The sequence below is a fragment of the Streptosporangium pseudovulgare genome, from assembly GCF_014648055.1.
Lineage (GTDB): Bacteria > Actinomycetota > Actinomycetes > Streptosporangiales > Streptosporangiaceae > Streptosporangium > Streptosporangium pseudovulgare.
In genome coordinates this window covers 713,034-769,004 of the sequence record NZ_BMQJ01000002.1, presented here as the reverse complement: position 1 = coordinate 769,004, position 55,971 = coordinate 713,034, and the positions used below count along the sequence as shown (strand labels likewise).

General features: G+C 72.3%; 49 protein-coding genes, 1 tRNA gene and 1 pseudogene (1 of these 51 cut by a window edge). 23 read left to right on the top strand and 28 right to left on the bottom strand.

Annotated features, from left to right (window positions below; all coding sequences use genetic code 11):
* Window positions 1-14 precede the first annotated feature (14 nt).
* Window positions 15-992: a diacylglycerol/lipid kinase family protein gene (locus IEZ10_RS07095; protein WP_189245619.1), complete on the top strand. Its 978-nt coding sequence runs from the start codon at window positions 15-17 to the stop codon at window positions 990-992.
* A 161-nt stretch (window positions 993-1,153) separates the two neighbouring features.
* Here IEZ10_RS07095 and IEZ10_RS07090 read toward each other — a convergent pair whose 3' ends face one another.
* The 3 genes from IEZ10_RS07090 to IEZ10_RS07080 form a co-directional block, all read right to left on the bottom strand.
* Window positions 1,154-1,753, bottom strand: a complete 600-nt coding sequence (locus IEZ10_RS07090) for a hypothetical protein (protein WP_189245618.1) — start codon at window positions 1,751-1,753, stop codon at window positions 1,154-1,156.
* Between the two features lie 103 nt (window positions 1,754-1,856).
* Window positions 1,857-3,242 carry a selenium-binding protein SBP56-related protein gene (locus tag IEZ10_RS07085; protein ID WP_189245617.1) on the bottom strand — a complete coding sequence of 462 codons (1,386 nt, stop codon included), beginning with the start codon at window positions 3,240-3,242 and terminating at the stop codon, window positions 1,857-1,859.
* Between the two features lie 293 nt (window positions 3,243-3,535).
* Window positions 3,536-5,308 carry an asparagine synthase-related protein gene (locus tag IEZ10_RS07080; RefSeq protein WP_189245616.1) on the bottom strand — a complete coding sequence of 591 codons (1,773 nt, stop codon included), beginning with the start codon at window positions 5,306-5,308 and terminating at the stop codon, window positions 3,536-3,538.
* 405 nt (window positions 5,309-5,713) lie between these two features.
* Here IEZ10_RS07080 and IEZ10_RS07075 point away from each other — a divergent pair, with 405 nt between their 5' ends.
* From IEZ10_RS07075 to IEZ10_RS07065, 3 genes are all read left to right on the top strand, one after another.
* Window positions 5,714-7,180 carry a vWA domain-containing protein gene (locus tag IEZ10_RS07075; RefSeq protein WP_189245615.1) on the top strand — a complete coding sequence of 489 codons (1,467 nt, stop codon included), beginning with the start codon at window positions 5,714-5,716 and terminating at the stop codon, window positions 7,178-7,180.
* Window positions 7,181-7,420: 240 nt separating this feature from the next.
* Window positions 7,421-7,493, top strand: a tRNA-Ala gene (locus IEZ10_RS07070).
* Window positions 7,494-7,686: 193 nt separating this feature from the next.
* Window positions 7,687-8,043 carry a hypothetical protein gene (locus IEZ10_RS07065; protein WP_189245614.1) on the top strand — a complete coding sequence of 119 codons (357 nt, stop codon included), beginning with the start codon at window positions 7,687-7,689 and terminating at the stop codon, window positions 8,041-8,043.
* 127 nt (window positions 8,044-8,170) lie between these two features.
* Here the strand turns inward: IEZ10_RS07065 and IEZ10_RS07060 are convergent, their stop codons facing one another.
* From IEZ10_RS07060 to IEZ10_RS39825, 5 genes and pseudogenes are all read right to left on the bottom strand, one after another.
* Window positions 8,171-9,313, bottom strand: coding sequence for a hypothetical protein (locus tag IEZ10_RS07060; protein ID WP_189245613.1), 1,143 nt, complete (start codon window positions 9,311-9,313; stop codon window positions 8,171-8,173).
* Between the two features lie 407 nt (window positions 9,314-9,720).
* The gene (locus IEZ10_RS07055; RefSeq protein ID WP_189245612.1) at window positions 9,721-10,224 is read right to left on the bottom strand and encodes an SDR family NAD(P)-dependent oxidoreductase; all 504 of its coding nucleotides are present in this window, start codon (window positions 10,222-10,224) and stop codon (window positions 9,721-9,723) included.
* A gap of 169 nt (window positions 10,225-10,393) precedes the next feature.
* Window positions 10,394-10,588, bottom strand: coding sequence for a DsbA family oxidoreductase (locus IEZ10_RS07050; RefSeq protein WP_189245741.1), 195 nt, complete (start codon window positions 10,586-10,588; stop codon window positions 10,394-10,396).
* 49 nt (window positions 10,589-10,637) lie between these two features.
* Window positions 10,638-11,759 (bottom strand): annotated as a pseudogene (locus IEZ10_RS07045) (erythromycin esterase family protein).
* Window positions 11,756-11,887, bottom strand: a complete 132-nt coding sequence (locus IEZ10_RS39825) for a hypothetical protein (RefSeq protein WP_268246286.1) — start codon at window positions 11,885-11,887, stop codon at window positions 11,756-11,758. Before IEZ10_RS39825 ends, IEZ10_RS07045 begins: the two are co-directional and overlap by 4 nt.
* Window positions 11,888-11,890: 3 nt before the next feature.
* Between IEZ10_RS39825 and IEZ10_RS07040 the strand changes: the two genes are divergently transcribed.
* Window positions 11,891-12,046, top strand: coding sequence for a hypothetical protein (locus IEZ10_RS07040; RefSeq protein WP_189245611.1), 156 nt, complete (start codon window positions 11,891-11,893; stop codon window positions 12,044-12,046).
* A gap of 48 nt (window positions 12,047-12,094) precedes the next feature.
* Here IEZ10_RS07040 and IEZ10_RS07035 read toward each other — a convergent pair whose 3' ends face one another.
* Window positions 12,095-13,723, bottom strand: a complete 1,629-nt coding sequence (locus IEZ10_RS07035; RefSeq protein WP_189245610.1) for an ABC-F family ATP-binding cassette domain-containing protein — start codon at window positions 13,721-13,723, stop codon at window positions 12,095-12,097.
* A gap of 94 nt (window positions 13,724-13,817) precedes the next feature.
* On the opposite strand from IEZ10_RS07035, the gene IEZ10_RS07030 reads away from it, so the two are divergent.
* From IEZ10_RS07030 to IEZ10_RS07005, 6 genes are all read left to right on the top strand, one after another.
* Window positions 13,818-14,579 carry a TetR/AcrR family transcriptional regulator gene (locus tag IEZ10_RS07030; protein ID WP_189245740.1) on the top strand — a complete coding sequence of 254 codons (762 nt, stop codon included), beginning with the start codon at window positions 13,818-13,820 and terminating at the stop codon, window positions 14,577-14,579.
* 117 nt (window positions 14,580-14,696) lie between these two features.
* Complete coding sequence (locus IEZ10_RS07025; protein ID WP_189245609.1) at window positions 14,697-15,200, top strand: hypothetical protein; 504 nt, start codon at window positions 14,697-14,699, stop codon at window positions 15,198-15,200.
* Window positions 15,200-16,597: a hypothetical protein gene (locus IEZ10_RS07020; RefSeq protein WP_189245608.1), complete on the top strand. Its 1,398-nt coding sequence runs from the start codon at window positions 15,200-15,202 to the stop codon at window positions 16,595-16,597. Before IEZ10_RS07025 ends, IEZ10_RS07020 begins: the two co-directional genes overlap by 1 nt.
* A complete protein-coding gene (locus IEZ10_RS07015; RefSeq protein WP_189245607.1) occupies window positions 16,594-18,069 on the top strand; it encodes a vWA domain-containing protein in 1,476 nt (491 codons plus the stop codon). Before IEZ10_RS07020 ends, IEZ10_RS07015 begins: the two co-directional genes overlap by 4 nt.
* A gap of 28 nt (window positions 18,070-18,097) precedes the next feature.
* Window positions 18,098-19,213: an ATP-binding protein gene (locus IEZ10_RS07010; RefSeq protein WP_179826557.1), complete on the top strand. Its 1,116-nt coding sequence runs from the start codon at window positions 18,098-18,100 to the stop codon at window positions 19,211-19,213.
* Entirely contained in the window at window positions 19,210-22,146 is a 2,937-nt protein-coding gene (locus IEZ10_RS07005) for a DUF5682 family protein (protein WP_189245606.1), read from the top strand. The genes IEZ10_RS07010 and IEZ10_RS07005 overlap by 4 nt, the downstream gene beginning before the upstream one ends.
* 94 nt (window positions 22,147-22,240) lie before the next feature.
* Here the strand turns inward: IEZ10_RS07005 and IEZ10_RS07000 are convergent, their stop codons facing one another.
* The 6 genes from IEZ10_RS07000 to IEZ10_RS06975 form a co-directional block, all read right to left on the bottom strand.
* Window positions 22,241-22,630 (bottom strand): DUF3224 domain-containing protein, encoded by a 390-nt coding sequence (locus tag IEZ10_RS07000; protein ID WP_189245605.1) that lies wholly within the window; start codon window positions 22,628-22,630, stop codon window positions 22,241-22,243.
* A gap of 203 nt (window positions 22,631-22,833) precedes the next feature.
* On the bottom strand, window positions 22,834-23,868 hold the full coding sequence (locus IEZ10_RS40245) for an ABC transporter ATP-binding protein (protein WP_308426250.1): 1,035 nt from the start codon (window positions 23,866-23,868) through the stop codon (window positions 22,834-22,836).
* A complete protein-coding gene (locus IEZ10_RS40240; RefSeq protein ID WP_189245604.1) occupies window positions 23,865-25,022 on the bottom strand; it encodes an ABC transporter ATP-binding protein in 1,158 nt (385 codons plus the stop codon). Before IEZ10_RS40240 ends, IEZ10_RS40245 begins: the two co-directional genes overlap by 4 nt.
* Window positions 25,022-25,981, bottom strand: a complete 960-nt coding sequence (locus IEZ10_RS06985; RefSeq protein WP_189245603.1) for an ABC transporter permease — start codon at window positions 25,979-25,981, stop codon at window positions 25,022-25,024. Before IEZ10_RS06985 ends, IEZ10_RS40240 begins: the two co-directional genes overlap by 1 nt.
* Before the next feature lie 19 nt (window positions 25,982-26,000).
* Entirely contained in the window at window positions 26,001-27,509 is a 1,509-nt protein-coding gene (locus IEZ10_RS06980; protein WP_189245602.1) for an ABC transporter permease, read from the bottom strand.
* 149 nt (window positions 27,510-27,658) lie between these two features.
* Window positions 27,659-29,371, bottom strand: coding sequence for an ABC transporter family substrate-binding protein (locus IEZ10_RS06975; protein WP_229811020.1), 1,713 nt, complete (start codon window positions 29,369-29,371; stop codon window positions 27,659-27,661).
* 798 nt (window positions 29,372-30,169) lie between these two features.
* Between IEZ10_RS06975 and IEZ10_RS06970 the strand changes: the two genes are divergently transcribed.
* The 5 genes from IEZ10_RS06970 (at window position 30,170) to IEZ10_RS06950 (ending at window position 35,161) form a co-directional block, all read left to right on the top strand.
* The gene (locus tag IEZ10_RS06970) at window positions 30,170-30,988 is read left to right on the top strand and encodes an aminoacyl-tRNA hydrolase (RefSeq protein WP_229811019.1); all 819 of its coding nucleotides are present in this window, start codon (window positions 30,170-30,172) and stop codon (window positions 30,986-30,988) included.
* Window positions 30,989-31,212: 224 nt separating this feature from the next.
* The gene (locus IEZ10_RS06965; RefSeq protein WP_189245599.1) at window positions 31,213-32,172 is read left to right on the top strand and encodes a hypothetical protein; all 960 of its coding nucleotides are present in this window, start codon (window positions 31,213-31,215) and stop codon (window positions 32,170-32,172) included.
* Window positions 32,173-32,299: 127 nt separating this feature from the next.
* Window positions 32,300-32,893 (top strand): Maf family protein, encoded by a 594-nt coding sequence (locus tag IEZ10_RS06960; RefSeq protein ID WP_189245598.1) that lies wholly within the window; start codon window positions 32,300-32,302, stop codon window positions 32,891-32,893.
* Between the two features lie 75 nt (window positions 32,894-32,968).
* Window positions 32,969-33,739: an EI24 domain-containing protein gene (locus tag IEZ10_RS06955; protein WP_189245597.1), complete on the top strand. Its 771-nt coding sequence runs from the start codon at window positions 32,969-32,971 to the stop codon at window positions 33,737-33,739.
* Between the two features lie 285 nt (window positions 33,740-34,024).
* Complete coding sequence (locus IEZ10_RS06950) at window positions 34,025-35,161, top strand: DUF4192 domain-containing protein (RefSeq protein WP_189245596.1); 1,137 nt, start codon at window positions 34,025-34,027, stop codon at window positions 35,159-35,161.
* A 24-nt stretch (window positions 35,162-35,185) separates the two neighbouring features.
* Here IEZ10_RS06950 and IEZ10_RS06945 read toward each other — a convergent pair whose 3' ends face one another.
* Entirely contained in the window at window positions 35,186-35,524 is a 339-nt protein-coding gene (locus tag IEZ10_RS06945) for a hypothetical protein (protein ID WP_189245595.1), read from the bottom strand.
* 144 nt (window positions 35,525-35,668) lie between these two features.
* Between IEZ10_RS06945 and IEZ10_RS06940 the strand changes: the two genes are divergently transcribed.
* Window positions 35,669-36,298, top strand: a complete 630-nt coding sequence (locus IEZ10_RS06940; RefSeq protein WP_189245594.1) for a DUF1707 and DUF4870 domain-containing protein — start codon at window positions 35,669-35,671, stop codon at window positions 36,296-36,298.
* Window positions 36,299-36,502: 204 nt separating this feature from the next.
* On the opposite strand, the gene IEZ10_RS38765 is transcribed toward IEZ10_RS06940, so the two are convergent.
* From IEZ10_RS38765 to IEZ10_RS06925, 3 genes are all read right to left on the bottom strand, one after another.
* Window positions 36,503-37,354 carry a septal ring lytic transglycosylase RlpA family protein gene (locus tag IEZ10_RS38765; RefSeq protein ID WP_229811018.1) on the bottom strand — a complete coding sequence of 284 codons (852 nt, stop codon included), beginning with the start codon at window positions 37,352-37,354 and terminating at the stop codon, window positions 36,503-36,505.
* A 495-nt stretch (window positions 37,355-37,849) separates the two neighbouring features.
* Window positions 37,850-39,382, bottom strand: coding sequence for an ATP-dependent DNA ligase (locus IEZ10_RS06930; protein ID WP_229811017.1), 1,533 nt, complete (start codon window positions 39,380-39,382; stop codon window positions 37,850-37,852).
* Between the two features lie 193 nt (window positions 39,383-39,575).
* Window positions 39,576-39,950 carry an FKBP-type peptidyl-prolyl cis-trans isomerase gene (locus tag IEZ10_RS06925; RefSeq protein ID WP_189245592.1) on the bottom strand — a complete coding sequence of 125 codons (375 nt, stop codon included), beginning with the start codon at window positions 39,948-39,950 and terminating at the stop codon, window positions 39,576-39,578.
* Between the two features lie 458 nt (window positions 39,951-40,408).
* Here IEZ10_RS06925 and IEZ10_RS06920 point away from each other — a divergent pair, with 458 nt between their 5' ends.
* The 4 genes from IEZ10_RS06920 (at window position 40,409) to IEZ10_RS06905 (ending at window position 44,813) form a co-directional block, all read left to right on the top strand.
* A complete protein-coding gene (locus IEZ10_RS06920; RefSeq protein ID WP_189245591.1) occupies window positions 40,409-41,701 on the top strand; it encodes an ABC transporter substrate-binding protein in 1,293 nt (430 codons plus the stop codon).
* Between the two features lie 167 nt (window positions 41,702-41,868).
* The gene (locus tag IEZ10_RS06915; RefSeq protein WP_189245590.1) at window positions 41,869-42,852 is read left to right on the top strand and encodes a carbohydrate ABC transporter permease; all 984 of its coding nucleotides are present in this window, start codon (window positions 41,869-41,871) and stop codon (window positions 42,850-42,852) included.
* A 91-nt stretch (window positions 42,853-42,943) separates the two neighbouring features.
* A complete protein-coding gene (locus IEZ10_RS06910; protein WP_189245589.1) occupies window positions 42,944-43,747 on the top strand; it encodes a carbohydrate ABC transporter permease in 804 nt (267 codons plus the stop codon).
* Window positions 43,748-43,817: 70 nt separating this feature from the next.
* A complete protein-coding gene (locus tag IEZ10_RS06905) occupies window positions 43,818-44,813 on the top strand; it encodes a LacI family DNA-binding transcriptional regulator (RefSeq protein WP_189245588.1) in 996 nt (331 codons plus the stop codon).
* Between the two features lie 51 nt (window positions 44,814-44,864).
* Here IEZ10_RS06905 and IEZ10_RS06900 read toward each other — a convergent pair whose 3' ends face one another.
* The 4 genes from IEZ10_RS06900 to IEZ10_RS06890 all read right to left on the bottom strand — a co-directional run bounded on the left by IEZ10_RS06900 (window position 44,865) and on the right by IEZ10_RS06890 (window position 50,292).
* The gene (locus IEZ10_RS06900; RefSeq protein WP_229811016.1) at window positions 44,865-45,863 is read right to left on the bottom strand and encodes a LacI family DNA-binding transcriptional regulator; all 999 of its coding nucleotides are present in this window, start codon (window positions 45,861-45,863) and stop codon (window positions 44,865-44,867) included.
* Window positions 45,860-47,230 carry a GH1 family beta-glucosidase gene (locus IEZ10_RS38760; protein ID WP_229811015.1) on the bottom strand — a complete coding sequence of 457 codons (1,371 nt, stop codon included), beginning with the start codon at window positions 47,228-47,230 and terminating at the stop codon, window positions 45,860-45,862. Before IEZ10_RS38760 ends, IEZ10_RS06900 begins: the two co-directional genes overlap by 4 nt.
* Window positions 47,231-47,870: 640 nt before the next feature.
* Window positions 47,871-48,722 carry a YflT domain-containing protein gene (locus tag IEZ10_RS06895; RefSeq protein ID WP_189245586.1) on the bottom strand — a complete coding sequence of 284 codons (852 nt, stop codon included), beginning with the start codon at window positions 48,720-48,722 and terminating at the stop codon, window positions 47,871-47,873.
* A gap of 127 nt (window positions 48,723-48,849) precedes the next feature.
* The gene (locus IEZ10_RS06890; protein WP_189245585.1) at window positions 48,850-50,292 is read right to left on the bottom strand and encodes a GuaB1 family IMP dehydrogenase-related protein; all 1,443 of its coding nucleotides are present in this window, start codon (window positions 50,290-50,292) and stop codon (window positions 48,850-48,852) included.
* 134 nt (window positions 50,293-50,426) lie between these two features.
* On the opposite strand from IEZ10_RS06890, the gene IEZ10_RS06885 reads away from it, so the two are divergent.
* Window positions 50,427-50,891 carry a GyrI-like domain-containing protein gene (locus IEZ10_RS06885; protein ID WP_189245584.1) on the top strand — a complete coding sequence of 155 codons (465 nt, stop codon included), beginning with the start codon at window positions 50,427-50,429 and terminating at the stop codon, window positions 50,889-50,891.
* Window positions 50,892-51,038: 147 nt separating this feature from the next.
* Here the strand turns inward: IEZ10_RS06885 and IEZ10_RS06880 are convergent, their stop codons facing one another.
* From IEZ10_RS06880 to IEZ10_RS06860, 5 genes are all read right to left on the bottom strand, one after another.
* A complete protein-coding gene (locus IEZ10_RS06880) occupies window positions 51,039-51,575 on the bottom strand; it encodes a hypothetical protein (protein ID WP_189245583.1) in 537 nt (178 codons plus the stop codon).
* Window positions 51,575-51,814: a helix-turn-helix transcriptional regulator gene (locus IEZ10_RS06875; protein ID WP_373287376.1), complete on the bottom strand. Its 240-nt coding sequence runs from the start codon at window positions 51,812-51,814 to the stop codon at window positions 51,575-51,577. The genes IEZ10_RS06880 and IEZ10_RS06875 overlap by 1 nt, the downstream gene beginning before the upstream one ends.
* Before the next feature lie 16 nt (window positions 51,815-51,830).
* Window positions 51,831-52,760 carry an ABC transporter permease gene (locus tag IEZ10_RS06870; protein ID WP_189245582.1) on the bottom strand — a complete coding sequence of 310 codons (930 nt, stop codon included), beginning with the start codon at window positions 52,758-52,760 and terminating at the stop codon, window positions 51,831-51,833.
* The gene (locus tag IEZ10_RS06865) at window positions 52,757-53,599 is read right to left on the bottom strand and encodes an ABC transporter ATP-binding protein (protein ID WP_189245581.1); all 843 of its coding nucleotides are present in this window, start codon (window positions 53,597-53,599) and stop codon (window positions 52,757-52,759) included. Before IEZ10_RS06865 ends, IEZ10_RS06870 begins: the two co-directional genes overlap by 4 nt.
* Window positions 53,600-53,706: 107 nt before the next feature.
* The gene (locus IEZ10_RS06860) at window positions 53,707-54,840 is read right to left on the bottom strand and encodes a CaiB/BaiF CoA transferase family protein (protein WP_189245580.1); all 1,134 of its coding nucleotides are present in this window, start codon (window positions 54,838-54,840) and stop codon (window positions 53,707-53,709) included.
* Window positions 54,841-55,103: 263 nt separating this feature from the next.
* Between IEZ10_RS06860 and IEZ10_RS06855 the strand changes: the two genes are divergently transcribed.
* A protein-coding gene (locus IEZ10_RS06855) for a serine/threonine-protein kinase (RefSeq protein WP_189245579.1) crosses the window boundary here: on the top strand, window positions 55,104-55,971 show its 5' portion. Its footprint extends 797 nt past the window's final position; 868 of the gene's 1,665 nt are visible here — the first part of the coding sequence; its start codon is at window positions 55,104-55,106; its stop codon lies beyond the right edge, outside the window.

Sequence of the window (55,971 nt, the reverse complement as noted above, 5' to 3'; positions counted from 1 at the left end):
TTACGGAGGTTCCCATGCTGCGGCAGGAGCGGAAGGTCGGCACGGTCGCGGTGATCGCCCACCAGCGGAAGACGATCGGCGGCGGGCTGGACGAGCTGCGCAGGCTTCTCGCGGAGGAGGGCGTCGAGGACCTGCTCTGGCACGAGGTGCCCAAGAGCAAGAAGGCGCCCAAGCAGGTGCGCAAGGTGCTCAAGGAGGGCGCGGACCTGGTGGTCGTGTGGGGCGGTGACGGCATGGTGCAGCGCTGCGTGGACGTGCTCGCCGGTTCCGGCGTCACCATGGCGATCATCCCGGCGGGTACGGCCAACCTCTTCGCGCGCAACCTCGGCATCCCCGAGGACCTCCCCGAGGCGGTGCGGATCGCCTTCCACGGGGAGAGCCGCAAGCTGGACCTGGGCAAGGTCAACGGGGAGCACTTCGCCGTCATGGCCGGCCTCGGTTTCGACGCCGAGATGATCAAAGACGCCGACCGGGGGCTGAAGGACCGGCTGGGCCGGGCGGCCTACTTCTGGACCGGCCTGCGGCACGTCCGCGGCGAGCTCGTGCACATGGAGGTCAAGCTCGACAAGACCACCTGGTTCGAGGGGGAGGCGAGCTGCCTGCTGCTGGGCAACGTCGGCACCATCACCGGGGGCATCGAGGCGTTCGACGACGCGCAGCCCGACGACGGATGGCTGGAGATCGGCATCACCACGGCCAGCGGCCCCATCCAGTGGGCGCGGGTACTCGGCCGGATGAGCGCCGGGCGGTCCGACGAGTCCCCCTTCGTCCGGATGACCCGGGCGCGCAAGATCAAGGTCAAGCTCGCCGCGCCGATGCCGTACGAGCTGGACGGGGGCGCCAAGGGCACCGTCACCGAGCTGAAGGCCAAGGTCGTGCCCGGCGGCATCACCGTCCGCGTCCCCGTCGCCGCGCCCGAGGAGGACGACCGGACCGTGGAGCATCCCGGCGACCGCGAGCACCCGGACGGCCGGGCCGACGGCCGGAGCTGACGGCCGCCCTGCCTCCACTGGCCGGAGCCGGCGCTCTCCGCGCCCAGGCGGGCCTGGGGGCACCGGCCGCGCACGGGTACGGCCCGGCCGGTGCCGGTCACGGGCCGGTCCGCGGCGGGCCGCGGCGGGCTTCGGCGGGCTCCGGCGGCGAGGGCGTCCGCTCAGGACAGCGCCACGAAGGCGCCGGCGCCGATGAGGGCGACGGCCCAGGCGAGGTCGAGGTTGAACCACGCCCTGCGCAGCACCGCCACCCCCAGCCGGTCGTAGACGACCAGTGCCACGACGGCGGTCGTGGCCAGCATGGCCAGCGCGTGGGTCGCCGTGGCGACCAGGCTCTGCGAGGCCAGCGCGGCGGCCCCGTCGCCCTCGTGCAGCGTGACGGGGACGACCATCAGGCCCGCGCCGTGGGCGGTGGACATCAGGAACGACCACCCGGCGAGCTGCCAGGCGTTGACCCGCATGCCCGTCCGCCGGTGGCGGTGGCGCCGCAGCAGCCGCCAGACGCCGAACCCGGCCACCAGCGCCGCGACGCCGTACGTGACGATCCGGGGCGGGGCCGCCAGCCGGGCCGCCGACACCAGCGCCAGCGTGGCCAGCACCGAGCCGGCGTGGCCGAGCACGATGGGCGGCAGCGCCCGCAGCACCGCCGCCCGCGAGCGTTCCTGCAGGCCGAGGGCGACCGCGAACAGCCAGCCCATCGCCGGGTTCAGGCCGTGGAAGGCGCCGAGCCCGGCCAGGATGAACAGGGACGTCAGGTCCATGGGCCCGTCCCACCCCCTTCGATGACCGTGGTCCGCGGGTCCGGCTCGATGACCGCGGCGTCGGCCGTGTCCGCTCCGTCTCCTTCGGTGACCGCGGCTCCTTTCAGGGGAAGCAGTAGGAGTCGGAGGAGGAGTCGCCGCCCTGCAGCCGGATCTGGTGGGCGCGCCGGCCGTCGGCGGCGAAGTCGACGAAGAAGGACTCGTCGAGGGAGAGCGAGCCGTCCTCGCCGACGTCCACCCTGACCATCCAGCTGGAGACGCCGTCGGGGTAGAAGACGTCGTCCCAGGAGCGGTAGAGGGAGTTGGTGAAGTACACCCGCCGGCCGTCCCTGCTGGTCTCGACCATCTGCGGGCCGCCGTTCAGCGATCGGCCGGGGGCGGCGGGGTGGGCGGCGCGCCGGGCGATGCCGCCGAGCCGCACCGAGCCGGTCTGTCGTGGCGCGAACGGGTCGGAGACGTCGTAGGCCCGCAGTTCGCCCGTGCCCCAGCAGGAGATCAGCAGGAACCGGTCGTCGAGGGACAGCGAGATGTCGGTGGCCAGCGGCGGGACCGCGCCGAACTGCCGGAGCGGCTCCGGGAGCGCCTCGGCGGGCGCCGGTTCGGCCGGGATCGTGATGGTCTTGCGGGCCTTCCAGACGTCGTCCTCCAGGTACCAGGTGAAGACGGCCGCCGACAGGTCCTCGACGTTGATCACCGTGTTGACGAAGCCGTGGGTCTTCGTCGGGTCGTGGGAGGGACGCAGCTCCAGGGCCATCTGGTGCTCGTCGCCCAGGTCGATCTCCTGCAGGTGCCGGCGCTTGACCAGGTCCCAGACGTGCAGCCGGTGACCGTACCGACGGCCGGCCAGCATCTCCAGCGACGGTCCCGGCTCGATCTGGTTGGGCGTCGCCCACTCGCTGGTGATCATCGTGTCATGGCCCAGGTGCCACCAGAAGTCGTAGTGCAGCTCCTGCGGCCCGCGGTCGACCTCCCAGCGGCCCTTGGGCTCGAAGGTGTCGTGGTCGAGGGTGAAGACCCCTCCGGGGGCGTCGCCGTTCACGTCGCCGAGGGCGCTGACGTAGATCGCGTCGGTGCCGCAGTGGACGGTGTGCGGGCGGCTGTAGCCCGTTCTGGCGAAGAGCGTCTCCGGCTTGATCGTCTTGACGATCCGGGGGCGCTTCGGGTCGTCCTTGACGTCGAGGATGTGGATCCTGCTGGAACGCAGCCCCGGCACGACGAGGTAGCGCCGCTCGACGTGCGGGTGCGGCGCGTACGGGCACAGGGCCGCGCTGCACACGTTCCAGCCGAAGTGGTGGAGTTCGTCGCCGGGGACCGGCATGTCGAGTGTGGCGGCGATCGACCCGTCGGACAGATCGACGGTGGCGATCGCGTCGGGACGCCCGCCGCCCGCGGCGTCGAGCAGGGCGACGTAGGCGAGTTCCTCCCGGGGCGCGAGCATGGCCTCGCGGGCGGACGGATAGAAGGTGGGATCGGGCTGGATGAGTGCCATCGCGGACTCCTGAGCCGAGATAGATACCCTACCAATAAAGTGGGAAAACTCTTCGCTGTCCAGAGGTGATTTTAGGTAACCGCTCCGGTGGACTCGCGGGTGGCGCGCCGGGCCGGCTTCGTGCCGCCGTACCGAGCATGACGAGATCCCGGCGGCCCCGGTGGAGGGCGTGCCGGGGGGCGGGCCGCCGGATCCCCGAGCGCCGGCCGGTTCAAGGCGTCCGGTTCAAGGCGTCCGGCTCAAGGTGGCGGGCCGGGGGCGTCGCGGCCGGCCGGACGCGCCCCGGCGGGGACTCAGGACGGAATCGGGATGGTGACCGGCTCCAGACCCTCGGGGGCCTTGCCGGGGTAGGCGCCGGACAGCATCGTGGCCACGGTGTAGAGGTGCCAGACCTGGGTGGGCTTCTTCAGCGCCGGCCCGTCGAACAGCGCGCGGACCGCGTCGGGGCTCACGATCGGCGCCAGCAGGTCGAGGTGGCCGAGCACGTGGTCGCGCAGCAGGCCGGTCAGCTCCTCCCCGGGGCTCGTCCGCCAGTTCCACCCGCCGCCGCCGGTCTTCGGCGCCGACAGCGTCTGCGGCCTGCGCTGCCAGGGGTAGTAGCGCCTCCCGGCGGTGAACCGCCACGGCTTGCCCTCGATCGGGACGTGCCTGAGCGGTGGCGCGAGCCGGCCGATGAGCTCGTAGATGACCTCCTCCGACAGCCGCCAGAGCTGGTCCAGGCCCAGCGCCGCCCGCACCACCCGGTTGTCGAGGAACGGCCAGACGGGGTCGCCCCGGCGGTGGGCCCCGGCGCGGGCCCCGGCCTGCCAGCGGCCGACCTTGTAGGCGATGTACATGTGGTCGAGCGCCTCCAGGGCCGGCCGCTCCTGCCAGGGGCGGGCCAGCTCGCGGGCGTGCTCGTTGGCCTCCCCGCGGAACAGCGCCTTCTCCCGCAGGAACGTCGTGTCGATCCGGCGGCGGAGCGCCTCGGCGCTCAGGTCGGACTGCAGCAGCAGGAACCCGCCCGCCCGCAGGATCTCCCCGCTCTGCCCCGACATGGTGGGTTTGGCGTTGTAGGGCAGGTAGCCGACGATCGACTCGTAGGCCGACGTCATGCCCTCGCACGCCCGCAGTGTCTCGTACGTCCGCGCCAGCGGGTGCTCGACGACGATGGCGTCCTTCTTCTCCGCGCGGACCGGGGGGATCACCGTGTGCTCGATGCCGAGCGCGTGGGCGATCCGCCCGGCGATGACCACGTCGGGGTGGGTGTCCAGGCCGTTGGTGGTGGCGCGCAGCGGGATGCCGGCCGCGTGCAGCACCGCCGCGACCAGGCGGCTGTCGCGGCCACCGGTCAGAGCCAGGTTCACCGGCTCTCCGGCCGCGCGCAGCGGCTCCACGGTCGCGAGCAGGGCGTCGGCCAGCTCCTCCACCAGCGCCTTCTTCTGCCTGCGCGAGGTGGGCGCGGGCCCGGCGGTGGGCAGCGGGTTCTCGGTGATCGTACGGCGCCCGCCCGCGACGGTGACGACCGAGGCCGGGGGCAGCGCGCTCACCCCCCGGTAGGGGGTCTCGTCGGACAGGAAGTAGCCCTGGCGCACCATCGACTGCAGCGCGAGGACGTCCCACTCGATCCGCTCGCCCGTGGCGGCGAGGTGGACCAGCAGCGCCCGGCTGCCGACGATGTGCAGGTCGGGGGTCTCCGCGTAGTAGACGGGGCTGGCGCGGTGGATCGCCGTGGCGGCCGACAGCTCCGCCGTGGTCGCCCGGAACACCGCGAAGCACCCGCTCACCGCCTGAGTGTCCAGATCCGCCGCGCCCGCCAGCCGGTCCACCTCGCCGGGTGCGGCGAGGTAGCCGTTCACCCCGGTCACCCGGTCCGGCCCGGTCACCAGCAGGGGCGGCTTGCGGGAGTCGTCGGGCTCGTTGGTCCAGGCGAACATCGAGACGCCGGGACGGTGCCACTCCCGGGACCTGATGACCTCGGGGGGGACGGGGAACGCGGCGTCGATCGCGTTCCGCACGGTGTGCAGCGTCTCCTCCGGGATCACCGCCCCCGGGTGTCTGGCCGCCAGGCCGAGATACACGCGCATGGTGAGAAATCTTATGGTGTCTTTTTTCCAGACATATAGGGATCTGTCGTAAGCCTGGACGCCATGAACGGGATCGAGGCGCCGTGACGGGCGCGACCTGCACCGAAGCCCCGATCCCGCGACCGTCCCCGACCCGCACGACCGTCCCGGACCCGTACCGAAGTCCCGACCCCGCACGATCGTCCCGGATCCGCACGGAAGTCCCGACCCCACGCGACCGTCCCGGATCCGCACGGAAGTCCCGACCCCGCATGATCGTCCCGGATCCGTAGGGCGCCGCGCCCGCCGGACGGGCGCGCCGGTCACGCGCCGGGCACGGTTGGCGCTCGCTTGGGTCAAGCGTCCGGCGCGGACGCGGCAGGGATCGTCGTAACGGGTGACGCGTACCCCCCCCAGGGAGGCGACATGAACCCGCGCCCGCTCGCCATCGTCCTCGCCGTGATCGTCCTGATGCTCGCCGCCGCCTGCGGAAGCGGTTCGAACGCTCCCGCGCCCGCCCGCCCGGAGACCGACTCGGGGCAGGCGCCCCCGGGCGTCTCCCAGGAGCGCGACTCCTCCGGCCGGCGGGACGCCACCGCCGAGCAGATCTCCACCTTCGCCCTCGACGTGGACACCGCGTCCTACGACTACGCCAGGCGGCTGCTGAAGGAGGGAGAGCGGCCGGAACCGGCCCGGATCCGGCCCGAGGAGTTCGTCAACTCCTTCCGGCAGGACTACCCGGAACCCTCCGACAACGGCTTCACCGTCCAGGTGGACGGCGCCCGGGTGCCGGGCAACGGCGCCGCGCTGGTCCGGGTCGGCCTGCGGACCCGCGGCGCGGAGGCCGGCGCGCGGCGCCCGGCGAACCTGACCTTCGTGGTCGACGTCTCCGGGTCGATGGCCGAGCCCGGCCGGCTCGACCTGGTCCGCGAGGCCCTGCACACGCTCGTCGGTCAGCTCGGGGCGGGGGACCGGGTCTCGCTCGTCGCCTTCAGCGAGGAGGCCGAGCCGATCATCCCCATGACCTCGGCGAGCGGCCGCGACCGGCTGCACGCCGCCGTCGACCGGCTGGCCGTACGGGGGACCACCGACCTTGCGGCCGGGCTGACCGCCGGCTACGCCGAGGCGGCCCGGAGCTTCAGCCCGGCGTCCACCAACCGGGTCATCCTGCTCTCCGACGGCCTGGCCAACACCGGTGAGACGAGCTGGCGGGGCATCCTGGACCGGGTGGCCGACAACGCCGGGCGGCGGATCACCCTGCTGTGCGTCGGCGTCGGCCACGAGTACGGCGACGAGCTCATGGAGCAGCTCGCCGACAACGGCGACGGCGCCGCCGTCTACGTCAGCACGGCCGACGACGCCCGCCGGGTCTTCGCCGAGCAGCTCGCCGCCAACCTCGACCTGCGGGCCCGCGACGCCAAGGCGCAGGTCGTGTTCAATCCCTCGACGGTGGAGTCCTACCGGCTGGTCGGCTACGAGAACCGCCGGCTCGCCGCCGAGGACTTCCGCGACGACGCCGCGGACGGCGGGGAGGTCGGGCCTGGCCACGCGGTGACGGCCCTGTACGACGTGCGGTTGCGCGAGGGGGCGGGCGGTCAGCTCCTCACCGCCGCCGTCCGCTGGCAGGACCCCGACACCCGGGCGCCGGGTGAGACCAGCCGCTCGGTGGAGACCGGCGACCTGGCGGGCTCGCCGTGGGAGGGGCCGTCACCGAGGTTCCAGGTGGACGTGGTGGCGGCCGCGTTCGCCGAGTACCTCCGCGCCCGCGAGCCGATCGCCGGGGTGGACTCCGGGGAGCTCGCCCGGCAGGCCGCCCGCCTGGCGACACTCACCGAGGACGCCGCCGTGCGCGAGCTCGCCGACCTGATCGGCCGGGCCACGTCCCTCGGCTGAGCGCCGGGCGGGCCGTACCGGGCCGTGCGGACCCTGCTCGGCCGGGCGGTGTCCCTCCGCCGGGCACAGGGGGCCGTACCGGGCCGCGCCGCGCCGTTCTTCCCGGCGGCATCGAGCCGGTCGGGCACCGTGCCGTACCACGCCGAGCCGTTCCGGGGGCGCCGAATCGAGTACGGCTCACGGTCCGATGTCCTATACACTGGCTTGGTGCCGCCGGGTGAAGGCCCGGCGGAGCACCGAGGGGCTATGGCGCAGCTGGTAGCGCGCCTCCATGGCATGGAGGAGGTCTGGGGTTCGAATCCCCATAGCTCCACAGAGGGCCGTTCTTGAAACGGCCGGACTGAAGTTGACGGGATCCCGTCTGATCGTTGAGATCGGGCGGGATCCCGTCGTTTCAGAGGCTTCCAGGTCACCTTCGGGCGTCTCTGGGGCCTCTGTGGTGGGTGTCGCGGAAGGCTCGGGTGGTGTCAGGCCGCTGGAGGAGCACGAGAATCGCGCCGCTGGACATGGCGAAGCCCGCGGTTGGCGTGATGCTGTGTGTTGATCTTCCGGATTGCGGCTTAGGTTCCCTGTGGTGGTTTCCCTGTCGGGATCGGCGGATCGGCTGCGTTTTGATCGTCGAGTTCGGTTGTGATGTCGTCCGGTGCGGGCTCGGGCTGGTGGGTGTGCCGCCAGGCGTCGAGGAAGTTGTCGTTGGCGACGGTGACGATGAGCGCGATGAGCAGCGTCTGGGCGACACGGCCGTGTGCGGGCCGGTTCTTGGCTTCGCCGAGGTCGGTGTCGAAGCCCTTCAGCCTGCCGTTGATTTGTTCGGTGTCGGCCCGAACGGACTTGCAGGTCCCGATTCGGCGGGACTGAGGTAGGCCACGTCCTGGCGAGGGTTCGGGCGTTCACACAGCGGTGATCTGCTCGGTGGCCGACCGCAGCGTCTCGACGAGGAACCCGACAGCCCCGGTGTCTTTGGGGGCGGAGGCGGAGAGAACGGCCGGCTCAGCGGTCCCCTGCGGCCAGGAGCAGGTTGGCGTCGACCCGGGCGAGGCCGAAGACGTTCGAGCCGCCTTCGGTGTACCCGGCCTTGCGCTTCCACCGCCGCCCGTCGTAGTGCAGCAACGTGACTTCGGTTGTCACGTCCTCTTCGTAGCCCACCGCCCACACGTCGTCCTCGCCGACAGCGGCGACGCCGTACAGCGAGCCCTTCCACCTGGGGGGTTCGACCTGCGTCCATGAGTTTCCGTTCCAGTGCAGGATCAGCGGTTTGCCGGTGCCGTACTCGTCACAGTCCCCTGAGGCGCTGCGCTCACCCACGGCCCATACGTCGGACGGCCGGTTCTGCCAGATGTGCCGCAGCATGCCCTGGCCCAGCGCGGGCAGTCGCATCTCCACCGGCGCGCTGCCGGGAGTCGCACTGTGCCAGATCGCCGGGCGTGAATCAGCGCATCGCCCGCTGGACGAGCTGCCCGCGATCCACACTTGCCCGGCTCCGGCGTCCACGGCGCGGAATCTGCCTCCGCGCGGGACTTCCTGCTTGCCGAAACGCCTGCCGTTCCAGGTTACGAGGACAGGGACGGACGTCTTGCCCTCCCCCCGCCTGCCGATCAGGAACGCCCGCGAACCGTCCACGGCGACGTCGGCCAGCGCGCCGACCTTCGGGAGCTGGGCAGGCTTGAACGTCTTCCAACGCCGGCCGTCCCAGCGCAGGGCGAAGGGGAACCGCACCTCCTCGGAGTCCTCGTCGCGGTCGCCGGTGTCGCCGACTGCCCAGACCTCGTTCGGTCCGTCGGCGTCCACGCCCGACACGATGGAGTCGATCGCGTCGGGGAATCGCTCGGACAGGCGCTGGTCGACACGCCATCCGTCGCGGTCCATCCGCAGGAGCACGCCGTTGGGCGGCTCGTCCTCCGCTGTTACGGCATAGCCGACCGCCCAGGCCGCGTCCGGGCCCGCCACCGCCACGTCTAGCACCGTGTCGGCGCTGTCGTCAGAGGCATCCTCGTCCTCCTCGTCGTCGAGGTCGCTCTCTGTGGGCGACGCGGCAGGGGTCGTGCTCGCCGCCGGTGTCCTCGGCACGGTGCCCGCTGGGGCTGCCGTGCAGCCCGCCAGGACGAGGACGCAGACGATCCACAAGATCTTCATGGTTTCCGGAGTCTCGCAGACACTCGGGCATGATGTGACGTTTCTGGCGCCTCCACAGCGCGCACGTGACGGTGGCCGTCGCGATGACGCGGGCCGGTTCGCAGGCACGTAGCGTAAGCAAGGATTGGGGCTGCGGGGTCGATGCGGAGGGGAATTGAGGGGATCTCCTGCGCCCGCCATGGGGTTCCGCGTCACGCCCGCCGGGCTGGGAAAAGATCACGACCACGGTGGGAAGCGATCTTCGCCAGGGCGTCATCGTCACTGCTCAACCACACTCGTGAACACCCCGTGGGCCTTCGGCGACGCTCGATGGCGTGTGACCCACCGTGTGGACGACACCGACACGCTCGCCGAGGGCCTGATCGCCGCCGTCCGCACCGCCGGCCTGCGGTGGTTCGGGGCGGCCCTCACCAGGGCAGCGGGCCGTCCTCGCTGAAGAACCCGGCGGTCGGTCCGTCCGCGTCGAGGGTGGCCAGGCGCACCAGGACTGCGGCGCCCTGGGCGGGGGTCAGGTGGCCGGTGTGGTTGTCGCTGTCGGTGTCGACGTACCCGGGGGCGGCGGCGTTGACCAGGAAGCCGTCCTTGCGCAGCTCGTTGGCGTACTGCACGGTCAGCGCGCTGAGTGCGGACTTGGAGGGGTTGTAGGCGGCCGACGGCAGCAGGGCGGCGAAGGGGCCGTCCGGGTCACTGGTGAGGACGGTGATCGGGTCGGTGACGTCCAGGACGACCGCGTGCGCGTCGCCGCCCGCCGCGCGCAGCGCCGCGGCGGTCTCCTCGCCGCGCCGCCGGTCCCTGGCGCCGATCAGGACCGTCAGGCCCAGCTCGGCGAGCTGCTCGGCGGCCGCGCGGCCGATGCCCTTGTTCGCTCCGGTGACCAGCGCGATCTTCTGGTGTGCGGTCTGCTTGCTCATGTTCGGCTCCTGTGTCGGGAGGAGGGTGCGTTCTTCTCAGGCCTGTCTTCGGGTTCGGAGACAGGACAGTCAGGCCGCCTGTGCCATGCGAGCGGGAAACGGCCGGAAAAGGCGGGCCGCGGTCGGCTCGCGCGGTGGGCGGGAAGGGGTCGGGAGCGGCCGCGAGGTGCTATCGCACCGCCGGGCTCGTCGGAAGCGCCTGGAGTCCGGCGGGGCCGGGGGCTCCGGAGACGACGGGTGTGCCGTTGATGACGAACGTGGGGACCTGGCGGACGCCGAGACGGGCCGCGCGTTCCTCGTCGGTCCGGACGTCGGCGGCGTAGGCGCCGGTGTCGAGAACGGCACGGACCACCGCGGCGGGCAGACCGGCCTGCGACCTGGTTCACCGGTACGTCGGGCTCCTCGCCGTGCATCTACGCCGTCAACCGGTGCACGGGGGACACTTGGCGAAGGTGGACGAGCACGTCGAACGTATCGGGCAGGGAGGCGACGGCGAGGTGTTCGGCCGCGTCCCTGGAAGGGTCGTGAACGCCGCTGATGACGCGTGCTTTCATCGGCCCGTCCCATCCGCCGTCACGCAGGTCGAGCCAGTGGGCGGGCCGGCCCGTGGCGCCGAGGCGGGCGTCGAGCCAGTCGGAGGCCGGTTCCGGGACGGTGACGGCACCGAGGTCGCCGTGGTGGAAGCCGATCGCCGCAGAGACGTAGCGGGTGCCGTAGCGGTCGCGCAGCACACTGCCGGCCGTGGGCTGGGGGCCGCGTTGAGGCGCCAGGCCCAGGGTCGCCGGAGCCGCCGAGGTGTGCGCGATGCCGTCCCAGTAGGCCACGCGGCGGCCGGTCCGGTGCTGGTGGTCGACGATCGTGTCGGCCCAGGTCTGGGCGTCGCCGGCATAGTCGTCGCGTCCGGCGACGCTGCGCTGGTGGAAGTCCGCGATGAGGCGCATCCGCTCCAGGGCGAAGTCGCCGGGCAGTTGCTCGACGATCGCGAGTGCGTCGCGGGCGTGTTCGGCGAAGGGACGGCCCGGGTGCAGGCATCTGGCCCGCTGCACGTGCTCGTCGATCTCATGGGCGGTGCGGATGGGCTCCAGGTGGACGGCCAGTTCGGCCAGCCGGTGCGGGGCGGCACGGCGAACGTGCTCCATGATGGCGTCGTAGTCGGCGGGCTGTGCTTGGGCGGGCTTGACCCCGAAGATCCGGACCGGGTCGTCCGGGTGGTCCTGGTTGAAGGCGCGGATCTACTCCAGCGCCGCGGCCATTTCGGCGGTGCGCCAGGGCCGCCAGGCGCTGGCCAGGGCGGATTGCGCCGTGCCCGCGCCTCCGGTGACGTACGCGTCGAGGGCCGCCCCGGCGGAGGCGTCGTCCTGTACGGCCAGTGCACGGAAGCCGTGCCTGCGGACGAGGCGGCGGAAGAGCCGGTCTCGCACCTCGAAGGTCTCGTGAGCGAATCTGGTGGACTCGCCGATTCCGGCGACGGTCGTGCCGGTGGCGATCGCGTCGGCCAGGTCGTCGAGCGCGGTCTCGGTCGTCAAGGCGGTCATGCCGGAACTCCTTCACGGATCGGTTCGAGCGCCCGGGACCAGGCGACGACGTCGTTCAGCAGGGCGGTGAGGGCGGAGTGCTGGTGCGGGCCGGGAGTGAGGTCGCCCGGCTCGGTGGGGGCGGGCACCTGATGTTGCTCGTCTCCGCCGACAACCTCACCGACCGGGCGGACCTCCACAACGAGAACGCGCTCCGGAAGATGGTCACCGCGGGGGTTTCGACCTTCCTGTACGGCTATGCGGAACGGGCCGCGGTCGGCGGGCGCGATGCCGCTGACGGCTCGTGACGCGGTTGTCAGGACGGGAAACGATCAGTTCGAATGCGGGAGGCGGCCTCAGCGCGGGCGCTCGACCCGGCCCTCGTGCCAGACCGGCTCGGCGCTCTCGTAGACGGTCCCGTCGGCGCCGAAGACCAGGAAGCGGTCGAGGTCGGCGGCGAACCAGCGGTCGTGGGTGACGGCCAGCACGGTGCCGGAGAAGGAGGCCAGGCCCTGTTGCAACGCCTCGGCGCTGGCCAGATCCAGGTTGTCGGTGGGTTCGTCCAGTAGCAGCAGGGTGGCGCCGGACAGCTCCAGCAGCAGGATCTGCAGCCGGGCCTGCTGGCCGCCCGACAGGGTCTCGAACCGCTGGCCGGCGGCGGGGGCGAGCTCGTAGCGGGCCAGTGCGGCCATCGCCTCGTTCAGGGTGAGCGCGTGGCCGGCCATGACCAGTTCGGCCGGGGTGCGCCCGTGCAGGTCCGGCCGGGTGTGGGTCTGCACGAACCGGCCGGGCGCCACCCGCGCCCCGAGCCGCACCGAGCCGCGGTGCGGTACCGAGGGCACCGCGCCGTCCGCGGCCTGTTCCAGCAGCGACAGGAAGGCGGACTTGCCCGAGCCGTTGGAGCCGAGCACGCCGACGCGCTCGCCGTACCAGATCTCGGCGTCGAACGGCCGCATCAGGCCGGTGAGCTCCAGGTTCTCGCAGACGACGGCGCGTTTGCCGGTGCGGCCGCCGCGTAGCCGGATCCGCACGTTCTGGGCCCTGGGCGGGCGCTCCGGAGGGCCGGCCTCCTCGAAACGGCTCAACCGGGTGCGCGCGGCCCGGTACGACGAGGCCACCGCGTCGTTGCCGGCCGCGGTCTGCCGCAGGGTGCTCACCAGCCGCCTGAGCCTTGCGTGTTCCTCGTTCCAGCGACGGCGCCGCTCCTCCAGCCGGCTGATGCGCTCCTCGCGCGCCCTGGCGTAGGTGGCGAAGCCTCCACCGTGGATCCAGGCGCCCCGGTCCTCCACGGTCACGATGCGGTCGGCGGCCTCGGCCAGGAGCCGGCGGTCGTGGGAGACCAGCAGCACGGTCTTGTCCGTGGCCCGCAACCGGGCCTCCAGCCACTGCTTGCCGGGCACGTCCAGGTAGTTGTCCGGCTCGTCCAGCAGCAGGACCTCGTCCGGTCCGCGTAGCAGGGCCTCCAGGACGAGGCGTTTCTGCTCGCCGCCCGACAGCGTGGCCACCGGGCGGTCCCGGACCGCGTCGTAGGACAGGCCCATGGACTCGGTGGCGCAGACGTCCCAGACGACCTCCATGTCGTAGCCGCCGGCATCGGCGTAGTCGGCGACGGCCTGCGCGTAGGCCAGTTGTGTCTCCTCGTCGTCGCGGGCGGAGATCGCCGCCTCCGCCCGCACCAGGGCCGCCGCGGCGGCGCGGACCCGGTCGGGCGCCACCGACAGCAGCAGGTCGTGGACGCTCCGGTCGTCGCGGACGCTGCCGACGAACTGCCGCATCACGCCGAGGCCGCCGGAGGAGACCACGCGGCCGTCGTCGGGCCGCAGGTCTCCGGCGATCAGCCGCAGCAGAGTGGTCTTGCCCGCGCCGTTCGGTCCCACCAGCCCGGCCTTGGCCCCGTCGCCGACGCGGAACGACACCTCGTGCAGGAGCAGCCGCCCGTCCGGCAGCACGTAGGTCAGCCGGTCGACCTCGACATGTCCCGCCACGGCGGCTCCTTCACGCTCGACTCAGGATCGGTGTTCCAGTGACCGGATCAATGGTCCAGTCGCCGATCGTCATACTAGACTCGCCTCCGTGAGCATGAGCAAGAGGGGACCCGCGACACACCGCCCGGGCTCGGCGGGGGACGTGTGGCTGCGGCCGCCGGGGCGGACGGGCCGCGACGCTCCGCCGCTCAGCCGGGACCGGATCGTCGAGGAGGCCGTGGCCCTTCTGGACGCCGAGGGTGCCGACCGGCTGACCATGCGGCGCCTGGCGGAGCGGCTCGGCACCGGTTCCACCACGCTGTACTGGCACGTCAAGACCAAGGACGACGTCCTCGACCTCGCCCTCGACATGATCTTCGCCGAGGTCCGGATCCCGTCGGGGGACGGCCGGGGGTGGCGCGCCGGCATCACCGCTCTGATCGACGGATGGCGCGCGGTCCTGCTGAGGCATCCCTGGTCGGCGGCGCTGCTGGGCCGCCCGATGCTGGGCCCCAACGTGCTGGCCCGCAGCGAGTTCCTGTACGCGACCCTTCTGGAGGCCGGGGTCGTCGAGCCCCGCCTCACCGCCGCCGCGTACGGACTGTCCAACTACGTCATCGGCTCGGCGCTGATGCAGTCCACCTGGCTGGCCGACGCGGACGAGGAGGTACGGCGGGCCGCCCGGGAGCGCCTGCGCGCCGACCGGGAGCGCTACCCCGCCCTCGCCGCCCACGGCCCCCTCGCCACGGACGGCGACTGGGACACCGGGTTCGCCCTCGGCCTGACCTGGCTCCTCGACGGCATCGAGGCCGGCATCGCCACCACCGGCGACGCCGCGGACGCGGCGGGAGGCACAGACACCGCGGCACGAGCGTGAGGGCGGGCCCGCGGCCCGTTCCCGGCGGGACGCCTGCGTCTCGGTGGGACATCTTCGCGGCGGCGGGACGCCTTTTTCGCGGATTTCTGTCGGAGTGATCCACTACGTTCCCTGACCATGATCGAACGTTCACCCGGCGGCGGAGCCGTGCGGGAACATCTGAGCAGGGTGCGGGTGGTGCCGCCCGTCCAGCCCCGGAAGCTGGCGAAGGTGCCCTTCGTCGAGCTGGCGGACGGCCGGCTGCAGGGCGTGGTGTCGAGCGGCTCGGACATCAGCCGTGTCTACGTCTCCTCCATCGCCGCCGGTACCCACGCCTACAACTGCAGCACCAACAACAACCGCCCGTGCGGCGGCCTGTACGGCGCGCCGTGCAAACACCTGCGCGCCCTCGCCGCCGAGGCGGTGCTGCAGTACGGCCCCGGCCGGGTGGCCCGGTACCTGCGGGCCGACGTCCCCGAGGGCGCCGACCTGATCGACTGCCTGGACGGCGCTCACGAGCCGGCCCCGGCGGCCATGGTGTTCAGCCGCTTCCTGCGCCACCTGGCCTACCTGGAGGTCCCCGACACCGGCGTGCCGATCCCCGAACTGCACTGGTTCCCGGCCTCGGGGACGGTGGCCTGATGCTCGCTGTACAGCTGGCCGCACTGCTCGACGGCGACCCCGAGGGCGCCGGGGAGGCGCTCGACCTGGTGACCGGTTTCGACGACGCCCTCGTGCACGGCCTGGCCCGGCTCGCCGAGGAACGCGCCGAGGCGCTGGCCGCGCTGGCCGGCGCGTTCGCGGACACCCCGATCGGCGGACGGCTGGCCGAGGCCGCCGCCGGGGTCGCCTCCGGCTCGATCACCGAGGACCACCTGACGGCCCTGGCCGGCGGCCGGGCCGCGCTGCTCGGCGCCGTGCACGACGCCCTGCTCGCCGACCTGGACGCGGCGCTGGGCCGCGAACGCGCCCCCTGGAGCGCCGGGCCGGAACCCGAGGACGACGAGGGGGGTCCGCTCGGCGGGGTCCGTTCCTGGCTGCGCGAGCTGGCCATCACCGGATGGCGGGGCGTCGACCACGACCTCGTCTCCGCCGCGGACCAGGTCGTCGAGGCGCTGCTGGCGGTGCCGGGGCGGCGCAGGCTCGCGGTGCTGCTGGACGGCCTCGCCGCCGAGCTGCGCGCCTCCTGCCCGATCGGCACGATGGAGCACCTGCCGGTCCGCCGCTGGGCCGACCTGTGGACCCGGGCCGTGCTGCTGTCGCACGACGCCGTCCCGTCCGGCGCCCCCCGGCCCGCGGAGACGGTGTCGGGGCGGCTGCTGATCCTCGGCGTCGACGTGCACGAGCACGGCACCGCCGTCCAGTTCCAGGTCCACGCCGTCCTGGAACCCACCGGCGGCGGCCGGCCCAGGCTGGTGCGGACCGGCGTCACCGTCGCGAAGGTGGACACCATCACCGGCCCCGCGGTGTGGAAGCTGCCGCACCGCCACGGCGCGCTGCTGACCGCGCTGGCGGACCGCCGCTGCCTGGACGTCACGGACCTGCCGCTGCTCGACAGCGGCGACCTGCTCTGGGACGACGACCGGGCCCTGCCGGGCAAGCCGGCCGACCCCTTCACCACCGCCCGGCTGCACCTCGCCGGCGCGCTCGCCCCGGCCGTGCCGCCCCTGGACCGCGTCCCGGTGCGCGTCGCCGAACCCGTGCTGGTGGAGGACTACCGGGTCACCAAGGACGGCTCGTTCGACCTGGGCGGCGGCGTGCTCGCCGTGGACACCGAGCGGCTGCCCGCCTGCGGCCCGCTCACCCCGAAGCTGGTGGCGGGCTCCACGGCGTGCGTCGGGCTCATCCGCTGGGACGGCGGCCGCTGGCTGCTGCAGCCGCTCGCCGTACAGGCGAAGGCGAAGAAGGAGACGGTCGAGGTCGCCACCGGCGACTGGGCGCTCGGCCCCACCGACCCCAAGGCGGTCAAGGCCGAGGCCAGGGCCGGGGACCCGGTCGCGGTGCTGCGCGAGCGAGCCGGGCGGTTGCTGCGGAAATGAGCGACGACATCCTCACAGACGACGACGGCCTCCCCGCGGGCGCCGCGCGGAACCGGCGGCAGGTGCTCTACTGGCGGCTGCTCGCCCGCCTCTTCGACCACGACGAGCAGCCCGCGCTGGAGAACGCGAGCATGGCGGTCGTCGGCGACCTCGGCCTGCCCGCGGCGCTGCTCGACCCCTCGGTGTCGGTCGACACGCTGGTGCAGCGCTTCCCCGAGCTGGCCGACGAGTTCCGGAACCTGCTCGCGCCGGGGGAGGACGTTCCCGGCGACGAGGTGCGCAGGGCCGCCCTGGTGTCGAAGCTGCTGCTCAACGTCTTCGGCACGGGGACGGGTGACGTCACCGCGACGCAGCTGGCGGCCTGGCAGCAGGACGCCGGCTGGCTGACGCAGGCCCTCGGGGCGTGCGGCGCCCAGGGCGGTGCCCCGGGTGGCGCTCCGGGCGGTGCTCCAAGCGGTGCTCCGGGTGCCGCGGCGGGTTCCGGCGGGCCCGGCACCGGCGCGGGCGCGGGTTCCGGGTCCGGTCCCGGCGGCGGCCCCGGCGCGGGGTACGGCCCCGGCACGGGGTACGGCGAGAGCGGCCGCGAGCTGTCCAAAGTGCTGGCCGACCTGGAGGCCGACCTGGTCCGCCGCATGCGGCTGCGCGAGGTCCTGGCCGACCCCGCCCTGGCGAAGCGGCTCACCCCGAGCATGTCGCTCGTCGAGCAGCTGCTGCGTGACAAGGCCAACCTGTCGGGGGTGGCGCTGGCCAACGCCAAGGCGCTGATCCGCAGGTTCGTCGACGAGGTCGCCGAGGTGCTGCGCACGCAGGTCGCCAAGGCCAGCGCGGGCGTCATCGACCGGTCGATCCCGCCCAAGCGGGTGTTCCGCAACCTCGACGTCGAGCGCACCGTCTGGAAGAACCTCGTCAACTACAACCCCGAGGACCAGCGGCTCTACGTCGATCGGCTGTACTACCGGCGCACCGCCAAGCGCACCGTCCCGGCCAGGATGATCGTGGTCGTCGACCAGTCGGGCTCGATGGTCGACGCCATGGTGAACTGCACCATCCTGGCCTCGATCTTCGCCGGGCTGCCCAAGGTGGACGTGCACCTCATCGCCTACGACACCCGCGCGCTCGACCTCACCCCCTGGGTGCACGACCCGTTCGAGGTGCTGCTGCGCACCCAGCTCGGCGGCGGCACCGACGGCACGGCCGCCCTGGCCCTCGCCCAGCCGAAGGTCGCCGACCCGCGCAACACCGTGGTCGTGTGGATCTCGGACTTCTACGAGTGGAACTGCGACGCCGTCTTCGCCGGGATGGAGGCGCTGCACCGCTCCGGCGTCCGGATCATCCCCGTGGGCTCGGTGAACAGCGGCGGCCAGCAGAGCGTCAACCCGTGGTTCCGGCAGAAGCTCAAGAACCTCGGCGCGCCGGTCATCTCCGGCCACATCCGCAAGCTCGTCCTGGAACTGAAGAACTTCCTCGCCTGAGAACTTTCCCTTTTAGGAGAACCCCCTGATGAACAACGAGATGCTGCGCGCGCCCGCCGAGGTGAAGTACGCCGAGGAGCTCGACTGGCTGGAGTCCGTGGACGACGGGCCCAAGCCGTTCTCCTGGCGGCTCAGCCCCAAGATGGTCCGGCTTTTCATCCTCGGCTCCGAGCGTTCCGACGGCCTGGACCGGGAGATCCCGCAGAAGTGGTTCGGTGACCGCAGCTTCGTCGAGCGCAGCATCGTGACGCTCGCCTCCGACCGCGGCCTGCTGCTGATCGGCGACCCGGGAACCGGCAAGAGCTGGCTGGCCGAGCTGCTGTCGGCCGCCATCTGCCGCAACTCCACCCTGGTCGTCCAGGGTACGGCGGGCACCACCGAGGACCACATCAAGTACTCCTGGAACGTCTCCATGGTGATCGCCAAGGGGCAGTCCCGCGAGTCGATGATCCCCTCGCCGATCATGACGGCGATGGAGCGGGGCATGATCGGCCGCTTCGAGGAGCTGACCCGCTCGACCAGCGACGTGCAGGACGCGCTGATCTCGATCCTGTCCGAGAAGTACGTGTCCATCCCCGAGCTCGACACCGACAACACCGTGTTCGCCCGGCCCGGCTTCTCGATCATCGCCACGGCCAACAGCCGCGACCGGGGCGTCAACGACCTGTCCTCGGCGCTGAAGCGGCGGTTCAACTTCGTCCGGATCCCGGTGGTGACGAACAGGACCAGCGAGGCGGAGATCGTCCGCTTCCGCACCACGGAGCTGCTGCGCCGGCACCGCATCGAGCTGGACGTGCCGCCCACGCTGCTGGACGTCCTGCTGCAGAGCTTCGCCGACCTGCGCGCCGCCGCCGCGTCGGCCGCGAGCGAGGACGAGAAGCTGGAGTCGGCGCTGTCCACCGCCGAGCAGATCGGCGTGCTGGAGGACGCCATCCTGCACAGCCACTTCTTCGGCGATCGCGCGCTGCGCGCCGAGACGCTGGGCGGCGCCCTGGTGGGTTCGCTGGCCAGGCGTTCCCCCGAGGACCTCGCCATCCTGAACAAGTACTGGCACGGCGTCGTCGAGCCGCGCAGCCGCAAGGACGGCGGGGAGTGGACCGGCTTCCTCGAGGGCGGCCGCCAGGCGATCTCGACGCTGTCATGAGCACCTTCGACGCGCTGCGCGAGCAGCTCCTCGACGCCGCCGAGGAGTTCTCCGGCGGCGGGGACGCCCTGTCCGGCATCCTGTCCGGCATGGTCGACGACGTCGACCGGATGCTGGGCGAGAAGCTTGAGATCTTCCCGGTGTGCCACCACTCGCCGGCCTCCGCGCTGGCCATGACGCGGCGGCTGCGCGACAAGCGACCCAAGGTCGTCTACCTGGAGCTGTGCGAGGACCTGCAGCCGCTGCTCTCCGAGCTGCGCAACTGCAGGCTGCCGGTGGCGCTGCAGGCGTTCGCCACCCGGCTGGACGGTTTCCCGGCCGGTTCCGGCCCGCTCAGCGTGGTGGCGCCGGTGACCGAGGCGTCGGCGGAGTACCAGGCCATCGCCTACGCGCTCGACACCCCCGGCGTCGAGCTGGTGCTGGTGGACCGCTCGGTGGACCACGTCTTCCAGTGGCTGCCCCGGGAGCCGGCCGACGCCGGGACCGGGACCGGGACCGCCCCGGACGGTCACGCCTCCCCGGGTTCCCCGGCTCCCTCGGGCGGTGCGGCCTCACCGGGTGGTGCGGTCTCACCGGGCGGTGCGGCCTCACCGGGCGGCGAGGCGGACGACGGGCAGGACGAGGAGGCGGCCCTGCACGGTGACGCCGTGGGCGTGGAGATCGGCGACCTGCGGCCCGGCTTCGCCGAGCTGGAGGCGTACCTGCTGCACCACGGCAAGGTCCGCCACTGGTCGGAGTGGTGGGACCAGTACGTCGAGCAGCCGCTGGCCGGCGCGGACCACGACACCTACCGCCAGGCCATGGCGCTGGTCGGCAGCCTGTTCCGGCGGCTGCGCCCCTCGTCCGGCGACCGCCTGGCCGTCGACGAGGAGCGTGAGCGCTACATGTGGGCCCGGATCCGCGAGCACCTCGCCGCGTCCGGCGCCGACCCGGCGGAGTGCCTGTACGTGTGCGGCGCCTTCCACGCCGTCAGCCGGGTCGCCGAGTTCGGCCTGGATTCCGGCGCGCCGCCCTACACCGTCACCCCCCGCACGGCCACCCAGTGGCTGTACGGGCTCATCCCCTCCAGCCACTCGGCCATCGAGGCCCAGTTCGGCCTGGCCCAGGGGTCGGTGTCGATCGCCGCGGCGACCTGGGCCAAGGCCACGGCCCGCGGCGGCGTCACACCGTACCGGCTGGCGGGGCAGCAGGGCGGCCGCGCCGGATCCGGGAGGACCGGGAAGGCCGGGAAGAACGGGAAGGCCGGGACAGCCGGGAAGCCGGTCGCGCCGGAGCCGGCCCCCGACCGGCTGTCGGGGTTCCTGGCCGCCCCGCCCGCGCTGGACGGCCTGGACGAGGACGAGCTGCGCGGGTGGTGCGTGGACATCGTGCGGCTGGCCCGCCGCAACGGCTACCTCGCCAGCACGGCCGACGCCATCGCGGTGTTCGAGACGTCGATCCTGCTCGCCGGGGTGCGCGGCCGGGCCAGGCCGACGCCGTACGACTTCGCCGACGCCGCGGTGACCTGCATCGAGAAGGACGCGGTGCCGGGCCGCCGCGACGTCCGCCGCCTGTGCGAGATCCTGCTGGGCGGCGACCGGGTCGGCGTGGTCGGCTACGAGGCGCTTCCCCCGCTGGCCCGTGACGTGTACGACCGGCTGGAGCCGCTCGGGATCGACCTGGGGCGGCGCACCCAGCAGCGGGTGCTGCTGGACCTGACGGCGAACCCGGAGCTCCGGCCGTGCTCGGACCTGCTGTGGATGCTGCGCTATCTGCTGCCCGACGACGCGGTCCGGCCCATCATGGGGGCGCGGCGCCTCGGCGAGCGGCCGATCCAGGAGAGCTGGGACCTGGCGATCGGCCGCCACCAGCGGTCGATCGTCGAGCTGGGCTACGAGGGCGTCACCGTCGAGCAGGTGCTGGAGCAGCGGCTGCGCCGCAAGGTGCGGGACCCGCGGGCCACCGCGGGGACCGCGCTGGAGGCGGTGGAGGACGCCATCCTCTACCTGGGCGGCGGCCGTTTCGCCGACGAGCTGGGCGCCCGCGCGGTGGAGCTGCTGGCCGCCGAGCGCACCGTCGACGACGCCCCCGAGGTGCTGCGCCGGATCCGGCGGCTGCTGGCCCACTACCGCGCCACCGGGCCGGGCCTGCCGGCCTGGTGCGAGGCGTTCGTCACGGCCGGGTACGCCCACTACTGCACGTTGCTGCCCTCCGCCTTCGCCGACGACACCGGCGTCCGCCAGGTCGGCGCGATGCTGGGCTTCCTGTTCTCCATGGAGGGCCTGGCGCTGTCGCTGGGCTGCGACCGGACCCAGCTGGAGCTGGCCGTACGGCAGTCGCACCCGGAGGCTCCGGCCAAGGTGGCGCTGCTGTGGGCGGCCGAGACGCAGCTGGGCCTGCTGTCGCGGGACGAGCTGCGCGCCCGGTGCGACGGGCTGCTGGACAACCCGCTGGTCGTCCCGGCCTTCCCGCTCTACCTGAGCGGGTTCGTCCAGGCGCTCGACCCCGTTCCGGGCCTGGCGCCGTTCGTGGTGGAGGCGCTGTCCAAGGCGTTCGCGCGGCTGCCCGACCCCGTCCTGCTGCCGTGGCTGCCGACGCTGATCACGACGCTGCGCCGGAACGTGCCGGAGCTGGTGCCGGTGCTCGTCCGGGAGGCGGGCCGGACCTTCCCCGGCGGGCTGGCCGAGCTGGACGGGTGGACCCCGCCATGGGAGCGGCCGGCCGCGCCCGCCCGGGCCGTCCGGGCGGCGCCGGCGCCGAGCGGGCCGGTGACCGGTCTGCTGGCCCGGCATCCGGCGGCGTGCGACGCCGTGGCCGGGTTGCTCGGCTGCCCCGCCGACTGGCCGGAGCGTCCCGCGGGCGGCGTGCCGGACGCGGGGGAGGAGCGGGTGCGGGCACTGCTCGGCCGGTATCCGGCGACGGCCGGCGCGGTCGCGGCGCTGCTCGGCGGCTGAGACCCGGATCCCGCCCGGGGCCGGGCCTCGTGGTAGCCCGGGCCTCGGGTGGTCGTGGCGGGCGCGGGTCTCACGACGGTGCGGCCCGCGCGGCTCAGCCGAGCTCGTAGTCCAGGTGGTAGGAGTGGGCGCCGTCGTCGTTGACGATCTGCCCTCCGCCGCGGAGGCCGGCCAGCCCGCCGGTGCCCGAGCCGGGGAGGACGGTCCAGCTCAGGGCCGACTCCCCGGCGTGGGCGGTGGCGTTGTGGTGCAGCACGAAGGTGCCCTCCCGGCCGTCGAGGGCGCCGGTGAACCGCTCGAAGCCGGCGTAGGCCGCGGAGTCCTCACTGACGACGGCGGTGATGATGTCGGTGGTGCTGGTGCCCTTCAAGTCACCGTCGAAGGTCTTGACGATGTGGACCCGGGAGAGCGCGGCCCCCTCCGCCTCGTCGTAGGGGGCGGGCTCCCAGCTGTCGATGGAGAAGGTGCCGGTGGCACGGGGCATGGATGGGCTCCTCGGTCGTCGTACGGCACGGGCCCGGCCTTCCGCGCCCGTGGAACGGCACCCATCCTGCCGCCCGTACCTGCCAATCCCCGTCAGGTACGGCCCGCGCGGGGCCCGGACATGGCGCGAGCCGTACGGGTGGGGGGCGTCCCGTACGGCTCGCGCGTCTGTGGGGGGTGCCGGGAGATCTCCCGGGGGGCTTGTCAGGACCCGGTGACCTCGGCGAAGTGGCAGGCCACGGGGTGGCCGTTGCCGCGGTCGACGAGCGCGGGCTCCTCGGTGGCGCAGATGTCCTGCGCCTTCCAGCAGCGGGTCCGGAACCGGCAGCCGCTCGGCGGGTTCAGCGGGCTCGGCACGTCACCGGTGAGGATGACGCGCTCGCGGGCGCGCTCCTCCTTCGGGTTGGCCATGGGGGCCGCCGACAGCAGCGCCTGGGTGTAGGGGTGCGCGGGACGGTCGTACAGGTCGTCCCGCGGGCCGGTCTCGATGACCTTGCCGAGGTACATCACCGCGACGCGGTCGGAGATGTGCCGCACCACCGACAGGTCGTGGGCGATGAAGACGTAGGCCAGCCCCATCGCGTCCTGCAGGTCCTCCAGCAGGTTCACCACGCCCGCCTGGACCGACACGTCGAGCGCGGACACCGGCTCGTCGAGGATGAGCAGCTTCGGCTCCAGGGCCAGGGCGCGGGCGATGCCGACGCGCTGGCGCTGGCCGCCGGAGAACTCGTGCGGGTAGCGGTTGCCGTGCTCGGGGTTCAGGCCGACCAGCCGCAGCAGCTCGGCGACCCGGTCGGGGCCGCCGTCCTTCCAGCGGTCGTGGACCCTCAGCGGCTCGGCGATGATGTCGTTGACCGGCATCTTCGGGTTGAGCGAGGCGTAGGGGTCCTGGAAGACGATCTGCATGTCGCGCCGTACGGGCTGGAGCTCCTTGACCGACATGGTGGTCAGCTCCCGGCCCTGGAAGCGCACCGAGCCCGAGGTGGGCTTGTGCAGCTGCAGGATCGCCCGGCCCGTCGTGGACTTGCCGCAGCCCGACTCGCCCACCACACCGAGGGTCTCGCCCTCGTCCACGTGCATGGACACGCCACTGACCGCCTGCACGTGCGCCACCACCCGGCGCAGGAAGCCGCCGCCGCGGACCGGGAAGTTCATCACCAGGTCCTCGACCTTGAGCAGGTGGTCACCGCTGTCCGGCTCCCGCTGCGGGGCGGGCGTCTCCTCGGTCGTCACACTCATGCCTTGGTCTCGCTCTCGGTGCGGAAGAACACGGTCGGATCCTCGACCGCGGCCAGCCGATCCCAGTGGTGGCAGGCCGCGAAGTGCCCGCCGCTGTCGGTCTCGGCCAGCTCCGGTTCGGCGGTCCGGCACACCTCGTCGGCCAGCGGGCAGCGCGGCGAGAAGGGACAGCCGGTCGGCAGGTTGATCAGTGACGGGGGAGTGCCCTTGATCGGCCGGAGCCGGCCGCCGGAGGTCTCCAGCGACGGGATCGACCCCAGCAGGCCCGCCGTGTACGGCATGCGGGGCTCCTCGAAGACCGGGTCGGTGTCGCCGATCTCGACCGGCCGCCCGGCGTACATCACCAGCACCCGGTGGGCCATGCCCGCGATGACGCCCAGGTCGTGGGTGATGAGCACGATCGCCGCGTTGACCGCGTCCTTGACCTCCAGGAGCTTCTCCAGGATCTGCGCCTGGACGGTCACGTCGAGGGCCGTGGTCGGCTCGTCGGCGATGATGACGTCCGGGTTGTTGATGACCGCCATGGCGATCATCGCGCGCTGGCGCATGCCGCCGGAGAACTCGTGCGGGTAGCTGCGCAGCCGCGCCTCGGCCTGCGGGATGCCGACGAGGTCGAGCATCTCCTTGGCGCGGGCCAGCGCGTTCTTGCGGGGCATCAGCTCGTGCGCGAGGACCGCCTCGGCGAGCTGGTCGCCGATCGTGTGCACCGGGTTCAGCGCGGTCATCGGGTCCTGGAAGACCATCGCGATCTTGCGGCCGCGCAGGCTCCGCTGCTTGCGGGGCGACATCTTCAGCATGTCGTCGCCGCGGAACAGGATCTGGCCCTTGATCCGGGCGCTCTTGGGCAGCAGGCCCATGACCGCCATGGAGGAGACCGACTTGCCGGAGCCGGACTCGCCGACGATGCCCAGCACCTCGCGCTCGCGCAGGCTGTAGGAGACGCCGCGGACCGCGTGGACGACGCCGTCCTCGGTGGGGAACTCCACGCTGAGGTTCTCGACCCGGAGGATCTCGTCCTCCGACGGGGGCCGTACGGCGTCCCGCTGCAGGCCGACGTGCACGTCGCCCGCGGAGTCGAGGATGGTGCTGGGGATGTCGTAGGTGTGCACGTCGCCCTTGCGGGGTTCGATCGGCACGTTGGGAGGAGTCGTCATCAGGCACGCACCCGGGTCTGTCGTGGATCGAAGGCGTCGCGCAGGCCGTCGCCGATGAAGTTGATCGACAGCGCGATCGCGATGATGAAGATGCCCGGCCACCAGAACAGCCACGGACGGGTGCTGAACGCGGTGCGGTACTCCTGGATCAGCTGGCCGAGGGAGGTGTCGGGGGCCTGCACGCCCAGGCCGAGGAACGACAGCGCCGACTCCAGCAGCACCGCGTTCGCGGTGGCCAGCGTCGCGCTGACCACGATCACACCGATGGTGTTGGGCAGGATGTGCCGGAAGATGATCCGGCGCGCCGGGGTCCCGATCGCGCGGGCCGCCTCCACGAACTCCTTCTCCCGCAGCGAGAGGAACTCGCCGCGCAGCAGGCGGGCCATGGTGGGCCAGATCGTCAGGCCGAGGACGATGCCGAGCGGCACCACGCCGGCGTCACCGAACCTGCGGCCGAGGACGGCGGCGATGACCAGGACCGGAATGGTGATCATCACGTCGGTGACGCGCATCAGGACGGCCTCGACGCGCCCGCGGTAGTAGCCGGCCACCGCGCCGACGACGGCGCCGACCACGGTGGCCACGATGCCGACCAGGAAGGCGACGATGAGCGACTGCTGGGCGCCGCGCATGGTCTTGGCGAAGTAGTCGACGCCGATGTCGTCCTGGCCGAAGGGGTGCTCGCCGATGGTGAACGGGGCCAGGCTGAGCGTCGGCTTGCCCTGGTTCACCAGCGCGCCGGTGGTGATGTAGCTCTGGTCCCACCAGCCGGGGATGCCGGCGAAACCGACCGAGGTGAAGGCCAGTACGAGGACCAGGCCGAAGACGATCATTCCGGCCAGCGCGGCCCGGTGCCGGAAGAACCGCCGGCGCACCATTTGGGCCTGGGTGCGGGCGACGATCGTCATGCCCTGCTCGGCGCCGCTGTCCGGTGCCTGCGCGTCTGCGCTGAGTGTCATGAGTGGATCTCCGATGCTTTCACGACAGCCGGATGCGCGGGTCGAGGTAGGCGTAGAGGATGTCGGCGATCATGTTGAACACGACCACCGTGGTCCCGGTTACCAGGAAGAACGCCATGACCGGCCCCGGGTCCACCTCCTGGAGTCCCTTGGTGAACATGAAGCCCATGCCGCGCCAGCCGAAGACGTTCTCGGTGACCACCGCGCCGCCGATCACGCCGGCGAGGTCGAAGGCCATCATGGTGGTGACCGGGATCAGGCCGTTGCGGAAGGCGTGCTTGAGGACGACGGTGCGCTCGGGGAGGCCCTTGGCCCGGGCGGTGCGCACGTAGTCCTGGTTCATGACCTCCAGCATGCTGGCCCGGCTGAACCGGGTGTAGGTGGCCAGCGAGATCAGGATGAGGGCCATGGTCGGCAGCAGCAGGTGGCCGGCGCTGTCGAGGCCGGTCTGCCAGAAGTCGCCCTGGTAGTTGGGGGTGCGGGCGCCGATCGTCGAGACGGGGCGGTGGCGCACGGAGGCGCTGTAGGCGGAGAACGCCTGGAGCATCCGGTCCAGGAAGACCATGGCGCCGGTGAACACGCCGGTCAGCGTGGCGGCGGTCATCGCCTGGCGGCGCTGCAGGCCGCCGAGGGCGTAGCCGAGGCCGAGGCAGACGGCGATGGTCAGCAGCAGCAGGCCGCCGATCTCCAGCCAGGTCGGGTCGGCCAGCACAGGGCCGAGGACCTGCGAGCAGACCGCGCCGATCACGGCGGCGGCGAGGGTGGCGTACAGCGGGCCGCGGTACTGCAGGCCGGCGGTCAGGGCGGTGAAGCCGACCGCGGTGGCCAGGCCGAAGGCCAGGATGAGGGGGGTGCCCAGGCCGGGGTCGGCGAACCAGCGGGTCACCGACAGGACGGTGAACAGCGTGCCGCTGACCACGAGGCCGACGGCGAAGGCGACGAGCCGGCGCCTGCGGTCGCCGACGGTGAGCGCGCCGAAGACCAGGCCGCCGAGGAGGGCGAGGGCGCCGATCACCACGGGCGGGATGACCGGGTCCTTCAGCCAGTTGTTGAACTCGATGGCGACGTACTGCTTGAGCATGACCGCCACCCAGAAGAGCGGCAGGGAGAAGCAGATGAAGGCGGCGAAGGTGACGGTGTAGTCGAAACCGCTGTACTGCCGGAGCGCGGAGATGATGCCGATGACGATGCCGACCGTGATGGCCAGCACGGTCGCGGCGAGCACGAGCTGCAGGGTCGCCGAGAGCGCGTCGCTCAGGATGGGGGCGATGGCCTGGCCGTCGCGGTTCACGCCGAGGTCGCCGCGGACGATCCGGCCCAGCCAGCCCAGGTAGCGCAGCACGACGGGGACGTCGAGCTGCATCCGCTCGGACCGCTCGGCGATCTTGGTGAGCTTCTGGGGGCTGTTGTCCTGGCGGAGGTCTTCAAGGGGGTCGCCCGCGAACGCGGTGAGGACGAAGATGATGAAGGTCGCCGCCAGGAGGACGAAGAACGAGATGACCAGTCTCCGCGCGATGAAGACGATCACTTCGTCACCTCCCGTTCATGGAAGAGGGACTGCGTGGATCAGGGCCGGGACCGGGAGGGCTTGTGGCCTTCCCGGTCCCGGCCCCGTGGGGACTGCTGTTTTCCGTCAACCGCGGCCGTGGCCGTGGCCCGCGGTCGGAACGGGTGGAACTACTCGATCGTCCACTTGTCCATGTTCCAGCTGATGCCGGCCTGGGTCGGGTTCGGGATGACGTTGTTGACGCCCTCGGACCACGCGGTCAGGTTCGGGTTCTCGTACAGCGGGATCGTGGCGAGGTCCTGCCACATGATCTTCTCGGCCTCGGCGACGAGCGGGGTCTGCGCGGCCTTGTCGGTGGTCGCGTTGACCTTCTTCAGCAGCTCGTCGACCTTCTTGTTCGAGTAGCAGCCGTTGTTGTTGCCCTTGTGCTCGCTGTCGCACTTGCTGGGCGAGGTGTACGTCGAGGTGCTGCCGCTGATCAGGTCGGAGCCGATCCAGCCGAACAGGGCCACGTCGTAGGTGTTGTTGGTCAGGCCGTTGCCGAAGAAGTTCTCGTCGCCGTTGTCCTTGATCTTGAAGCCGGCCTTGTTGCAGGAGTCGCTGATCAGCTGGGCGACCGAGGTGCGGCGGGGGTTCGGCGACTGGTAGCCGATCTTGACCTCGAGGCCGGTCTTGCCGGCCTTCTCCAGCAGGGCCTTGGCGCCCTCGATGTCGACCTGGTCGTACTTCTTGTCCTCGCCGCCGATGCCGTTGACGACGTCGGCGTAGTTCGGCTGGACGCTGGCGACCAGGCGGGTCTGGAGGATGGCGGCGTTCGGGTTCAGCGGCTTGATCAGGTTGTCGACGATCAGCTGCCGCGGAACGCACTTGGCGAAGGCCTCACGCAGGGTGCGGTCCTTGAACGGGCTGGAGTCCAGGTTGAAGTCAAGGTGGTCGTAGAAGTACTGCGGACCGGTCTTGACGGTGACGCCCTCAAGGGCGTTCAGCTGGTTGAGCACGTCCGGGCCGGGCTGCGGCACGGCGATGTTGACCTCGCCGTTCTGCAGCGCCTGGGCCTGCTGGTCGAGCGCGATGAAACGCTCGACGACGGTCTGCACCTGCGGCTTGGGGCCCCAGTACTTGTCGTTGGCCACGAAGGTCAGCGACTGGCCGGCGTCGAACTTGGAGAGCTTGTACGGGCCGGAGGAGGGGATCAGGTCCTCGCTGAGCAGCTGGCCCTTCATGACCCAGCCGTCGTTGTAGAACTTGATCGCGTCGGCGAGCTTCTTGGCGTCCTTCTTCTTGACGGCCTCGATGAACTCGTCCTCCGACAGACCGCCCTTCTTCTCCACCACCTGGGCCGGCATGACCTGGCCCACGGAGTACAGCGCGCCGGCCCAGTCGCCGAACGGCTCGGAGTAGGTGTGGGTGATCTCCTTGCCGCCCTTTTCACAGTTCGGCACGTCGGTGAGCTCGTAGCCGGTGGTGCCGGCGGTGGAGAAGCCCTTGATCTTGCCGGAGTTGGCGGCCCAGGCCAGCATCAGGTCGTCACAGTCGATCGGCGTGCCGTCGGACCAGACGGCCGCGGGGTTGATCGTGTACTTGACCTTCAGCGGGTCGTCGGAGATCTTCTCGTAGGTGCCGAAGTCCTTGTCCGGGGTGACCGTGCCGTCGCCGCCGTAGTACCAGAAGCCGGTCAGCACGCGCTGCAGCGGCAGGTTGTTGCGGGAGGCGTTCTCCGCGCCGGTGTTGCCGTTGTAGGAGCTGAACTCCTGGTCGAAGGCGAAGGTGATCGTCTTCGCCGCGCCGGAGGAGGACGAGGCTGCGGCCGAACCCGACGTGGTGGGCTTGCTCGCCGAGTCGGTGCCCGCGCAGGCGCTCAGCAGGAGTGCACCTCCTGCCACTGCTACTAGAAACTTGCCAGATGTCCGCGCATGGAACACGGCAGCACTCCTTTAATTGTCCGGTCTGGGGTCAGCCGCCAGCAATGGTCGAACAAAGCTGAGCACCGGGAGTCTCCCCTGGACAAGTGGGGCGACTTGGGTGTTGCAGACCTGATACCGGCGACGTCCCATCTTGTAACAAAGTAGATCGGTAATCGGGAAACTACACAATTGCGAAAATAGGGAGAAAAGTTCCCTTTGTCTGAAAAGTCCGTTATATCCCCTAACGCATGGTGTTCGAATGTGATCAGACTGGAGGGCGGTGGCTGAGGAGTCCCAGGTGGACGGTCCGCCGGGGTGTCGGCGGGTTCGATCTCCCTCACTTTCCGTGACCGGGCAGATGCTGGCCTTCGTCGCGCCGGTGCGAACCCGGTGGGGCCGGGATGATCCCTGGCGGAACGTGCAGGAGGGCTCACTTCGAGTGGGGGAGGGGCCGCCGGTGGGGTTCGGGCGGAATGGGGGAGGGCTTCCGGATGGAATCCGGCGCACGCGGCCGGAAGGCACAGGATTTCCTTCCGTCCGGCCTTTCCAGGGGATGACGAGCGGCCGAACCGGCCTGCGGGAGGATTTCCTCTGTCTGGCCCGCACCTGATCCGTGATCGCCGCTTTCCCCTGGCCTTTTCCGCTATCAAACGCCATTAACGTGATTTGTGCGCTATGACCCTTTTGTCCGGATTTCGTGGTCCGGCACCCGGGCAGCCCGCCGTGCCGGGCGGCCCCCGGTCCCGGCACCCTCGCCGGGCGGGCACCCTGGAAGGCGTGAACGAGTCGAACGGACAGCGGGACGGATACGGCGCCGCGGAGGACACCGAGGCCGCGGGGATCACGGATGCCGGGGGGACGGCCGCGGCGGCCGGGCGGCCACGACGGGACGAGGACGCGGCCGGGCAGCGGGTGCTCCCGCTCGTGGTCCGGATCGAACGGGCGACCCCGCCCGAGCGCACCGACGCCCTGGAGGCGGCCGCCCTGGCCGTGCTGACGCTGCTCGACGCCCCGCAGGCGGCCCCCGGAGGCGAGTGGGCCGAGGCGGTCCGCGCCTGGGAGGACGGCCGGATCAGGAAGGTCGTACGGCGGGCGCGCGGAGCCGAGTGGCGCCGGGTGCTCGCCCTGCCCGGTCTCACCGTCACCCACGGCACCGCCGAGGTCCGGGTCCACCCGCCGGTCCCGCTCGACGCCTGGCCCAGGGACCTGTCGCGTCTCCAGGTCTCCGGCACCGACCTGTCCGACTCCGCCGAACCGGCGCCGCCCGAGCCGGGGGAGCCGGTCCTGTGGGTGAACCCGGGCCTTTCGATGTCGGCGGGCAAGGCGATGGCGCAGGCCGGGCACGCCGCCCAGCTCGCCTGGTGGGCGGGCGACGAGGCCGCGCGCCACGCCTGGCGGGAGCGCGGCCTGGCGGTGGCCGTGCGGACCGCCGTGCCCGGCGCCTGGGAGGCACTGGCCGGTTCCGGCCTGCCCGTGGTCAGGGACGCCGGGTTCACCGAGATCGAGCCCGGCTCCCGAACGGTCGTCGCGGACGTCCCCTGGCTGCGCCGCGGCGAGCCGTACCCCGCGGGCGCGAGGCCGTCCGGGCGGTCCTGACGTGCGGACCGTCCGGAGATCCTGGGAGCCGGGGGGCGGAGTGGAGACCCCGGAGCGGGTCCGCGCGGTGGCCCGCCTTTGGGCAGGTGCCGGACCAAACGTGAAAAAACCACTCGTTTTCTAAGTGTGATGGGTATCCCGCACGGGATAAGCCGATTTGTCGTACGCTCCCGATCGTGCTCGATGGGGTGGGTGAGACCGAAGGGACCCGTGGGACGGGTTCCGTGCCGACATACGTGGTGGCCGAGGCGGAGACCTCCGAGCTGCCGAAGATCGTCGCCGAGCCCGGACCCAAGCACCCCCCGGTCTCACCGGTGAAGCGGTCCCGCATCGGTGACCTGCCGATGCGGGTGATCTACCGGTTCCTGGCCGCGACCGTCGCCGTGGTCGTGGCCGCCGTGGCGGCGGTGATCGGTTTCACGTCGTCCGGCTCCTCAGACCGACCGGGCGGAGAGGCGTCGGGGCCGATCGCCGCGCCATCTGCCGCGACGCCCCCGCCCGGTCCCAGTTCCTCGCCCGAACCGCTGCCGGCGTCGGCGTCCTCATCGGCATCGGCGTCGGCGTCGGCCTCCCCGTCCGCGGCGCCGACCGCGAGCGCGGCCCCCGCCACGCCGCCCCGGAGCGCCGCGGTGCTCGCCGCCCTGGCCGACCCCCGCGTCCCCGAGCTGCCGGGCGACAAACGGCTCGGCAGGCTGCCCGGCAAGCCGCACGCCACCAAGCGCCGGATCCGGGACACCCGCTCCGGGGTGTCGCTGGTCCGCTTCGGCAAGCCGTGGAAGGGCTACGGCACCGCGCCGTTCGCCACCAAGCAGGTCCTGCCGAAGGTCAGGGGCGCGGCCACCCGCGCGATGCTCGTGAGCTGCCCGGTGCCGATCAACGTGCAGGAGACCGTCAAGGACACCGCGCTGCTGGCCGCGCGCTGGACGCTCAACCACCACCCCCGCGGCGGGAAGATCACCTGGACGGCATCCCAGCCGATCAAGGACGGCTGGGTGCTGGCCTACCAGGTGGGATACAAGGTCAAGGGCAAGTCCCGCCGTTCCATGGCCGCGGTCGCGGTGAAGGAGATCCCCGGCGCCGCCAAACCGGCCCTCGTCTTCGTGACCATCCCCGACGCCCAGCGCTCCCGCTGGCGCGACATCAACACCGCGATCTCCTCGATCTCCACGGTCAAGCCGGAGTAGGCCCGGCCGCGTCGTCCGCGCGGGAGCGGCCGTCCGCTCCGGACCCGGCGCCTTCCCACCGGCGCCGTGCCTGCCCGCGAGAGGGACCGTCCTTCACCCGTCACGGCGGACGCTAGGCTCGGCAGACGTGACCAGGATCGTTCTCGCCTCAGCCTCGCCCGCCCGTCTCGTCCTCCTGCGCAGCGCGGGGCTCGACCCCGAAGTCATCGTCAGCGGCGTCGACGAGGACGCCGTCACCGCCGACACCCCGGGTGACCTCTGCCTCACCCTGGCGCGCGCCAAGGCGGCGGCCGTGGCGCGTGACGTGACCGACGGCCTGGTCATCGGCTGCGACTCGATGCTGGAACTCGACGGCCGGGCCTACGGCAAGCCGTCCTCGCCCGAGGAGGCCGTCGCCCGCTGGCGGTCCATGCGCGGTCGCGAGGGCCGCCTGCTCACCGGCCACTGCGTGATCGACACCACGAGCGGCGCACAGGTGTCGGAGGTGGGGGCCACGGTGGTGCGCTTCGGCGCGCCCTCCGACGACGAGATCACCGCCTACGTCGCCACCGGCGAGCCCTGCCGGGTCGCGGGCGCCTTCACCCTGGACGGCCCCGGCGGCTGGTTCGTCGAGGGCATCGAGGGCGACCACGGCAACGTCCTGGGCATCTCCCTGCCCCTCCTGCGCCGCCTCCTCGCCACGCTGGGGGTCTCCGTGCCGGGCCTGTGGCGGCGCGCCTGACCTTCGGCCGGGGGCGCTCCGGCCGGAGACGCCGGCGTCGTACGGTGATCGGCCACTCCCGCTAATCTTCCGGCCATGGGTCATTTCCGCTCCTTCGCGAAGGGCGCCGGTTTCTTCCTCCAGGGACTGCGCTGGGTCGCGCGCAACCCCCGGTGGTGGCTGTTCGGTCTGGTCCCGGCGCTGATCGCGTTCGTGCTCTACGCCGTCGCGCTCTACTTCCTCGGTTCCAGCGCGCGGGACATCGCCGAATGGATGACGCCGTTCGCCGCCGACTGGGGGAAGGCGGCGCGCACCGCGCTGTACACCCTGCTCGGCGTGGTCCTCTTCGGCGCCGGGGTGGTCCTGGCCGTGGTGACCTTCACCGCGGTGACCCTGATCCTGGGCGGGCCCTTCTACGAGAAGCTCTCCGAGAAGGTCGAGGAGAGCCACGGTGAGCTGCCGGAAGGGCCCGAGGTCCCGCTCTGGAAGTCGATCCCCCGCTCCATCGGGGACAGCCTGGTCATCCTGGGCTACACGCTGCTGTTCACGATCCCGCTGTTCTTCCTCGGTTTCGTGCCGGTGGTCGGTCAGATCGTGGCGCCGGTCCTGGGTGCGCTCGTCTCCGGCTTCTTCCTCACCGCCGAGCTCACCACGCTGGCCATGGAACGCAGGGACATGCGGCGCAGGACACGCCTCGCCCTGCTCAGATCGGACAAGGCGGCCGTGCTCGGGTTCGGGGTGCTGCTCTTCCTCGTCTTCCTGATCCCGCTGGCAGCGGTGGTCGCGATGCCGGCCGCCGTGGCGGGGGCGACGGTCATGGTGCGGACGCGCCTGGCGCCCGCGGAGCCTCTCCACCGGCGGGACTGACGCCGGGCCGCCGTGCCGGGCGCGGTGCGTCCCGGAACCCGTGCGTCCCGGAACCCGTGCGGCACGCCGGGGGAGCCGCGTGGCGCGCTCCGGGATCCGGCGACATGTCCCGGGACTTCCGCGCGGTGCGTGCGGGGACTTCCGCGCGGTGCGTGCGGAGACTTCCGCGCGGTGCGTGCCGGGACGGCGGAGGGTTTTCCACAGGTCGGCCCGATCCGGGCCGGTCGTCCACAGAACGGGATTCGGCCCGGCGGGGGAGACCGGGAACGCGCGAGGCTCTGGGCCATGACAACCGACCTCCCGGCCTCGCCCGCCCCGTCCGTCCAGTCCGTCTCCCTCGCCGACCGGCCCGGCCTCCTGCTCAGATCCACCGAGGACATCCTCGGCGCCGTGCCGTACCTCCTGGGGTTCCATCCCGCCGACAGCCTCGTCGCGATCGGCCTGCGGGGCCGCCCTCCCCGGGGACGGCTGCATCTCACCGTCCGCTGGGACCTGCCGCCGGTCGACCCGGACGCCGCCCAGGTCGCCGCGGTCTTCCGCCGGGAGGGGGTCACCCAGGTCATCCTGGCCGGATACGGCACCGGCCCCCTGGTGACCCCCGTCATGGACGAGACCGTCGCGGCCTTCCACCGGGGCGGTCTCGTCGTCGTCGACGCGCTGCGGGTGGAGGACGGCCGCTACTGGTCCTACCTCTGCTCCCGGTCCGGATGCTGCCCTCCGGACGGCACACCGTACGATCCCCGGGCCGGGGAGATCGCGGCCCGGGCGACCGTGCGAGGGCTGGTCGCCTTACCCGACCGCGAGTCCCTGGCCAGGTCGCTCGACCCCGTCGGCGGTGCCGCGCGGGAGGCCATGCGGCGGGCCACAGCCCGGGTCACGAGGGAGATCGGGGAAAGGCTCGCCGTCTGCGGCGACGTCGAGGGGTTCGCGGCGGAGTTCGTGGCCGACGGCGTGGCCCGGGTCCGCGCGGCCATCGGCGCCTACGCCGCGGGCAGGCGGCTCGACGACGAGCAGGCGGCCAGGCTGGGGCTCGACCTGGCGGTGGTCCGCGTCCGCGACGAGGCGTGGGCGCTCGTCACCGACGACTCCTGCGACGTCCACCGCCGGCTCTGGCAGGACCTCACCCTGCGACTGGAGCCGCGGTTCGTCCCACCGGCCGCCTCCTTGCTCGGCGTGGTCGCCTGGCGGGAGGGCGACTCCGCGCTGGCCGGGATCGCCCTGACCCGCGCGCGCGAGGCCGACCCCGGCTACTCCATGGCCAATCTGCTCATGCACGCGCTGCGGCACCTGGTTCCGCCGCAGGCGCTGAAGGACAGGATGCCCAGCCCCGAGGAGCTGGACGAGGAGATGGGCAGTCCCCGGGCCGCATGGCTGCTGCCCATGATCTCTCTGCTGGAGGAAGCCGGGGCGTCGGCCGGATGACCGGCCGGTCCGGCGTCACCACCGTCAGTCTTCGGCGAGCCTGCGGCGCTCGTTGTAGGCCCGCATCCGCGGCGGGTAACCGGTCAGCTGCACGTCGTAGACCGGAAGCGACAGGTCGCGGGCCACCTTGCGGATCACCGCGGGAGAGCCGACCCGGCGCCTGGTCCACTCGCCGTCGTCCGCGATGGCCATCGCCGTGGTGTCCGTCGCGAAGGTCTCCGGCTCGACGTAGAACTCGACACCCCGGCGCGACTTGGCGAAGGCGATGAGCGCCTCGATGTCGGCGTCGGTGGCCTCACGATCGAACTTGGCGATCTTAGGGCCGCCTCGCCGCCTCAATCCGTAGCGATCCCGCCATCTCATGCCTCTTATATACATCTCCCAGGGGTCCGACGGTGTGATGCCAGGGTGATCCCTAGGGGATATCCAAGGGTTTATCCGGATGGACCGCCCGAAAGCTCGCCACGATCATGGAGGTAAGCCAGCGACGAAAGGTATGTCGGTCTCATGCAACGCACAGCGACACCGGGGGCGAACCCGTGGCGCGAAACCGGAGTGTCCCCCGCTCCGGGGCCGGGCCACGCCGGTCTGCGGGTCAGCAACCAGGACCGGGAGCAGGTCGTCGAGCACGTCAAGACCGCCTATGCCGAGGGACGACTCGACAAGTTCGAGTTCGACGACCGGCTGGAGCGGGCCATGACGGCCCGCGTCCACGGTGACCTCATGCCGATCATGTACGAGCTGTACGGCTCCCGCCCCGCCGCCCCCGCGTTCCACCCGCCGGCGGGCGGGCGATCCCTCCCGTATCCCGGCGCGCGGGCGAAGGACGGGGCGGACCGCGTGGGCGCGGCGGCGGCGCACCTGCTGCCGCTGACCGGCCTGCTCGCGATCGGCCCGCTGATCATGCTGCTCGCCGCCGGTAGGACCTCGCCCTACATCCGCAGGCACGCGGTCGAGGCGCTCAACTTCCAGTTGACGCTGCTGGGGGCGACCGTGCTCCTGGCCATCACCGTCGTGGGCGCCGTGCTGATCCCGGTGGTCTGGATCGGCGGCGTGGTGCTGTCGGTGGTCGGCGGAGTCAGGGGGCTGGCCGACGACGACTTCCGGTACCCGCTGACGATGCGCCCGGTGAAGTAAACCTCCCGCCGGCCGGGAGGGGACCGGCCGGGCATGAGGGGCTTCACCGAACGGGAGGGACCCGGGCGACCGGGAGGGGGGCCGGGAGCGGGAGCCGGGAGCGGGAGCCGGGAGCCGGGAACCGGATCTCACCGGCAGGCGTCACCGGCGGGCAGCGGGGGACGGGCGGTTGCGGGGTTTCGCCGGGCCGGTCGAGGGGGCCGGTCAGGTGGCGAGGACCTCGTACTCGACCCGCATGACGCCCGCGCCGGTGTCGCCGATGGCGGAGAAGGCCGCCCTGGACAGGTCCAGGCAGCGTCCGCCCGTGTAGGGGCCGCGGTCGTTGATCCGGACCGTCACCGACTCGCCGTTGGCCGGGTTGGTCACGCGGACCTTGCTGCCCAGGGGGAGGGTCTTGTGGGCGGCGGTCATCGCGTTCGGGTCGAAGCGCTCGCCGCTGGCGGTCATCTGCGGCTCGTCGTAGTAGGAGGCGCCGCAGGTGCCGCTGGAGATCACGCGTCCCGCGCGCGACGTGTCGCGGGTGCCGGACCGCCGTGTCTTCGGCCTGCTCGCCGCCTCGCCCTTCGACGTGTTCCGCGCGGTGCTCCCGGTCGTGTTCCTGGCGGTGCTCCCGGTGTCCTTCGACGTGGAGGCGGTGTCCCGCCCACCCCCGGACCGCGGCCGCGGAGCGGCCTTGGCGGTGGGGCGCGTGCCGGAGGACGTCCCCGTCGTGGCGGAGGTCCCGGGGGAGGCCGCGGGGGAGGGGGAGACACGGGGGCTCACCTCGTCGGCGGCCGCGGAGGCGTTCGGAGTGGGTGTCCCCGAGGAGGGCTTCTCAGAGGGGGAGGCGAGGACGTCCGGCGCGGCGTCGCCGGGGCCGCCGGTCTGCCGGGGAGTGAAGACGGCCGACGCGGACGCCCGGGAGGCGTGATCGTCGGCCGAGAGCGCCCAGGCGGCGCTCGACACCGCGACCACCGCGGCGGCGCCGGCGGCCAGGACGGCCAGGCGGCGCCGGCTCGCCTCCGGCTTCCGGAAGGGGAGTGTCTTGTCGGACGGGGGAGCGGAATGCAGGCCCAAGGGTAACCACGATCCAAGGTCGGGGACAGGACGCGAGACGGCCGTGGGGCATGGGGGACCAGGGGGATGCAGGCCGTTCTCGTAGGCGGGGAGACGGAATGTCGCCCGCGTAATGTGATTGAACATATGCGACAAAGAACTGGCAAAGGAAACTTAAAGCACTGCGAGTGATTCATCTCACTCTGCCAATGAATCTTGATGAATGCGCAAAGAAATGATCGTGCGCAGGTCGCGAGGGATCACGCCGACATCCGGATTCGCGATCTCCAGGTCGGCCCGCAGGGTTGCGAGCGTATGCGGTGAATCTTGGAAATACCGGCGAAATGCGGATTTTCGTCTGGCGCGCGGGTGGCCTGCCGCACACGTCGAACGCGATGATCCGTCCGGCGGCGTCCCGGGGCAGGGCTAGGCGGGGCGGGGCGGCGAACCCTCGGGGAGGCGCCGTGACCGCTCATGCCTCCGGATCGTTTCCCCGGTCCGAAGCTCTGGCGGCGGTCAGAGCATGAGGGAGCGCACCGTCTCGACGGTGTCGGCCTCGTCGGCCCTCTTGTCGGGGCGATAGCGGATCACCCTGGCGAAACGCAGCGCCATGCCACCGGGGTAGCGGCTCGACTGCTGGACTCCGTCGAACGCGATCTCGACCACGAGCTCGGGGCGGACGGCGACCGTCCAGCCGTCGGTGGGACCATCGGCGATCTCCAGCAGGCGGCCGGTCTGCCACGCCAACAGCTCGTCGGTCAGTCCCTTGAAGGTCTTGCCGAGCATGACGAAATCACCGGTGCCCGGGTCGAGCGCCCCCAGGTGAAGGTTGGAGAGCCTGCCCTGGCGCCGGCCGTGGCCCCATTCGGCGGCGAGGACGACCAGGTCGAGGGTGTGCCGGGGCTTCACCTTGACCCATCCGGCGCCGCGCCTCCCGGCGGCGTAGGGCGCCCGCAGGGACTTGACCACCACGCCCTCGTGGCCGCTCCGGAGCACGTCCTTGAAGAACGCCTCGGCGCTCGCGAGGTCGTCGGTCACCAGCCGGGGTGTCACCAGCTCCGCGGGGACGGCCGCCGTGAGGGCGGCGTGGCGGGCCTCGCCGGGCAGGTCGAGCAGATCGGCGCCGTCCACCCGCAGCGCGTCGAAGAAGAACACGCTCAACGGGGTCTTCGCGCGCATCCCCGGCACGTCGAGGCGGCTCGACACGCGGCCGGAGGTGACCTGGAAGGGCTGGGGGCGGCCGTCGGGACGCAGTGCGATGACCTCGCCGTCCAGGACCAGGTCCGCGGCGGGCAGCGCGCGGACCGCCTCGACCAGCTCGGGCACCTGAGCGGTGATGTCGTCGAGTGTGCGGGTGAAGACGGTCACCTCGTCACCGGAGCGGTGCGCCTGCACTCGGACGCCGTCGAGCTTCCATTCGAGAGCGACCGGTCCGCCCAGCTTGTCCAGCGCGGCGGCCATCGAGGCGGCGCTCTGGGCGAGCATCGGGGCGACCGGGTGGCCGACCTCCAGGTGGAAGGCGCGCAGGGCCTCGACCCCGCCCGCCAGTGCGGCGGCGCCCACGACGGGAAGCCAGCCGCGCAGGGTCAGCGCCCGCCGGACCTCCGCCACCGGGACCCCCGCGGCCTTGGCGACGGCCTCCGCCATCACCCCGTGCAGCGCGCCCTGGCGCAGCTCGCTGCGGAGCAGCCGGGACAGGAAGACCTGCTCCTGGCGGGTGACCGCGCCGAACAGCTCGTCGAGCAGGGCCTTGCGTGCGAGCTGGGAGCCGGGGCCGGCCTGGGCCTTGATGCGGTCGAGGAGGCCGTTCACCTCGCGCAGGGTGGCGGTCGCGACCAGACGGGGCTCGGGCGGGTCCTGCAGCGCGGCCCAGCCCACGCCGATGGTGCGCTGGGGCAGCTCGCCGGAGAGGTAGGCGATGGCTATCTCGGCCTCGCCGGGTTCGGTCCTGCCGAGCAGCTCCGCGAGCTGGGCGATCTTCGCCAGGCGTGCCGGGGTGGCCGCCACGGCGGCCGAGGTGCGTGCGAGCTCGATCAGCAACACAGCCATCACCCTACGAGTCGCGGCCGGTGTTCCGGCGGCGAGGGCCGCCGCTTTTCCGGGGCTGTCCGAGAACGGGGGCCCTGCCTGGGAACGCGTGGCGGTCCGGGAACGGGCGGCGATCCGGGAACGGGCGGCCGTCCGGAAGCGGGTGACCGACCGGGGCCGGCCGCCCGGGGACGGACGGCCGCCCGCGGTGACGTCAGTTCACGCCGAGCAGGTCGACGACGAAGATGAGCGTCTCACCCGGCTTGATGAGGGGCCCCGCGCCGCGGTTGCCGTAGCCGAGGTGGGGCGGGATGACGAGCCGGCGGCGGCCGCCGATCTTCATGCCCGCGACGCCCTGGTCCCATCCCGCGATCACCCGGCCGGCCCCCAGCGGGAACTGGAAGGTGTCGCCGCGGTTCCACGAGGCGTCGAACTCCTCGCCGGTGGAGAAGGCGACGCCGACGTAGTGCACGGTGACCATGTCACCCGGCTTGGCCTCCTGGCCGCTTCCCTCGACGATGTCGGTGATCTGCAGCTCCGAGGGGGCCTCACCCTCGGGGAAGTCGATCTCCGGCTTCTCCAGTGCCACGTGGTTCTCCTTATCGGTTGCGCGCCGGCCGGTTTCCGGCCGACCGGACGACTCTACGGGGTCCGGCGGGCACGCGACGGACGGAGGCACCCCCTCCCGGCCCGGGCGTGGCGCCGTGGGCGGGCGGGTCGCCCGGCGAAAGTGAGAGAGCGATTTCCCATCCGGTCCCGGCCGGGCTCCCCCCGGCTTCCGGGACGGGGACAGAACAAGATTCCGATGCGTCCGTGCGCCTCGGGGGAGCGCTCCCACGAGCCTTTGAAGATCTCTTCTAGATGGCTCTGAACTGCTCTGATTCAGACCCGGAGAGATCGGGGCGCCGGAGACGCCGCCCTCGCCCGCACGGCTCGGTAACGGCGATCGTTATCCCCGGGGATGTTGACACGCCCCCCGTGTGCCATCAGCCTCTCTCCCTGAGAGCGCTCTCTTCATGATCATCTTGAGGACCCAGGGAGGGTTCCATGAGCACCCCACGCCGCTTGCTCGCCCCGGTGGTCACCGCGTCCGCACTCGCCCTGAGCCTCACCGCCTGTGGCAGTGGTGCCGCCACGGGCGGCGCGGACGCCGCCAAGCCGGGGGAGAAGATCAAGCTGACGGTCGCCCTCTTCGGCGACTTCGGCTTCAAGCCGCTGTACGAGGAGTACCGGAAGACCCACCCCGACGTGGAGATCGTCGAGCGGGTGACGAAGTTCGACGACCACCACAACAACCTGGTCAAGCAGCTGGCCACCAACGCGGGCGCCGCCGATATCGAGGCCGTCGAGGTGGGTTTCATCAGCACCTTCACCGCCCAGCCCGCCAAGTTCCGCGACCTCAAGGAGTTCGGGCTGGACCGGCGGAAGAGCGACTACCTCGACTGGAAGTGGCAGCAGGGCCTGTCGAAGGACGGCTCCACGCTGCTCGGCCTCGGCACCGACGTCGGCGGCCTGGCCATGTGCTACCGCAGGGACCTGTTCGAGAAGGCCGGCCTGCCCGCCGACCGCGAGAAGGTCTCCGAGCTCTGGCCGACGTGGGACGCCTACATCGAGACCGGCAAGAAGTTCACCGAGGCCAAGGTGCCGGACGCCAAGTTCGTCGACAGCCCGGGAGAGCTGTTCCGGGCCATGGTCAACCAGGCCCCGACCGGCTTCTACGACCAGCAGGACAACCTCATCGCGGGCAGCAACCCGGAGGTGCGGAAGGCGTGGGACACCTCCGTCAAGGTCGTCCAGAACGGGCTGTCGGCCAAGCTCGCCGCCTTCTCCCCGCCGTGGAACACCGGCTTCGCCAAGGGCTCCTTCGCCACGATCATCTGCCCCGCCTGGATGACCGCCTACATCCAGGACCAGGCCAAGGACGCCGCGGGCAAGTGGGACATCGCCACGGTGCCCGGCGGCGCCGGCAACAGCGGCGGCTCGCACCTCATGGTGCCCACGCAGAGCAAGCACCCCAAGGAGGCGGCCGAGCTGATCGACTTCCTCACCTCCAAGGAGAACCAGGTCAAGGTCTTCAAGGAGACGGGCAGCTTCCCCTCCATCCCCGCCCTCTACGACGACCCGTCGATCCAGGGCTTCACCAAGCCGTTCTTCAACGACGCCCCGGTCGGCAAGATCTACTCCGAGGCCGCCAAGGCGCTCAAGCCCCAGCACCTCGGGCCGAAGGAGGCCCTGGTCCGCGCGGCCTTCGGTGATGGCATCGGCCGTGTCGAGCAGGGCAAGCAGCAGTCCGAGGAGGCCTGGAACCAGGCCCTCAAGGACGCCGAAACCGTCAAGTGACGGCGCGGCCGGCCCGGGACGACCGGGCCGGCGCCCCCGGCCCGAGCCGGCGCCCCCGGCCCCGTGCGGCGTTCTCGGTCCCGCGCCCCCGGCCCCGGCCCGGCGCCCCGGCCCCCTGATCCGCCGATCCCCGAAAGCGACCCCCCGACCTCCCGAAAGGCCCAGCCATGGCCACTCGTGCCCCGGACCGGCCGGCGGCCACGACCACGGGGCGGGCGTCCCACCGCCCGCCCCGGCGCTTCCTGAGCCACCGGTTCGACATGAAAGTCTCGCCGTACGCCTACGTCGCCCCGTTCCTCGTCCTGTTCTGCGCGTTCGGCGTCTTCCCCCTCGTCTACACCGCCTGGGTGAGCCTGCACGAGTGGACCCTGCTCTCGGACGTCCACAGGTTCATCGGCCTGGACAACTTCGCCACGCTGCTCGGCGACGGCTACTTCTGGAACGCCACCTTCAACACCCTGTCCATCGGGGTGCTGTCCACCGTCCCGCAGCTGGTCATGGCGATCTGGCTGGCGAGCCTGCTCAACCGCCCGCTGCGGGCGCAGACCTTCTTCCGGATCACCCTGCTGCTGCCCAACGTGACCAGCGTGGTCGCGGTCGTGGTGATCTTCAGCCAGTTGTTCGGCCGCGACTTCGGCCTGATCAACTGGGTGCTCTCCTGGTTCGGTGTCGACGGCGTCGCCTGGAGCGAGGGCGCCCTCTCCTCGCACGTCGCCCTCTCCGTCATGATCATGTGGCGGTGGACGGGGTACAACGCCCTGATCTTCCTCGCCGCCATGCAGGCCGTGCCACGGGAGCTCTACGAGGCGGCGACCCTCGACGGGGCGTCGCCGTACACCCAGCTCCGGAGGATCACCATCCCGATGATCCGGCCGACGATCATCTTCGTGGTGATCGTCTCCACGATCGGGGCGATGCAGATCATCGCCGAGCCGCTGCTGTTCGGCGCGGGCACCAACGGCGGCAACATCGTCACCGGCGGGCCGGACCGGCAGTTCCAGACGCTCGCGCTCTACGTGTACGAGCGCGGCTTCGTCAACTTCGACTTCGGCTACGCCTCGGCCGCCTCATGGGTGATGTTCGCCTTCGTGGTGGTCGCCGCGGCCGTCAACTACCTGTTCATCAGCCGTTCGCGGGGAGACCTGACATGACCTGGCCGGCGTACAGAGGACCCGGGGACGACCGGAACGGCCCGGGCGGCCGGGACGACCGGCGCGACGGGCGGAGGGGGGTGAGCGGCCGGTGAGGCTGCGCTATCTGACGCTGACCGCGGTGGCGTTCTTCTCCGCGTTCCCCCTGTACTACAGCGTGGTCGTCGCCTCCCGCGACAACGCCGCGCTCGCCCAGGTGCCGCCCCCGTTGCTGCCCGGCGGCAACTTCCTCGCGAACGTGGAGCGGGTCTTCGACACCGTCCCGTTCGGGCTGGCGTTGCTCAACTCGTTCGTGGTCTCCGGTTCGATCGCCCTCACCGTGATGTTCTTCTCGACGCTGGCCGGTTTCGCCTTCGCCAAGCTGCGGTTCCGGGGCAGGAACGTCATGCTGCTGATCACCGTGGCGACCATGATGGTCCCGGCCCAGCTCGGCATCATCCCGCTGTACATGCTCATGGTGAAGGTCGAGTGGACCGGCACCATGTACGCGCTGGTGGTCCCGGCGCTGGTCAACGCGTTCGGCGTGTTCTTCATGACCCAGTTCCTGCAGCGCGCGCTGCCGACGGAGCTGCTGGAGGCGGGCAGGATCGACGGCTGCACCACCTGGGGGCTGTTCCGCCACGTCGTGATCCCGGCGGCCCGGCCGGCGGCGGCCGTGCTCGGCATGCTCACGTTCATGACCGCCTGGAACGACTACTTCTGGCCGCTGGTCGTCCTGACCCCGGAGAACCCGACGGTGCAGGTGGCCCTGTCCACGCTCGCCAGCGGGTACGTCAACGACTTCGTGCTCGGGCTGTCGGGGACCGCGTTGGGGACCCTGCCGCTGCTCCTGGTGTTCGCGCTGCTCGGCAAGCAGATCATCGGAGGCATCATGCAGGGGGCGGTGAAGGGGTGAGCCGCGCCGGGCGGCGCGCCGCGGCGCCCGGGTCCGTCCGACGGAAAAAGGACTGCTGGGGGAGTGGCAGATGAGACGACCCACTTTGGAGGCGGTCGCCGCCCGCGCCGGAGTGTCCCGGGCGACCGTCTCCCGGGTGGTGAACGGCCAGGCCACCGTCACCCCGGACATCCGCGAGACGGTGATGCGGGCGGTGCGCGAGCTGGGCTACGTCCCCAACGGCGCGGCGCGGAACCTGGTCACCCAGCGGACCAACTCGATCGCGCTGGTGGTGTCGGAGTCGCCGAACCGGGTGTTCTCCGACGACCCGATGTTCTCCACGGTCATCCGCGCGGCCAGCCTGGAGCTGGAGGCCGCGGGCAGGCAGACGGTGCTGCTGCTGGCCGGGTCGCCGGAGAGCCACGCCCGGGTGGAGAACTACATCGGCGGCGGCCACGTGGACGGCGTCATGCTCGTGTCGAGCCACAGCGCCGACCCGCTGCCCGGCGCGCTCACCCGGTTGCGCGTCCCGGTCGTGTCGTACGGCAGGCCCGCCGTGCCGGTCGAGATCCCCTACGCGGACGGCGAGAACGCGGCGGGCGCCGAGCGCGCGGTGCGGCACCTGCTGGAGCGGGGTCGCCGCCGGATCGCGACCATCGCCGGGCCGCTGGACATGGTCGCCGGCCAGGACCGCCTCGCCGGGTACCGGGACGCCCTGCGGGAGGCCGACCGCCGCTCCATCGTCGCGGTCGGCGACTTCACCCGCGAGTCGGGCGCGACGGCGATGCGGCAGCTGCTGGAGGACGATCCGGAGCTGGACGCGGTGTTCACGGCCAACGACCTGATGGCGATCGGGGCCCTGTACGCGCTGCGCCAGGCCGGCCGCTCCGTCCCCGGCGACGTCGCGGTCGTCGGCTACGACGACATAGAGGCGGCCCGCTACACCGACCCGCCGCTCACGACGGTCCGCGCCTCGCACGCCGAGCAGGCCGCCACCATGGTGCGGCTGCTGCTCGCGCTCATGGAGGGAAGACCGGTCGAGCCGGTGATCATGCCGGCCGATCTCGTGGTCAGGCAGTCCGCATAACAGCGGTCGGACGGTCCGCGCGGAGGCGCCGGGAGGCCCGCGCGGAGGTGGTCAGGCGGCCCTCGTGGACTCCCGCACCACGAGTTCGGTGGGCAGCACCACGGGCCCCCGCTCCTCCAGGCCCAGGACCATCCGGGCGAGCCGCCGCCCCATCTCCTCGGTCGGCTGCCGGACCGTGGTCAGCGGCGGCTCGGCGTAGGAGGCGGCCGGGATGTCGTCGAAGCCGACGACGGCGACGTCACCGGGGACGGAGCGGCCGGCGTCCCGCAGCGCCCGCAGCGCTCCCAGCGCCATCAGGTCGTTGGCGGCGAACACCGCGTCCAGCTCCGGGTCGTCGGCCAGCAGGTGGCGCATGGCCGCCGTCCCCGACTCGCGGGTGAAGTCGCCGACCGCGACGATGGAGCGGCGGTCGGAGTCGCGCAGGACGTTCCGGTAGCCGGTGAGGCGGTCGATCCCGGCGACCATGTCCTGGGGGCCCGCGATGGCGGCGATCCGGCGGTGGCCCCGCTCCAGCAGGTGCCGCACCGCGCGCTCGGCGCCGCCGACGTTGTCCATGTCCACGTACGGCAGCTCGCCGGCCATGGTGGGACGGCCGCTGCAGACCACCGGGACGCCGCGGCGGGCGAGGATCGCCGGAAGCGGGTCGGAGCCGTGCATCGACGCCACGATCACGCCGTCCACGTGCCCGTTGGTGGCGTAGCGCTCGACCCGGCGGTAGCTGCCCTCGGTGCCGGCGAGCATCAGCACGAGCTGCTTGTCGGCCTCCTCGAACTCCATGCTGACGCCCCGGATGATCCCGCCGAAGGTCGGGTCGTCGGAGAAGACCCTGGTGGAGGGCTCGGGGAAGACCAGGGCGATCGAGTCGGCGCGCTGGGTGACCAGGCTTCGCGCCGCCTGGTTGGGGACGTAGCCCAGCTCGTCCACGGCGCGGTTGACCGCCTCGCGGATCTGCGGGGCCACCCGGGTGGAGCCGTTGATGACGCGGGAGGCGGTCGCCCGGGACACTCCGGCCCGGGCGGCCACCTTCTCCAGCGTCGGCCGTGCCCTCACAGGCCGTTCCGCCGGATGACGTCGCGATACCACAGGGCGCTGTCCTTGGGGGTGCGGCGCTGGGTGGTGTAGTCGACGTGCACGACGCCGAACCGCTTGCCGTAGCCCTCTGCCCATTCGAAGTTGTCCATCAGCGACCACACCATATACCCGCGCAGGTCGGCCCCCTGCTCGATGGCGGCGTGCGCGGCGCGCAGGTGCGCGTCGAGGTAGGAGACCCGGTCGGGGTCGTGGACCGCGCCGTCCTTCACCTCGTCGTCGAAGGCCGCGCCGTTCTCGGTGATGACCAGCGGGGTGCCCGGGTAGTCGCGCGACAGCCGCACGAGGAGGTCGGTCAGGCCGAACGGCTGGATGGCCCAGCCCATCGCCGTCTTCGGCGCGTCGGCGCCGCCGAAGGCGATCCCCTCGCTGCCGGGGAAGACCGGGCTGGCCGGCTCGCCGGGGCGGGCCGCGACGGTCTGCGGGGTGTAGTAGTTCACGCCCAGCAGGTCGATCGGCCGGCTGATGGTCTCCAGGTCGCCGTCCTCGACGAACGACCAGTCGGTGAAGCGGCGGGCCCGCTCGACCACGTCGGCCGGGTACTCGCCGCGCAGCACCGGGTCGAGGAAGATCCGGTTCTGCAGGCCGTCCACCAGGGAGACCGCGACGGGGTCGTCGCCGATCACCGGCGCGAGGTTCAGCGTGATGCCGACCTTCGCGGCCCCGCCGGCCCGCAGCGCGCCAACGGCGAGCCCGTGGCCGAGCAGCAGGTGGTGGACGGCGGTGAAGCCCAGTTCGGGCTCGGCGCGGCCGGGGGCGTGGATGCCGGAGCCGTAGCCGAGGAACGCCGAGCACCAGGGCTCGTTCAGGGTGGTCCAGGTCTCCACCCGGTCACCCAGCCGGGCGTGCATGATCGCGGCGTAGTCGGCGAAGCGCTCGGCGGTGTCCCTGGCGATCCAGCCGCCCCGGTCCTCCAGGCTCTGCGGCAGGTCCCAGTGGTAGAGCGTCACGATCGGGGTGACGCCGGCCTCGCGCAGCTCGTCCACCAGGCGGTCGTAGAAGTCGAGGCCGCGCGGGTTGACCGGGCCGGACCCGTCGGGCTGGATGCGGGGCCAGGAGACGGAGAAGCGGTAGGCGGCCAGGCCCAGGTCGCTCATCAGCCGGACGTCGTCGCTGCGGCGGTGGTAGTGGTCGCAGGCCACGTCGCCGGTGTGTCCGGCGCGGACCTTGCCGGGGGTCCGGGAGAAGGTGTCCCAGATGGAGGGGCCTCTGCCGTCGTCCGCGGCCGCGCCCTCGATCTGGTAGGCGGCGGTCGCCGCCCCCCACAGGAACCCCTCGGGGAAGGTCAGCGGGCCGGTGTCGCTGGACCCTGTGGCGGACGTGGTCATCTCTAAGGCTCCGTTCTGTCGGTCACGCGCGTGAGAGCGCTCTCCCGAGAATCGCGTTCCGGAGAAGGCGTGTCAAGAAAAACCCGACGGTAACCGTAGTGTCACGGATATCGCTTCCAGCGGAAGGGGCCGACAACTCTTCCAGAGAGCGCTCTCACGGCTCCGGGCGGATCACCCGGGGGAGGGCGCGTGGCCGGGGCTCCGCCGCCGTCCCGCCGACGGGCGCGGCCCGGCTCGGCGCTCGCCGTCACCGCCTACGGGTCCCCGGGCGGCGGAACCGCCGGCCCGGCGTGCGGTCTCCGCCGGGTACGGCGAGCACGGCGGCGGGACCGTCAGCGGGCGGGACCGTCAGTATCCACTCCCCGGTCCGGGACGTCGAGGCCGGCTCGCCACTTCGTCCGGGACCCGGAGGCCGTCCACGTCACCGCGTTCGGCGAGGGCACCGTCCCGGCGGCCGGCACCCGCGCCGGCGGGTCGACGCCGTGAGCCGGGACGACGCCGTGAGCCGGGACGGCAGAGGGCGCGGAGGCCACGGTGCTCGCCGTGGCCCCCGCGCCCTCCGTGCTCGTCGGCTCCGCCGGGACCCGCCGCGTATCCCCGGCGCGGCGGGGATCCGCGGCGGGGATCCGCGGAACGGAACCTAGGAGCGGCTCGGGTCGGCCGTGTCGCGGTCGGGCCGGGGAGCCTGCGCGGGAACCGAAGGACGCCCGTCCCCCGGCAGGTCCCGCCCGCCGGTGAGCCCGGTGGCCGGGGAACTCCCGTCCGCCGGCCGCTCGTCCACCGGCCGTCCGGTCACGGGCTGCTCGTCCGCCGCCTGCCCGGTCACCGGCCGTCCGGACACCGGGTGCTCGTCCGCCGCCGGCTCGGTCACGGGGTGCTCGTCCGCCGGCCGTCCGGCCGCGGTGCCGGGATACCGGACGCTCGGGGCGGTGGGCCGTACGGCGTCCGGGTCGTAGGTGCCCGCCGACGGCGGCACCTCGACGACGACGGTGTCGGCGGGGCCGCTGGCGGCCTCGATCACGGCGCGGGCGTCGTCCAGGTGCGAGGCCGCGACCAGCACGTCGTAACGGCCGGCGACGATCGCGCTGCGCGAGACGAAGTCCCGCTTGCCGCCGGTGAAGAAGTGGTTGACGAACCCGAACGCGGCCCCCACGACCGCGCCCCAGAGCGCGGCCCAGAGCACGAGCACGACGAACGACATCGTGGTGGAGGTGAAGAGCCCGAGGAAGGCCCCCACCACGGCGCCGAACGCCAGGCCGTTGCCGGCGCCCCGGAGCGCGGCCCTGCCGTTGGTCATCCGGCCGGTGACGGTCTCCTCCAACCGCAGGTCGCTGCCGACGATCGCCACGTGCTCGACGGGGAATCCCGCGTCGGAGAGCATGTCCACGGTCCGCTGAGCCGCCGCGTAGTTGTCGTAGCCGACCAGCACTCTCCGGTCCACGACGACGAGCCGCTCCGCGGGCGTCGTCGTGGCGGTGGGTACGTGTGTCATGTCCGCTCGCCTTCCCGCTGTGTCAGTGGGTGATCGGTCAGGCGACTACCCCGCCGCGCGGCGACAATGCGCGCGCCCGCCGTACAGGTGTGTGACCGTACGGCGGGCGCGGGCGGGAGGACGCGGGTTACCAGCTCTGGTGCAGCGGCATGCCCTCGGTGTAGCCCGAGGAGCTCTGCACGCCGACGACCGCGCGCTCGTGGAACTCCTCCAGGTCGGCCGCCCCGGCGTAGGTGCATGCCGAGCGCAGGCCCGCCACGATGGCGTCGATCTGGTCCTCGACGCTGGGCCGGACCGGGTCGAGGTACATCCTGGAGGTGGAGATGCCCTCCTCGAACAGCGCCTTGCGGGCCCGCTCGAAGGGGGAGTCCTCGGCGGTGCGCAGCTTCACCGCGCGGGCCGAGGCCATGCCGAAGTTCTCCTTGTACCTGCGGCCGTCGGCGGCCGTGCGGGTGTCGCCGGGCGACTCGTACGTGCCGGCGAACCAGGAGCCGATCATCACGTTGGACGCCCCGGCGGCCAGGGCGAGGGCCACGTCGCGCGGGTGGCGGACGCCGCCGTCGGCCCAGACGTGACGGCCCAGGCGGCGCGCCTCGGCCGCGCACTCCAGCACGGCGGAGAACTGCGGGCGGCCCACGCCGGTCATCATCCGGGTGGTGCACATGGCGCCCGGCCCGACGCCGACCTTGAGGATGTCCGCCCCGGCCTCGACGAGGTCGCGCACCCCGCCGGCGGTGACGACGTTACCCGCGGCGACCGGCACGCCCGGGTCGAGCGCCCGGACCGCCTTCAGCGCGCTGATCATCTTCTCCTGGTGTCCGTGGGCGGTGTCCACCACCAGGCAGTCCACCCCGGCCTCCAGCAGTTCCCCGGCCTTGACGGCCACGTCGCCGTTGACGCCGACGGCGGCGGCGACGCGCAGCCGGCCCGACGCGTCCACGGCGGGCTTGTAGAGGGTGGCCCGCAGCGCGCCGGTGCGGGTGAGGATGCCGACCAGCCGGCCGTCGCCGTCGACGATCGGGGCGAGCCGGTGGCGGCCCTCGTGGAGCCGGTCGAACGCCTCGCGCGGGTCCAGGCCGGCGGGCAGGGTGAGCAGGTGGTCGGAGGACATGACCTGCGACAGCTGCGTGTACATGTCCACGCCGGCGCAGTCGCCCTCGGTGACCACGCCTGTCGGGCGGTTGTCCCAGTCGACGACGATGATCGCGCCGTGCGCCCGCTTGGGCAGCAGGTTGAGCGCCTCGCCGACGGTGTCGTGCGGGGTGAGGGTGAGCGGGGTGTCGTGGACCAGGTCACGCCGCTTGACCCAGTCGACGACGTCGGCAACCACCTCGATGGGGATGTCCTGCGGGATCACGGCGATGCCGCCGCGGCGGGCGACGGTCTCGGCCATGCGGCGGCCCGCGACCGCCGTCATGTTGGCCACGACGATCGGGATCGTGGTGCCGGTGCCGTCGTGGGCGGCGAGGTCGACGGAGAGGCGCGAGCCGACCGAGGAGCGCGACGGGACCATGAAGACGTCGCTGTACGTGAGGTCGTAGGCCGGGGTCATCCCATTGAGAAACTTCACGTTCGTCCACCTTATCCGGTGATGACGCGGCAGGAGCCTTCCCCGTTCCGGCGATCGGGAACGGGGACCGCCGCTCCGGGCTGCGGCTAGGATCCCGTTTGCGCGAATCAAGCGGGATGGCCATGGGAGGCGTTGTGATCGTCGTTGATCGGCCCGAGTTGCTGGTCGTCGGCCGTGCCGTACGGACGTCGAACGCCGAGGAGGGGGAGGGCCGGGGACGGCTGGCCGCACTGTGGGCGCGGGTCGGGGTCCCCGGAGCGTTCGCCCACGTCCCGGGCCGGGTGGACGAGAACGTCTACGCGGTGTACACCGACTACGAGAGCGGTCACCACGGCGCCTACACGGTGGTCGTCGGGGCGGCGGTGCGCAGCGCCGCCGCCATGCCCGAGGGGATGGTCGCGGTACGGGTGCCCGCCGTGCCGTGCCTGAAGCTGGAGGCCCGCGGGCAGCTGCCCGGGGCGCTGCTGGACGCCTGGCAGCGGCTGTGGAAGCACACCGAGTCGGGCGGCACCCCGCCCCGCGCCTTCACCACCGACCTTGAGGTCCACCACGCCGAGGGCGTGGACGTCTACGCCGCGGTCTTCCCCTCGATGGGCTGACGGGGCGGGCGGCCGGACCCGGTGATCGTCCGGCCCGCGCTTCGGCCGCCCCGCGGCGTCCCGTCGTCCTCCGGCCGTGCCCCGGCCGTCCTCCGGCCGTGCCCCGGCCGTCCTCCGGCCGTGCCCCGGCCGTCCTCCGGCCGTTCCTCAGTCGTCCTCGTCGTCGTCCCGCGGCGGGTCGGGCATCCGCCAGGCCGCCAGGAGGGACGGCAGGATGAGGTGCGTCGCGATCGCGGCGTACACGAGCAGGAAGGGCGCCGTCGTCGGAACCTCGACGACCGACCTGTCCCCGTCCCTGACGGCGATGGCGACGAGCGCGAGGACCGCGCCGAGCATGATCGTGGTGCCGCGCCGGGAGTCGGCCTGGAGCCGCAGGCGTTCGAGGGCCTGCCGCTCGTCGAGGTGACGCTCGGCGAGGCCGATGACGCCGCGGGTGGCTCCGACGAGGGCCGAGTAGACCACCGCGTAGATCACCAGCGCGGCTCCCCACAGGGCGAAGGTGGTCCACATCGCCAGGGAGCTCGGTGCGAGGTACCAGCACACGACCGCGCTGATCCAGCCCAGCGCGGCCGAGGCGCCGCCCACGCCGGCCAGGACGCGGCGGCTCCGGCGGGTGGCGTACCAGGAGCGCGGCGGCCAGGTGCGGTAGTGCCTCTCCATCTGCTCGGGGGTCAGGCCGCTCATCACTTCACCTCACTGCCGAGTCGGGGGAACGGTTTCAGGGAGAAGACGACCTCCAGCGGCACCTCGAAGTACGCGGCGATGCGCAGGGCCAGGTGCAGGCTGGGGCTGTACTCGCCGCGTTCGAGGTAGCCGATCGTCTGGTAGTGGACGCCCAGCGCGGTGGCCAGGTCCTTGCGCGACACGCCGCGCTCGGCCCGCAGCACCGAGATCCTGTTGTAGACGTCTTCCGTGGCCACCACGGTAGTCTCCCAGCTCTCAGGACGCCTGCGCGGCCGGTCGCCGATCGGCGAGCCGGGACCCGGACTCGCGCCGGGTCACCCGGCGGACCATGACCGGGGCCAGCAGCATCCCCGCGACCGCCCACGCGCCGAGCGCCACGGCCACCCAGGGCAACCGCCAGCTTCCGGCGATCTCGGCGGCGAGCATGCTGTCGGGCATGAACGCCGCCCGCAGTCCGAGCCCCTGCCAGTAGAGGGGGAACGCCTGCGAGACCCACTGGACGGGCTCGGGCATGAAGGTCACCGGAATCATGACGCCGGAGGTCACCATCAGGATCATCATCGGCAGGCCCACGGCCCCCGCGGCGGTCTTCGGGTTGGGCAGCAGGCAGCCTATGGCGACGCCCAGCGGGACCACCGCGACCGTGCCGAGCAGCAGCGCCCAGGTCAGCGTCAGCCAGTCGCGGGGCAGCCCGGCGTCGCCGACGACCACGCCGGTGGCCAGGATCAGCACGCCCTGCACGACGATCTGGCAGAGGAAGGTCACCGCCCGCCCGGTGAGGTAGGCGGTGATGCCGCCGGGGAGGGTGCGCAGCCGCAGCAGCGTCCCGTCCTCCCGGTCGGTGGTCAGCGCCATCGGCAGCGCCATGAGCCCGTTGGAGAAGACGGTGAACGCGAGGAAGCCGATGGTCATGAACGTCGACTGGGAGACGCCGGTGCCCTCCACCGGGCCGTCGCCGATCCACAGGATCAGCAGCGCGAAGACCCCGACCGTGCCGACCATGTTGTTGATCAGCTCTCTGCGGTCCCTGACCAGGTGCAGGTACTCCGTCCAGCCCCGCCGCAGCCCGACGCGCAGTCCCCTGGCGTTCACACCGCCTCCCCCCGCCCGGGGTGTCCCGGTGGCCGCGCCGCCCGGAAGGGTCGTCGTGGTCGTCGTGGTCGTCGTGGTCGTCGTGCCGGTCATGCCGCCCTCCCGATGAGGCTCAGGTAGTTCTCCTCCAGTGACGGGCGCCGGACCTGCAGGCCCGGCACCGGGCCGCCGAACCGCTCGTGCAGCTCCCACGCCGCCCGCGACGGGTCGGCCGTGGTGAGGACCCGCTCGCGGCCGTCCTCCAGCCAGCGCACCTGCGACTCGGCCCGTACGGCGTCGGCCAGCTCGGCCGGACTCCCGCACGCGACGATCTCCCCGCGGACCAGGATGGCGGTGCGGTGCGCCAGCTTCTCGGCCTCGGCGAGGTCGTGGGTGGTCAGCAGCACCGTCATGCCGTCGGCGGCAAGCCTCTCCACCAGCAGGTGGAACTCCCGGCGCGCCTCCGGGTCGAAGCCGGTCGTCGGCTCGTCCAGGAACAGCAGCTCCGGCCGGCCCATGATGCCGAGCCCCACGTCGAGGCGGCGGCGCTGGCCGCCGGACAGGCGGTTCACCCGTTGCGCGGCCTGCTCGGTGAGCCCCAGCGCGGCCAGCAGCTCGTCGGGGTCGCGGGGGCGGTCGTAGAACTCCCCGACGTGGGCCAGCAGCTCCCGGACGCCCCAGCGGCCGTGGTCGCGCCAGTTCTGCAGCACGATCCCGAGCCTGGCCCGCCAGGCGTCGCCGCCCCGGGCCGGGTCGGCGCCCAGCACGCTCACCTCGCCCGCCGACCGGTTCCGGAAGCCCTCCAGGATCTCGATCGTGGTGGTCTTGCCCGCGCCGTTGGGCCCGAGCAGCGTGAAGATCTCGCCGCGCCGGATGTCGAGGTCGACGCCTCGCAGCACCTCGGCCGTGCCGTACGCCATCCGCAACCCGCGGACGCTCACCGCAGTACTCATGCCATGGAATGTAGTACACCTACTACATTTCACACAACTCACATGACAAAGGGCGGCACATCCGCTACGGATGTGCCGCCCTCGGGTAAGGGGCGGGCCGGGTCGGCTCAGGCGAGCACGCCCGCGGCGCGCAGCCGTTCGGCGGTCCCCCGGTCCAGCCCCCAGTCCGACAGGTCCGAAAGGAGGGTCGCGGGGGAGAGGTCCGGTTCGCCCGCGCCCTCCAGCCGTGGCGCGGGCGCGGGCTGGCGGACCCCGCCGACCTCGACGAACGTGCCGCGGGCCCGGTTGTGCGGGTGCTCGGCGGCCTCGGCCGGATCCAGGACCGGCACGACGCAGGCGTCCGACCCGGCGAACACCTCCTCCCACTCGGCGCGGGTCCGGGAACGGAACGCCTCGGCCAGCCGCTCGCGCAGCTCCGGCCAGCGCGCCCGGTCGTCGCGGTCGGGCAGGTCGGCGAGGCCCATCAGGGCCGTCATCTCCGCCCAGAACCGCGGCTCCAGCGCGCCCACCGCGACGAAGCCCCCGTCGGCGGTCTCGTAGGTGTCGTACATGGGGGCGCCGGTGTCGAGGAGGTTGGTGCCGCGCGGCCCCCAGAAGCCGCTCTGCACGCCCTGGTAGAACATGGCGAACAGGGTCGCGGCGCCGTCCACCATGGCCGCGTCGACCACCCGGCCCCGGCCGGTCCGCTCCCGCTCGAACAGGGCGAGCAGCACGCCGTAGGCGAGCATGAGGCCGCCGCCGGCGAAGTCGCCGAGGATGTTGATCGGCGGGGTGGGCTTGCCGCCCTCGCGGCCCAGCAGGGACAGCACGCCCGCGACGGCGATGTAGTCGATGTCGTGCCCGGCGGTCATGGCCAGCGGGCCCTCCTGGCCCCAGCCGGTCATCCGCCCGTACACCAGCCGGGGGTTGACGGCCCGCAGGTCCCCGGGGCCGATGCCGAGGCGCTCGGCGACGCCCGGCCGGAAGACCTCGATGACCACGTCGGCGTGCGCGGCCAGCTCCCGGAACGCGGCCACCCCCTCGGGCGACTTCAGGTCCAGCCCGATGGTCCGCTTGCCGCGGTCCATCACGTCGCGCCGGGGCCGGTCCCCGGCCGCCGCGACCGCGGCCACCCGGTCGATCCGCAGCACCTCGGCGCCGTGGTCGGCCAGCATCATCCCGGCGAACGGGCCGGGGGCCAGGCCGGCCAGCTCCAGCACGCGGACTCCGGACAGCGGGCCGCTCCTGGTCACGCGCTCCATGCGATCTCCTCTCCGGGGCCAAGTAGAACAACATTCGGCTCCGGGTGGCAAGACGTCCGCGCCGGGACGTACGGGCCGCATGCGGGCCGCATGCGAGCCGCGTGCGAGCCGGATGCGGGCCGTGCGCGGAGCCGGGCGGTGACCGGGATTCCGGCCCGCGAGCCCCGGGCGGCGGCCCGCGTCCCATCGCCCGTTCGGGACCGCCGGCGGCCGGTCGGTGTGGGAAACTTGCGGCTTATCCGATGGGATCTAGGGGTCACGTGATGACGTATCCGGACGGTGGACGGGTTGTCGCCGGGCGCTACCGGTTGCTGAGGGAGCTCGGCAGGGGCGGCATGGGCGTGGTCTGGGAGGGATACGACACCCTTCTCGACCGGCCCGTCGCGGTCAAGGAGGTGCTGCTGCCGCCGAACCTCCCCCCGGCCGAGCGCGAGCGCCAGCTCGCCCGCACCTCCCGCGAGGCCAGGACGGCGGCGCGGCTCAACCACCGGGGCATCGTGGCGATCTACGACGTCGCCGAGGAGGACGGCCGCCCCTGGATCGTCATGGAGCTGGTCCGGGCCCGCGGCCTCGACCAGGTGGGCACGCTGTCGGTCCAGCAGGTCGCCGTGATCGGCCGCCAGGTGCTGGCGGCGCTGCGGGCGGCCCACGAGGCCGGCATCCTGCACCGCGACGTCAAGCCCAGCAACATCCTGCTGGCCGACGACGGCCGGGCCGTGCTGACCGACTTCGGCATCGCCACCCTCGAAGGCGACACCTCGCTGACCCAGACCGGCATGGTGACCGGCTCGCCCAGCTTCCTGCCGCCGGAACGCGCCACCGCGGGGCCCTCCGGTCCCTGGTCCGACCTGTGGTCGCTCGGCGCGACCCTGTACGCGGCGCTGCTGGGCCACGGTCCCTTCGAGCGCCCCACCGCCATCGCCACCCTCGGGGCGCTCATCACCGAGGAGCCCGACTTCAGCCGGGTGCCGCCGGAGATGCGCGAGGTGCTCACCGGCATGCTCCAGCGCGACCCGGCCCACCGGCTCACCGCCGACCAGGCCGACCTGCTGCTGGCCGAGGCGAGCGGCGCCGCGCCAGCCGGACCGCGTCGCGCCGCGACGGGGCCCCGCCGTACCGACCGGCACCGTA

Excerpts from the sequence above, each read along its gene's own strand:
- IEZ10_RS07095 (WP_189245619.1), top strand. The coding sequence starts at position 15 with ATGCTGCGGCAGGAGCGGAAGGTCGGCACGGTCGCGGTGATCGCCCAC.
- IEZ10_RS07090 (WP_189245618.1), bottom strand. The coding sequence starts at position 1,753 with ATGGACCTGACGTCCCTGTTCATCCTGGCCGGGCTCGGCGCCTTCCAC.
- IEZ10_RS07085 (WP_189245617.1), bottom strand. The coding sequence starts at position 3,242 with ATGGCACTCATCCAGCCCGATCCCACCTTCTATCCGTCCGCCCGCGAG.
- IEZ10_RS07080 (WP_189245616.1), bottom strand. The coding sequence starts at position 5,308 with ATGCGCGTGTATCTCGGCCTGGCGGCCAGACACCCGGGGGCGGTGATC.
- IEZ10_RS07075 (WP_189245615.1), top strand. The coding sequence starts at position 5,714 with ATGAACCCGCGCCCGCTCGCCATCGTCCTCGCCGTGATCGTCCTGATG.
- IEZ10_RS07065 (WP_189245614.1), top strand. The coding sequence starts at position 7,687 with ATGGCGAAGCCCGCGGTTGGCGTGATGCTGTGTGTTGATCTTCCGGAT.
- IEZ10_RS07060 (WP_189245613.1), bottom strand. The coding sequence starts at position 9,313 with ATGAAGATCTTGTGGATCGTCTGCGTCCTCGTCCTGGCGGGCTGCACG.
- IEZ10_RS07055 (WP_189245612.1), bottom strand. The coding sequence starts at position 10,224 with ATGAGCAAGCAGACCGCACACCAGAAGATCGCGCTGGTCACCGGAGCG.
- IEZ10_RS07040 (WP_189245611.1), top strand. The coding sequence starts at position 11,891 with ATGTTGCTCGTCTCCGCCGACAACCTCACCGACCGGGCGGACCTCCAC.
- IEZ10_RS07030 (WP_189245740.1), top strand. The coding sequence starts at position 13,818 with ATGAGCAAGAGGGGACCCGCGACACACCGCCCGGGCTCGGCGGGGGAC.
- IEZ10_RS07025 (WP_189245609.1), top strand. The coding sequence starts at position 14,697 with ATGATCGAACGTTCACCCGGCGGCGGAGCCGTGCGGGAACATCTGAGC.
- IEZ10_RS07020 (WP_189245608.1), top strand. The coding sequence starts at position 15,200 with ATGCTCGCTGTACAGCTGGCCGCACTGCTCGACGGCGACCCCGAGGGC.
- IEZ10_RS07015 (WP_189245607.1), top strand. The coding sequence starts at position 16,594 with ATGAGCGACGACATCCTCACAGACGACGACGGCCTCCCCGCGGGCGCC.
- IEZ10_RS07010 (WP_179826557.1), top strand. The coding sequence starts at position 18,098 with ATGAACAACGAGATGCTGCGCGCGCCCGCCGAGGTGAAGTACGCCGAG.
- IEZ10_RS07005 (WP_189245606.1), top strand. The coding sequence starts at position 19,210 with ATGAGCACCTTCGACGCGCTGCGCGAGCAGCTCCTCGACGCCGCCGAG.
- IEZ10_RS07000 (WP_189245605.1), bottom strand. The coding sequence starts at position 22,630 with ATGCCCCGTGCCACCGGCACCTTCTCCATCGACAGCTGGGAGCCCGCC.
- IEZ10_RS40245 (WP_308426250.1), bottom strand. The coding sequence starts at position 23,868 with ATGAGTGTGACGACCGAGGAGACGCCCGCCCCGCAGCGGGAGCCGGAC.
- IEZ10_RS40240 (WP_189245604.1), bottom strand. The coding sequence starts at position 25,022 with ATGACGACTCCTCCCAACGTGCCGATCGAACCCCGCAAGGGCGACGTG.
- IEZ10_RS06985 (WP_189245603.1), bottom strand. The coding sequence starts at position 25,981 with ATGACACTCAGCGCAGACGCGCAGGCACCGGACAGCGGCGCCGAGCAG.
- IEZ10_RS06955 (WP_189245597.1), top strand. The coding sequence starts at position 32,969 with ATGGGTCATTTCCGCTCCTTCGCGAAGGGCGCCGGTTTCTTCCTCCAG.
- IEZ10_RS06950 (WP_189245596.1), top strand. The coding sequence starts at position 34,025 with ATGACAACCGACCTCCCGGCCTCGCCCGCCCCGTCCGTCCAGTCCGTC.
- IEZ10_RS06945 (WP_189245595.1), bottom strand. The coding sequence starts at position 35,524 with ATGAGATGGCGGGATCGCTACGGATTGAGGCGGCGAGGCGGCCCTAAG.
- IEZ10_RS06940 (WP_189245594.1), top strand. The coding sequence starts at position 35,669 with ATGCAACGCACAGCGACACCGGGGGCGAACCCGTGGCGCGAAACCGGA.
- IEZ10_RS06930 (WP_229811017.1), bottom strand. The coding sequence starts at position 39,382 with ATGGCTGTGTTGCTGATCGAGCTCGCACGCACCTCGGCCGCCGTGGCG.
- IEZ10_RS06920 (WP_189245591.1), top strand. The coding sequence starts at position 40,409 with ATGAGCACCCCACGCCGCTTGCTCGCCCCGGTGGTCACCGCGTCCGCA.
- IEZ10_RS06915 (WP_189245590.1), top strand. The coding sequence starts at position 41,869 with ATGGCCACTCGTGCCCCGGACCGGCCGGCGGCCACGACCACGGGGCGG.
- IEZ10_RS06905 (WP_189245588.1), top strand. The coding sequence starts at position 43,818 with ATGAGACGACCCACTTTGGAGGCGGTCGCCGCCCGCGCCGGAGTGTCC.
- IEZ10_RS38760 (WP_229811015.1), bottom strand. The coding sequence starts at position 47,230 with ATGACCACGTCCGCCACAGGGTCCAGCGACACCGGCCCGCTGACCTTC.
- IEZ10_RS06895 (WP_189245586.1), bottom strand. The coding sequence starts at position 48,722 with ATGACACACGTACCCACCGCCACGACGACGCCCGCGGAGCGGCTCGTC.
- IEZ10_RS06880 (WP_189245583.1), bottom strand. The coding sequence starts at position 51,575 with ATGAGCGGCCTGACCCCCGAGCAGATGGAGAGGCACTACCGCACCTGG.
- IEZ10_RS06870 (WP_189245582.1), bottom strand. The coding sequence starts at position 52,760 with ATGACCGGCACGACGACCACGACGACCACGACGACCACGACGACCCTT.
- IEZ10_RS06865 (WP_189245581.1), bottom strand. The coding sequence starts at position 53,599 with ATGAGTACTGCGGTGAGCGTCCGCGGGTTGCGGATGGCGTACGGCACG.
- IEZ10_RS06860 (WP_189245580.1), bottom strand. The coding sequence starts at position 54,840 with ATGGAGCGCGTGACCAGGAGCGGCCCGCTGTCCGGAGTCCGCGTGCTG.